Source organism: Nonlabens spongiae (assembly GCF_002117125.1).
In the GTDB taxonomy this organism is placed as follows: domain Bacteria; phylum Bacteroidota; class Bacteroidia; order Flavobacteriales; family Flavobacteriaceae; genus Nonlabens; species Nonlabens spongiae.
Window position 1 is genome coordinate 2,046,833 of record NZ_CP019344.1, and the last position, 57,671, is coordinate 2,104,503.

The window sequence follows — 57,671 nt, forward strand, 5'->3', positions numbered from 1 at the left end:
AGTGCATTATTCAATCAGCGTATTACCTTCAGGGACATGACTACGGGTCAAGTAAAGGAAATACCCGTGAGCGCGGTGACTACTCAAGAAAATGTTTCTGGATTTAGTGCGATCAAGCGTAAAAACAACAAGCGTGTCGTTACGGTTTATAGTGCCTTAAAACCTGGATATTCTGATGCAGGTGCCGCCGTGGCACAAATCCAGAATGAGATGCTCGATTTTGAAGGCATGCCAGAAGATATCAAGGTAGATTACACGGGACAACTGGAGGAACAGAATAAGCAACAAGCTTTTCTTATGTCTGCTTTGATATTCGGCCTGATGCTGATCTTCTTTATTTTGATATTCCAATTTGGTGGTATTTCTAAACCTACGATCATCATGATCTCGATATTCCTCAGTTTCATCGGTGTATTCCTGGGATTGATGATCACAGGCTGGCCGTTTGTCATCATGATGACGATGATGGGGATCATATCTCTTGCTGGTATCGTAGTGAATAACTCGGTAGTGTTAATCGACTACGTGGACATTTTGAAATTACGTGTGCGTGAAGATGCTGGAATCGACGATGATAAATTCTTGATAAGCAAGGAGGATTCCTATAAAGCGATCGTTCAGGCTGGTAAAGCACGTTTGCGACCGGTAATCCTTACTGCAATTACTACGGTTTTAGGGCTTATTCCTCTAGCGATAGGATTGAACATAGACTTTTTCAGTTTGTTTAGTGAGTTTGACCCCAAGACCTATATAGGTGGTGATAACGTGATTTTCTGGGGACCGCTGGCCTGGACGGTAATCTTCGGTTTGTTGTTTGCTACGTTCTTGACCTTGATCATCGTTCCTATTCTGTTGTATTTAGTTCACAGAGCTAAACTAAGATGGCAGCGTTTTAGAACACCTGAACTGGCAGAGCAAACTGAGAATTATAACGACTCAGCTGATGAGGAGACTCAAGCAGCTTAAAGAATTGTTGTTGAAAATTACGCTTTGATAATTACGCTTTCGCGAAAGCGTAACTATCAAGTTTATGCTGAGCTTGTCGAAGCACGAAAGCGTAACAATCAAGTTAATGCTGAGCTAGCCGAAGCACGAAAGCGACACTTAAAAATTCAACATTACTTAGGAGAATTCCTGAGTTAATTAACGAAAACAGTTAGCATGAAACAAACAGCGCTGATCACCGGAGCAAGTAGCGGCATAGGCCGTGAATTTGCCAAGATTCATGCAAGTCGCGGCGGCAACCTCGTGGTTGTAGCGCGCAGTGGCGATGAACTTTTCAAGCTGAAAGAAGAGCTTGAAAAAGATCATAAAGCGAGCGTTTATATCATAGGAAAAGACCTGACGGAAACAGGCGCGGCAAAAGCGATTTATGATGAACTTAAAAATGAAGGCGTTACCGTTGATATTCTTATCAATAACGCTGGTTTTGGTGGCTTGGGGGCTTTTCATGAACGAGACCTTGAAAAAGATCTGAACATGATTGATTTGAACATCAAAGCGCTGGTCTCGCTTACGCACTATTTTCTTCAGGATTTTATGGCCTTTAATAAAGGTCGCATTTTAAATGTTTCCAGCACCGCCAGTTTGATGCCTGGCCCCTTGCAAGCAACCTATTATGCAACAAAGGCTTTTGTTACCTCATTCAGCAATGCTTTGCACGAAGAACTGGCAGAAACCGAAATCACCGTCACCAACTTGATGCCGGGAGCTACTGAAACTAAATTTGGTAAAACATCAGGTATGGATAAAACGGTTCTTTTTGACAAAACCGCAAGCCCTGAAACCGTAGCTCGCGACGGTTATAATGCGATGCTAGAAGGTAAACTAAATATCAAAAGTGGGCTCACAACTCCTCAAAAAATTATGATGTCTCTTTTACCTATAATGCCGAAAAAAGTCTTGTTGAAACAGATCAAAAAAATGCAACAGGTAGAAGACTGATCTTTATGTTCAAACCTATCTTTGCAATCTAAATTTTCATCATGAACAGTATTGTCAAGTATTTCTTTGCGGTTTTACTCCTAGGTTTAATCTCTTGTAAAAATGATCCTAAAGTGGAGGCTCAATCCCAAGAGCTAGAAAATGAGATAGCTCAATACGACGCGCTTATGGAAGAAGCTATCGAGGTACATGATGATGTAATGCCCAAGATGGGACGCCTCATGGAACTGAGCGAGATGATGGATCAGCAAATCAAGAAAGACTCTACCATTTCAGAATTTAAAATTGCTAAGGAAAAACTCAACGCAGCCCATGACGATATGATGACGTGGATGCGTGAGTATAGCGAGCAATTCCCTTATGGAGAAGAATCACCCGCTACCGCTGCAGCTCTTGATCAAAAAATGCCTGTTCTAGAAGAAAAAGTAGAGGAAATCAAGAGGGTCAAAACCGAAACTGAAAACGTGATAACCTACGCCCAAAATCTTATGAAAAAAGTGGCCGTAGATGATTTCAAGAAAGATCAGTCGATCGCAAAGTAAACGTTGACGTTTGTTTCAAAGCGTAAGTCTTGAAAGTTTATATTTTCAGCTTGGCTAGTGCTAATCGAAATAGTTTCGGCTTTCATTAACGGAGCGTCCATAGGCCTCCAAGATCTTTGAGGATAGGTCACATTATCTCTTATAAATATAGCTTTTCCCAAAGTCTGACCTAGCGCTTCGGTCATTGTGCGTGCATTTGCTTGAGCTTTAAGAACGGCTTTCTTTTTAAGATCCAGTAACAGCTCATCTTCCTTAGAATATTCTGTTTTAAAGATGGAAACGTTTGAAATATCCTCTTCTTCAAGACCTGTAAAAACCTGACCGAGTGTTTTGGCATCTTTTACAATCAATCGATAGATTTTAGTTTTAAGAACCTTCTTAGAACTCAAAAAATACTTCCTGAAGTCGCTATCAAAGTCGGCTACGGTGAGATCTTCTTCAATGTCAATTCCTATTTTCTTGAGGACTTTAATCATGTCGCGTTCTAGCTCCTCAGTAGATTTTCTATTACGGCTGTCTTCCTCACTCAAAACTATTGTGAGATGAATGCGATCTGGAGTGATGAGTGTATCAACACTCGCTTGCGTTTCCAGATAAGGTCGATCGATGAAGTTTTTTGATTGAGCAGATGTAACTGCTGTCCCGATTAAAAGGAATAAGGTGAGCATGTAGGTTTTCATAACTTTATTTTTTTTCTAAAACTATGAAATTGTTGTGCCACTTTTTCAAAAAAATAGTTCAGAAGCTGGTGATTGAGTGAGTAACCCGATTGATTTAGCAAACTCTACATTTGAATGAGTTTGCAAAATGTATATTATTCCAACTGCTTAAAATAGCAGACTGGGCAACCGCATGACCTCACCCCAGCCCTCTCCGAAGGAGAGGGAGATCAAGTCATTCTGATACATTGAGCCCGAGTAAAAGCTTTTCACTTTAACTAAAGGGAAAAATGTCTTAAAGCTTGCTTTCGGACAAAAAGGGTCTGAACAGCGTGTGACGGAGACTGGGCAACCGTAAAACCCTCTGGTCGCTCCCTCGCTGCACTCACTCGTCGCCGACCGGTCTCCCTTCGACGAAGGGAGAAGCTCCTTGCAAGTATTTTATAGTATTGTTCTTTTACCGAGGAAATGATGCACTCGAGTGTTTGATTTTCCCTTCTGACGAAGGGAAAAATGTCCGAAAGCTTGCTTTTGGGCGAAAAGGGTTTGACCAGCGTGATCTACCCATCAACCCGGCAAAGGCACATAAGTATCGTCGCCGTCCATCATCGGGAAAGTCTTGTTTCTCCATGCCTTTTTTGCCTCTTCTATCTTTTCTTTAGAATGGCTCACAAAATTCCAATAGATGTGTCTCTCCTCCTCAAACGGCATCCCGCCAAAAAGCAATACATGACTTCCCTTTTTAATCTTAACCGAGCAGGTATCTTCTACCTTACTCACCAGCATATTCCCTGCTACCACTTCATTTCCGCATGCTTCAACGCTTCCAGAAACGATGGTGATGCCTATCTCTCCCTTTAATTGGTCTTGGATATCCAATTTATAATCCTGCTGCGTTTGAACATCAATCATGAACAGTTCTGAGTGGACGGGAACGGGCGATTCTTTCCCATAACCTTTTCCTGCGACTAATTTGAAGTCAGCTCCTTGATCCTGCCAGGTAGGTAAATCTTCTGCTGGGATATGATGAAACTCAGGATTAATATCTTCTAGGTTCTTGGGAAGCGCTAGCCAAATTTGATAGCCGTGCATGGTAAAGCTCTTGCTTTGAGATCGAGCCTCTTGAGACGTGCGTTCTGTATGCGTGACGCCTTTTCCAGCAACCATCCAGTTTACCGAGCCGGGCAAGGTGAGCTGCTTGGTTCCCATACCGTCTTCATGCATAAGCTCGCCTTCCATGAGATACGTGAGTGTGGATAAACCGATGTGCGGGTGCTGATCTACATCCATATAGTGATCGGGTCCCAGCGCGGCAGGTCCCATGTGATCTATGAAAATGAACGGCCCGACCATGCGTTTCTTTCGGAACGGAATCAATCGTGCTACCAGAAAATCTCCTATATCCCTGCTGCGTTCTTCAATGATTAAACCCGTATTTGACATGCTTCACAAATTTGCTTATAAAGTTATGTGATTCAAGAGTCTAATGTATGAGTAGGTCCAAGATTCTACTGTGGGAACATTCAAAGTGCTAAAAAAGATTTTAGAAGGAGCTCCGAAGTTGCTTCGACGGGCTCAGCATGATAGCTCAGAGTGACAGCTCAATATGTCGCCTCGGTAAGGGGAATCAATATAAGGTATTTTATGATCTCGCTTTCGCGAAAGCGAAACTATACAAACACTATCCTGCCCAAGAACTCTACTCAGACTGACGGCTATCGTACTCGCTGTAGTACTGCTCCACAATCTCCATGGCTCCATCCATCAAGTCACGTGTTTCCAGTAACAGACTGAAGTAAAGCGTCGTGTTTTTAGGCGATTCCTCATCGGTTTTTGTGCGGGTGACCTGCTTGTCAATTTTTGCATTTACCAAGTCCATCAATTCCCTTTTTTCCACTATGATCTCTTCCAGTTCCAAGAAGTCTTTCTCTTCAAAGATCTTTTGTGAGTCATTGAAGATCTCGTGAATTCTCAAAATGATCTCTTTCACATCTTTGATCTGGGTAAACTTCAATCGCTTGTGGTTGTTGCTGATGTGGGTATTACTGGCTTTTGAGATGTACTCCAGGGACTGAGCGATGTCTTGAAGGTTATCCAGTACATCTATATAAAATTTACTGGCTCCCAGATTATCATCATCCAGGTTTTTGATGAAATAGAATAGGTTGTTTTTGAGGTCTTCAATCTCTGTATTAAGCTTCTTGCTCTCCTTTCTCGACAGTTTGAGAATGTTGAGATCTTGAGCGATCAGACCGTCTAGGGTATTCTTGTAAATTTTCTTGGAACGTTTGAAAACCGTAGCCACATTTCCTGAGCTCTCCTCAATAATTCCTTGAATGGTTTTACTTTTTGCTTTTTGGAGTTGGTCGGTTTCTTTTTGAATCACTTCAGATCTTTTGTGAACCAAAAAGCTTCTAACCAATAAAATTACCGCAACAATCACCAGAACGATTACCACATAGATTCCACCTAAGTAAATGATATAGGCAAAAAAGGCCGCAGCAACAAATGCGCTAAAAGCCGTAAAGAACCACCCACCTATGACATTAAGCACTCCAGCTATACGATATACCGCACTCTCAGTACCCCAGGCGCGGTCTGCAAGTGAAGTTCCCATCGCTACCATAAAAGTTACATAGGTCGTAGATAATGGCAATTTGTATGATGTCGCCACTGAAATCAAGATACTCGCCACCATCAAGTTTACCGATGCTCTCACGTAATCAAAAGCCGGTCGGTCCACGTGTTTAGGGACCACTTTAGGCTCAGGTGCTTTTTCAAAACGTTTTGAGATATAAGCAGCTATTTTGGGCGGTGTAATATTTTGAATGGTTTCTGCTGCTCTGAGCGAGTAACGCACGAGAATACGCGACAAAGCATTTGCTTGAAAACGCTCCGTTCCACTGTCCTGACGCGCCAAATCAACTGATGTTTTAACGACGCTCTGCGCTTTACTCGATAACCACAGTGTTGCTACCATGATCAGTCCAGCGGCGACCAGCAGCCACTTGTTAGCCGGCAACTTACCGCCTAATTGCTCCATGGAAATTTCACTGGCAAGCAATCCTGTACCTTCAGCATATTCCCAAGCTTGATAAGCTCCTACCGGCACCCCAATAAAGTTGACTAAGTCATTACCCGCAAATGCCATCGCCAGACCGAAGGTTCCCAAAATAATTATGAGCTTATAGATGTCCATTTTGAGCACATAGACATAGATAAAACTGAATATCAACCAGAATATAAATGCTGTACCGATCAGCGTATAAACATCAGTTGCAGCAAGGTAATCGGTTACAAAACCTAGATCTGCTCCCTTTAACCCCTTGACTATGATAAAATAGAACAAACTGGTAAGCGACAGCCCGCCAAAGACTCCAGCAAGGTAAGCTGGGCGTTTTGTGTAATTGAAGGACAGTACTAATCTTGAGATAAACTGCACTAAGGCTCCCACGGTAAACGCAATAAGTACGGAAAGTAAAATCCCTAATATGATGGTAAGCGCTGTGTCACTTGCGATGTACTCACCCAGATTCAATACACTCTGCGCATCATTTTGATTGATCTTAATGATGGACATACACACCGCTGCCCCTAACAATTCAAAAACGATGGAAACAGTGGTAGAAGTAGGCAGCCCCATGGTATTGAAGAAGTCCAGCAGCAGAACGTCAGTGATCATGACCGCCATAAAAATGATCATCACCTCATCAAAGTAGAACTGCTCGGGATTAAAAATGCCTTTACGAGCCACTTCCATCATTCCCTGCGAACTCAAGGCTCCCAGTGCAATACCTACACTGGCTATGATCATGATGGTCTTAAAACTGATCGCCTTAGACCCTATGGCACTATTTAAAAAGTTGACCGCATCGTTACTCACACCCACCACTAGATCCGTAATTGCAAGACCTGCAAGAATGATGAGCATGATGATATAGATATCAGACATATTTTATGATTCAATTAATTTGCAAAAATCGGCTTAAAAAGAGTTTGATATGTTACGCAAACGTTATGAATGCAGCCTGTTAGGGAATTTTATGAACTAAAAATGAGTGCAAAGCATCACAGATTAGTTTGATTGTTACGCTTTCGCGAAAGCAAAATACGATCAAAACCTCTCGTCAATATCTAGAACTTGGGCATAAAGAAAGCGGCTCGAGTGGAGCCGCTTTTTTAAAAATAAATTCAATTGGTTTTAGAACTTCACACCGTAACTGAGGCTGAAGGTCTGACCCGGATCTTGGAAAAAGAAAGTAGGGTTTGAAGCGTTGAAGAAGTCAAATTCACTTTCTCTCTCATCACCTAATAAGTTATCAACTTTGAAATTGATTGAATGTTCTGATTTATCAGATTTCCAAGCCTTACTTAATGAAAAGTTCAAGCTGTGAAACGGTAAGGTATAAACATCAGGAACATCTGCACTAGCGACAACCTCGAGGGTTCTACCCTGAACATTATAGAAAATTCCAGATTTCCACCCTGACTCTTCTGTCTCATAGGTGAACCCTGCATTTACAAGATAAGGTGATTGACCTTGTAATTCACGAGTATCATCTACGTCCTCACCTTCACGAGCCGTTCTCTGACGGAAGCCTAGCTCTTGAGGCACAATTTGCTGTTCAGACTCGATTAATGAAGCATTTGCCTGAAAGTTAAAATTTCTGAGACCTATAAAATCCAGGGTTTTTCTTACTTCCACCTCTGCTCCTAGAACAGTAGCATCACCTAAGTTTTGAGGTGTAAACTGGTCTGTAGCCGCTTCAAAAAAGGTGATTTCAATAGGATCTTTGAACGTCTTATAAAAAGCACTGATAGCAAAAAAATCAGTACCCTCAGTGTACTTTTCTAATCTCAAATCAAAGTTATTAATATAAGAGGGTTGAATATCTGGATTACCAATGAATGTGGTTCCCAAAATCGGATCCACAATCTGAGCTGCAGATGCCTCTTTAAACGATGGGCGTGCTGTGGTACGCGCATAACTACCTCTTAACTTGAAATCCCTCGATTCGCTCAAATCGTAGATCAAGTTCACACTCGGAAACAAATCTGCTTTATCGATGAATTTTTCATTATCAAAATTATCTCCCTCTTGTGTTCTACCTGTATAGAATAGGTCGAATTTTTCAAATCTCAATCCAACAATCGATTTCAAACGCTCAGTTACCTGGAACTCTTCACTCGCATAAGCGGTACCTATAGTTATGCTGCTTTCAAAATTATTGGAGATATTGAAATCAGATCGCAGAACTACCCCACTATCTGTAGCTGGGTTATAAATGTTCTCTGGCGCGAGTAGCTGATTAGGATCACCATTAAAAGCATCACGAGGAAAATTCTGTAGGATAAGAGCATATTCATCAACTAAGAATTCACGATTCTTATATGTAAATCCAGCTCCAAACTTCAGCTTTGCTTCATTATTGAAAAGTTTGTGTTTTCTATCAAAATCTAACCTCGCTGGTAAATTAATCTCACTCAATTCACGGAACAGCCTTCTTGGGTCACCTGTTTCAGAAGGTTCGATGGTAGGTTGTGTTCCATCAACCCTGAAAGGTGTTTCTCTAAAGTCTTTATCATCAACGCTTGAGAATGTCGGAGCTACTTTCCAAGAAGTATTCCATGAACCATCTTCATTAGCATGATCTCCACCCAGGAATAAGTTCGTTAAACTACTCTGTGTATAAACCAAAACATCGCGTACAACATTGTTTACAGATTCATCACGATTTGCTTGACGTAATAAAGCAGCTCGCTGGTTACCATTCTGAATTCTTATGGCGTTGAATCGATACTTAGAACGTCCCGATTTGTACGTTAACCCTACCAATCCATTTAAGATAACATCGTTTGATCCTAAATCACCTCTCTGAGTTCTGTCTGTTTGAGGTTCCAAGTCAGAATTATCTGCTGACTTTCTAATAATTTGACCACTTACAAAATCCTCATAATATGAGGTGTTATTTTTATAGGAAAGAGATGCAGTAAAACCTAGATCGCTATTCTCAAACTTGAATTTATTTCCATAACTAAATCCTAGGCTGGTGTTCATAAAACTCTGCTCTCGCATCGTAGCCATTGTGCGGTTAAATTGCGAAGTAAGTTCAGCAGCTCTTACAGGGTCTGCCTGTACTAAAGGTACATTTTCACCAGTGGCAAGTGGTGATTCTCTTGTACCATCATCAAAACCAAGAAAATCAGTATTACTGCCTTCATAAGTTACATAGTCTTCATTGAAATGCATGTCAGGATTATAGCCTAGACCTGCACTTATCGAGACCTCTTCTGAACTAGGAATATCTTTGGTGATTATGTTGACGATACCACCAGTAAAGTCGGCACTATATTCCGCAGTGGCACTTTTAATTACTTGGAGATTTTCTAAAGTGTTAGTTGGAAAAATATCCAGTTGAATTGTGTTCTTATCAGGATCAAGACCTGGAACATCCATTCCATTCAGAATCGTTTTTGTGTAGCGATCTCCCAGTCCTCTCACATAGACGTATTTCCCTTCCTGAATTGAGACTCCTGGAACGGCTTTAACTGCGGCAGCCACATCTGAGGCTCCTTGCTCTTTAATAGTCTCGCTAGAAAGACCATCTAATACGACTGTTGCATTTTTTTGAACATCAAGGACGGCCTTCTCTGAATTCTGTCTTCTCGTGACACTTATGACAACGTCATCTAATGCATCTGCTGCACTAGTAAGAGTAACGCTTAGATCCGTAACCTCACCAGCCTTGATAACAACATCTGTTACCTCTTTAGTACTATATCCTACAAATGTGAAAACTACAGTATAGGTACCAGGTGCCATCTCGATGGAATATTTACCTTCAAAATCTGTGGCAGTACCATAATTAGTGCCTTTTACAGCAACATTTGCAAACGCAAGTCCATCATTAAAATCACCATCAATCAATTTACCTGATACTGTACCCGTTTGCGCCACCAGGCCCAAAGTGAATAATAAAAAAATTGGGGCTAGTAAATAATTTCTTACAACAGTCATGCTTGTATTTTAAATATTGAAAATGCCTACCATAGTAAGTATGGTAGGCATTGGTAAAAAATATGTTGGTTCTTAGAATCCTAAGTTGGCAGTATTGTTTGAGTATGTCCAAGCAAAAGCACTTGTATCAGCTCCACCTGTAGTTCCAGCTGATGCAAAGCTTGATGCATCAACAGTAAAATCTGTGATGAATGGCTCGTCTATATCGTCGTTGTTAACATCATCTTCATCGTCACAGTTTTGTGCACATCCTACTTTTTCAACAAATTTAGAAGCTGCTGTAGCATCATCTGCTACGTTCAGCACCCAGCTTGAAAATGTTAGTTCACCATCAAGATAATTCTGAGAAACAGCATTGTTATCTAACTCGATATCTGAATCATCATTAAAACCAGTAGCATATACGTTTGAAGTAGAACCTTGAGCATTGCTTCTGTAGTCAGCATACTCGCCATTTGCAGTATCAAGATTTCCGAACATAGTTACATTTCTCAAGGTGAATGCTCCATCCATAGAACCTTCTGGACCATCTATCTCTAGAGCGTGGTCTGAAATATTACCCAGAACAATACCCGCATTATCGATAGTACCTGAATAAGCTTGGTCGATGTCGATTGCATCATCACCTACAGCCCATACAAAAAGGTTAGTAGCGTTTACAGTTCCTCCAAAGAACTCAATCCCATCATCTACGTTTGCAACAACTTCAATGTTTGAAATAGTAGTACCTCTACCTACACCTCCTAAAGTAAGACCATTGATCTCGTTACCCTCACCGATGTTAGTACCTCCATGACGGATAGAAACATAGTTAAGTACACCTGAATTGTCATCCTCAGCAGTTCCACCGTAGCGACCGTTAGTATCATTTGCAGGTATTCCTTCAATTTGCTCCTCAGAAGCATCTCCACGGAAAGAAGAAGGAGCGTTACCTAGAACGATAACACCACCCCATAGACCTCTATCATTTTCATCAAGGTTAGTACCAGCAGTTTCACCCACCTGAATGTTATCAGTAATACTAGTAAATACGATAGGCTCTCCAGCACTACCATTCGCATTTATTGTTGAACCACGAGCGATTATTAAAACTGATGCATTAGCACCTTGACCAGGAAGAGCTTTTATTATTGTTCCAGGCTCAATAAATAATTCTGCACCATTTGTAACCGTAGTTCTTCCGTTCAAAGTCCAGATACGGTCATTAGTTAATCTTAAATCAGAAGTGATCTGCCCAGAGATTTCATTGTCAATTGGATCAGGCCCGCCGTTACTGTCGTCATCGTCACCGCAGCTTTGAATTGTCAAAGCAGCGATAGCTAACATGCTTAAAAAGAATTTTTTCATCTTGAATTGATTTTTAGTTTGTCGCTGCAAAGAAACCTTAACATCTTGTTCAAGAGGTTAAGCAAATTTTATATCCAGGCAAGCCTACTTTAAATTAGTGTTACTAACGTGAATAAAAGGTTACGCCAGCCTATCCTTTAGGTTTTGATTTATCTTGCGCAAAAAACAATATGAACTGGGAACAGTTGTTATCCCTGAAGAGATACGGCGATACAGAGCAGCGGCAACGAGCGCAACAAGATGAACTGAGACTGGGTTTTGAAGTGGACTATGATAGGGTGATTTTTTCTTCCTATTTCCGCAGTTTGCAGGACAAGACTCAAGTAATTCCTTTGAGTCAGACCGGATTTGTGCATACCCGGCTCACTCACAGCCTTGAAGTAAGCGTTGTCGCCAGATCTCTGGGCCGCATGGCCGGACAGCAGTTGCTCAAAAAGTATCCACGACTGGTTGATCTGGGCTATAAGTTTCAGGATTTTGGTGCCATAACCGCCGCGGCTGCTCTCGCCCACGACATCGGTAATCCCCCATTTGGTCACAGTGGCGAGAAGGCGATAGGTAGTTATTTCTCCTCGGTTAGAGGGAGCTCTTTAATGAGTACGCTTTCGCGAAAGCAACAACAAGACCTGCTTACTTTTGAAGGAAATGCAAATGGCTATCGCTTATTAAATCTCGATAGACCGGGCACTCCAGGTGGTCTGCGATTATCTTATGCGACGTTGGGAGCTTTTATGAAATACCCAAAGGAATCGCTACCTGTAAAGCCTACCAGACATATTTCACAAAAGAAATTTGGTTATTTCCAGGCCGAGAAAGATCATTTTGAAGGAGTAGCTCGAGAGTTGGGACTTACAAACACTGCTAACGACGTCTACTCTTTCCATCGTCATCCACTTGCATTTCTCGTGGAGGCTGCAGATGATATTTGCTACACGATCATTGATTTTGAAGACGGTATCAATCTGGGTTGGATCAGTGAGGACTATGCGCTGGAGCAACTCATCAATCTCGTGCGTGATAATATGCGCAGAGAAATCTACACCCAGCTCGACTCTACGGCAGAACGTCTTTCCTACCTGCGATCCCTCGCTATCAATACTTTGATTAAAGATTGTGTGGAGCTCTTCATGAAAAATGAAGATGCGATCCTGAAAGGAAGTTTTGATAAAGCTTTGATGGACGTCTCCCGATTCAAACCTCAAGTAGACGATATTCTGGGCATAACGATCGATAAAGTGTATCGCTCTCATGAAGTCATGAATAAGGAAATAGGCGGTTATAAGGTCATTCAAGACATATTACATGTAATAGTACATGCGAGTCTAAATAATTTAGAAGCAAATGCTACTGCTTATGACAAACTGATTTTGAGGTCTTGTAATGAGCTCCATCTTATAAGCGACTCTATCTACGGCAGGCTGCTGGAGTGTTGTTGCTATGTAGCCTCACTCACTGATAGCAAATCACTTAAGTTGTTTGAAATCATAAATGGGCACGTGCCCAACAGCTAAATCGCCTATATTTAACCCTCGATAACTTGAAATCATGAAAACCAAACACACGCTTTTATCTTTAACAATCATAGGGCTCATTGCCGGTGGAGTTTTCTTCTACCTCGACACAGGTTCACAAGAAAATGAAGTTGTAGACATGGATTCTAAGAGGGAAAAACACGCTGCATTTTTCAAAACTTCACCTTATGCAACGACTGTAGGAATGAGTCGAGAAGAGCGCAAGGCAAATGGACTCCCACCTAATGCATATAATGAGCGTATGTGGGAACTTACCATGAATCCTGAATTGGGTTATCCTACACCTTATCTAGTGGAGCCTATTGATATCCTTGCTCCTAGTACCAACAGTGTTCCTGGAAATGCTATCAGACCATGGCAAGAGCGAGGTCCTAACAATGTGGGAGGACGAACAAGAGTATTATTTTATGATCCTAATGACGTAGGAGCAAGTAATGGCGACGGTGTGGATTACAACCGTGTTTTTGCTGGGGGTGTAGGCGGTGGACTCTGGGTTAATGATGATATCACGGATGCAGGTGAGTCATGGTCTTTAATTCCTGGAGTTGCGGCAAATCTCAATGTACAGTGTTATGCCATTGATCCCAATAATCCACAAGTTATGTACATAGGAACTGGAGAGCAGTACACATCGGGTGCTGCTGTAGGTAATGGATTGTATAAAACCATAGATGGTGGTTCTACATGGAACGCCGTAAACCTTCCTATCTCAGGAGGAGGCACTATCAACGGTGGTTCAATACTCTTCTCTTCTGGATTATTCTACATTAATGATATTCAAATATGGGATAATAACGGTTCTAGTGAACTATATGTGGGAGTAGGAGCTGCGAGGTATTTCTCACCTAATTTCAACATCTCAAATCCTGATGTCATCTTGAGCCTTCAAAATGCCGGTCTGTATAAAAGTTCTGATGCAGGAAGCAGCTGGAACCGGGTGGAAACACCATCGCTGAGATATAGTTTTTCTGGAGAAGATTTTTACGTGATTCCCAATGATTTTGAGATAGGCGCTGATAACACATTGTATTTTGGTACTGTGAGTGCTCCAGGTACCGGTCAGGGTGGCGGTAGGATCTACAGCACTACAGATGGTACCAACTGGACCCTAGAACGGGTGATAGGTGCTGCTAGCAGAGTTGAAATAGGAGCTTCCTCTACAAACTCAGATCTATTTTACGTTTTAACTGAGGCATCAGGTTCTCAAGGAGATGTTTATAAAACTACAGATAAATTTAGCAGCTTACCTAGAATTACAGAACCTAATGATGCCGACTTAAGCATACCTGCGACTGACTTTACCAGAGGTCAAGCCTTTTATGATCTTGTTGTAGAAGTAGACCCTGCTGACGATCAAATTGTCTATGCTGGAGGAATCGATTTATTCCGTTCTACAAACGGAGGAAATTCTTGGACACAAATTTCAAAATGGTCTAATAATGCTAATTTAAATACGCTCAACGTACCTTTTATCCATGCAGACATTCATGCGCTAACGTTTCATCCCACAAACACTAATCAAGCCGTGGTGGGTAGTGACGGTGGTGTTTCTTGGGCTCAAGATCTAGCAATTGCTCAGAATAATCCTAACGTAATTAACAATAGAAATAATGGGTATAATGTGACTCAATTTTATTACGGTTCTATTGCTCAAAGTACCAATGTTTCAGGATTGATAGGTGGCGCTCAAGACAATGGTACCCAAGCTGTGACTCTTCCAAATGCTGGTGAAAATGGGTTTGCGGCAATATCTGGTGGAGATGGTGGTCACGTTGAGATCGATAGCGACGATAATTATGTCATTCTAACCTTTCAGTTCAATAATCACCAAAGATGGAGCTATCCAGGTTATAATTTCAGGTACTGTATCAATGGAGCCGGTGACTGTGGTGACAACTCAGATGGTGATTTTATCAATGTTGCAGAACTAGATAAAAATACTGATTTCTTCTTCTCTAACTCAAGGTTGAACGGCTCTCAGAATGCAATTGAGGCTTGTGAATTACTTTCTAACAGCTCTAACTGCAATCTACTAACAAACGGTTTAATCAACGGTTCACGACCTACAGCTATGAAGGCTTCTCCATTTGCTACCGGAGGAAACACAACCCTTTTTGTAGGAACTGAAACCTCACGATTGATCAAGGTTGAAAATGCAAATACTACAAATCCTAACTGGACAAATATCTCAGGAATCAATTTCTTAGGTTCAGTTTCAGATATTGAGTTTGGAGATACGGAACAAGAGATTTTTGTCACCATGCATAATTATGGTGTTCAAAACATCTGGTACACGCAAGATGGAGGAACAACTTGGGTAGGCAAAGAAGGAAACCTACCTGATATTCCTGTAAAAAGTATTTTGAAAAATCCACTTTTACCTAACGAAGTAATGATAGGTACAGAAATGGGAATCTATGCTACAGGAAACTTTGATGCGGCAACTCCAAACTGGGTTCCACAAATCAATGGAATGACAAATGTCAAGGTTCTCGATCTAGATTTAAGAGCTTCAGATAATACTATTCTTGCAACCACTCATGGTAGAGGTATGTTTACCGGCACCTTTGATACCTTGAGCCTTGATGAAGAAAATTTAAACGATCGCATCAACGTTTACCCGACTCTGGTTGAAAATGGAAGAATAACTGTAGAGCAAGACGTGAGTCAGCCTCTTCAAGCTCGCATTTTCAATTTGTCTGGGGCGAAGCTTTTGGAATCGACTATTGGAGATTCCAGTTCTGAAATAGAGGTCTCAAATCTCAAGAGCGGTTATTACATTTTACATTTACTGGGGAATGGCGTAGATCGCTCTATAAAATTCACGGTGCGCTAATTAGATCAAGGATTTGATTTTTATAAGTAAGGATTCTCGATCAATACCCGCCATTTTGTGCAGGTCTGCTGTAGAGCCATGCTCTATAAATTGATCAGGGATTCCTATTTTATGAATAGATCCTTGATAAGATAATTGAGAAGCAAGACCAAGTACCGTATCTCCCAATCCGCCGATCTCAGTACCATCTTCTATGGTTACTATATGATCGTGACTTGAAAAAATCTGTTTGAGAACCTTTACATCAAACGGTTTTAGGAATCGAGCATCAAGATGGGTTATAGAGAGCTTTTCAGATTCTATGAGATCTTGAACCATTGAACCGATTGTCCCAATAGAGATTAGGGCGACCTTTGATCCCTTTGATAAAAATCTAGATTCCCCTATTGGAATCTGCTGAAAAGGCATTTTCCAATCCAAAATATTACATCGACCTCTCGGGTAGCGCATGGCGATAGGCAAATCAAGTCCTTGCGATGCCGTAAACATTAAATTGCGTAGCTCAACTGCATCCATGGGTGCAGCAATAATCAAATCTGGAATCAGATTGAGATAAGCCAAGTCAAAAACTCCGTGGTGTGTAGCACCATCTTTTCCTACCAGCCCAGCTCGATCCAAGCAAAAGATAACGGGTAATTTTTGTAAAGCCACATCGTGAATGACTTGATCATAAGCACGTTGTAGAAAAGTGGAATAAATGGTACAGAACGGCACTAATCCCTGAGTAACCATACCTGCGGCAAGCGTTACTGCGTGTTGCTCCGCAATACCCACATCAAATGCCCTATCAGGCATTGCCTCCATCATGATTTTCAAAGAACTTCCTGTAGGCATTGCTGGAGTAATACCTACAATCTTTTCATTAACCTTAGCCAACTCTAGGATGGTCTCCCCAAAAACCTCTTGATACTTAGGCGGTAGCTTGTCGCCATTTTTTGGAGGTAACTCTCCTGTTATCTTGTCAAAACGGCCGGGAGCATGATATTTAACTTGATCCTGCTCTGCCTGTTGTAAACCTTTGCCCTTAGTCGTTCTTACATGGAGTAAACGCGGTCCTTTCAGGTTCTTTTGGCGTTCCAGTTCGTGGATAAGCTTGTCAAGATCATGACCATCAATAGGACCATAGTAGTCAAAGTTAAGAGCTTCAAAAAGGTTCTCTTGACCGGTTTCATTACCTGATTTTGTACGGGTCAAATATTGTTTCAAAGCCCCAACGCTCGGGTCGATACCTATAGCATTGTCATTAAGGACTACGAGTAGATCAGCGTTGCTCACTCCCGCGTGATTCAATGCCTCAAAAGCCATCCCACTCGCAATACTGGCGTCGCCTATAACTGCAATATGTTTGCGAGAATCATTTTTAAGAGCGGTCGCCATCGCCATTCCTAGCGCCGCACTTATAGAAGTTGAACTGTGTCCTACTCCAAAGGTGTCATATACACTCTCTCTGCGTTTCGGGAAGCCGCTGATCCCACCCAGGTCGCGATTGGTATGAAAAACATTCTTTCTACCTGTGAGGATTTTGTGGCCATAAGCTTGATGTCCCACATCCCAAACTAGCAAATCTCTTGGAGTTTGGAAAACATAATGTAACGCAATCGTGAGTTCCACAACTCCTAAACTAGCGCCCAGATGTCCTTCTTTTTCTGAAATTATATCGATGATGAATCTACGTAGTTCAGGTGCAAGATCTTTGAGTTCGCTTTCGCGAAAGCGTCTCAAATCTTCAGGAGTATCGATACGATCCAGCAATGGGTAAGCCATGTTCAAAGGTACGATAGGGTTAAGAGTTGTTAAGCTTAATCATAAGACTACACTAATAAATTCGAATTGAAATATGTCGAAACTTATTTGCCTAAAATATTATAAAATAAGATCACTCAACTGATCTTATTTTGTAATATTTGACTTTATAAGAGATTTATGATTAAAAATGTTGCTAAAGATCAAGTTATCGATCGAATAAGGTTTGAGAATCCGTGGTGGATCGATGGGCATATTGAATCTGACTATAATGAGATGCCTAGGCGTCTTTATTTTGATCTGTTTAAACCACTCGTTTATGAACGTGAGATAAGAAGGGCAGTTGTTTTAATGGGACCTCGACGAGTAGGAAAAACTGTCATGTTATTTCATATCGTTGAAGATTTGATTCAAAATGGGGTTGATCCAAGAAAAATAATCTTTATCACTATTGAAAACCCGATCTATAACAACATACCCTTAGAACAACTTTTCAAAAATGCCAAAGAAGCTACCGGACTAGAAGATCAAAATGACTGGCATATAATTTTTGATGAAATTCAGTATTGTAGAGATTGGGAAACCCACCTGAAAGTTTTAGTCGATAGTTATCGCAAAGACAAGTTTATCGTATCCGGTTCTGCTGCAGCGGCTTTAAAATTTGCTAGCATGGAAAGTGGTGCGGGCCGGTTCACAGATTTTCTTCTTCCCCCTTTGACTTTCAATGAATATATTCATTTAAAAGGTCTCGACCGTATAATTACAAAAACGCAACTTACTTGGAATGACCATGTCACAGATTTCTGTACAGCAGCAAATCTAGACGAACTAAACAAACATTTTATCGACTATATAAACTTTGGAGGTTATCCAGAGGTTATTTTTTCAAATAAAATACAGTCCAATCCTGGTAGGTATATTCGTCAAGATATAGTTGATAAGGTTTTATTACGAGATCTCCCAAGCTTATATGGTATCAAAGACACTCGAGAACTAAATTCTTTATTTACAACTATAGCCTATAATAGCGGTGGGGAGTTTTCATTAGAAACTCTTAGTAAGCAATCCCAAGTTCCCAAGAACACTCTCAAAAAATACATTGAATATCTGGAAGCGGCTTTTCTTATAAAACAATTAAAAAGAATTGACCAAAGTGGAAAAAGGTTTAAAAGAGATAATTTTTTCAAAATTTACCTGACTAACCCCTCTTTGAGAAGTGCTTTGTTTTCACCCATGGTCGCGACTGATGAAATGATGGGCAATATGGTTGAAACCTCCATTTTCGCACAATGGCTTCACCGCGAATGGTTTACACCGTGGTATGCAAGATGGTCTGGGGGTGAGGTTGATATGATAGGATTAAGTGAATCACACTTAAAGTCTCTATGGGCATTAGAAATCAAATGGTCCAATAGATATTATCAAAAACCACAAGAACTCAAGAGCTTATATAAATTTTGTAAGGAAAATAATCTAAATAATCCATTAGTAACCACTATTAATATTGAAGGAACCAAATCAATTAATGATCTCAATATTCAATATCTTCCTGCCGCTTCTTATGCTTATACTGTAGGCAAAAATACTCTTGACAAGAAAAAATAATCATTTATGCAACTGGATCACGAGTATTTTATGAAACGCGCTCTTGTAGAGGCAGAAGGGGCGCTGGACCGGGAGGAAATTCCGGTAGGTGCTATCGTTGTGATGAATAATAAAATCATTGCCAAAGGTCACAACCTCACAGAAACTTTAACCGATGTTACCGCTCATGCCGAGATGCAATCAATCACCGCGGCTGCCAGCGCCTTAGGTGGTAAATATCTTAAAGACTGTACACTATACGTGACTTTAGAACCTTGCCAAATGTGCGCTGGCGCCTTGTACTGGTCACAGGTTTCTCAGCTGGTTTTTGGAGCAGCAGACGAGCATCGCGGTTATCGCAAAATGGGTACGCAACTGCACCCTAAGACCAAGGTCGTTTCAGGAATATTGTCAGATGAATGTGCAGAACTTATGCATGCCTTTTTTTCGCGAAAGCGTAAACAACATTAATCTCTAAAACTATCATTTACAAATGTTTGTATATTTAGGGACTGATATTACTCCCTGCAATGTCTAAAGCTAGAACCTGTCCAGAATGTGGTGATCCCGTAATGGGGAGATCTGATAAGCGTTTTTGTAGTGATTACTGCCGCAATGTGGCTAATAATCGCTTGAATAGAGATAGCAGCGCCTTGATGCGCAACATAAATAATCGTTTGCGTAAAAATTACCGTATACTTTGCGAGATCAACCCTACTGACAAGACGAAAACCACTCGTAATACATTGCTCTCAAAAGGCTTTGACTTCAACTTTTTTACCAGTATCTACACCACCAAAAAAGGTACGCAATATCATTTTGTGTACGATCAGGGCTATCTCAATACGGATGAGGATTTCTTCTTGATCGTGAAAAGGAACTAAAAGGTAAATAGATACGTTTACCGTAAAAGAATCAGCTAGAGACTTAATGAAATTTGCAGACAACAAAAGCTTGTGGCGCTGGGCAATCATACTGGGTGGGCTGGCTATTACCATGCTTATCCTCTGGAACACCTATATCTTCTTCAATAAACTCAAAGAGACCGAGCGGAAGAACGTAGAGGAGTTTGTTACAGCGCAAAAAGACATCATCAACAGTGGTATTGATGAAGATCAGAATTTGGGAGATCTTCCTTTAGAAGTCCTTGGGAATACCACCAATGTTCCTATTATTCTAGTCAATAATGTGGGCGAAATTGAAACACGCAACATTCCTGATCACATCGCAAACGACTCTTTAAGAGTACAGGAATTGATCAAAGAATTTGCTTCAGAAAATGAGCCCATAGAATTCTCACTGGACGGAGAAGTTTTCACGACTACTTACCATGGTAACAGTTCTCTGATTACAAAACTGAAATATTACCCGCTGGCGCTGGTGCTTATTTTGTTTCTTTTTGGTGCAGTAATTTACTTCTTCTATCGATCCACAAAATCATCTGAACAAAACAAGCTCTGGGCAGGAATGGCTAAGGAAAGTGCGCATCAAATAGGCACACCTTTATCTTCTCTCGTGGGCTGGACGGTGATCTTAAGGGACAGCGATGTTGACCCCACCTATGTGAATGAAATGGAAAAGGACATCAAACGCCTTCAAACCATAACCGATCGATTCAGTAAAATAGGGTCAACCCCTGATTTGATAAAAACTGATATTGTTGCTCAAACCCTTGAATCAACCGATTATATCTCCAGCCGGAGCTCTAAAATGGTCGAGTTCAACATAGACGTTCCCGACCAGCCCATCGAGGTGCATCTCAACCCACAATTATATGCTTGGGTGATTGAAAATCTCATTAAAAACGGCATCGATGCCATGAAGGGAAAAGGACAGATCGACGTTTTCCTAAAAGCCGATGTACACAATGTCTATTTACGTATTTCAGACACAGGTAAGGGAATCCCTAAAAAACTGTGGAAAGAAATTTTCAGACCAGGATTCACCACAAAAAAGCGTGGCTGGGGACTGGGCTTGTCACTGGCAAAACGCATCATTGAAGATTACCACAGCGGTAAAATACGCGTGCTAGAGAGCAAAAAAGACCAGGGAACCACTTTTGAGCTTATGATCAAAAAAGCTTAATTAGCGTTCTCGCCATCTTCAAAAGTGCGTAGTTGGAATCCGTTTGTGTCAAAAACACCATAGGTATAATGCACGATCCAGTCGCCTAGATTGTAATAAGTGCTCTTCTCGCCTATCGGGATTTGCATAGGTAGGTGCCGGTGGCCAAAAATGAAGTAATCATAATGCGCCTCTTCCAGCTTCTTTTTTGCATACTGCGCGAGCCACTCGTTTTCTTCGCCTAAAAATTTGGCATCTTCCTCACCGCTGATCAACTTGTTTTTAACCGACATGTATCGGGCGATGCGCGTCCCTACATCGGGATGCAGCCACCTGAAACACCATTGAAAAAACGGATTGGTAAAGACTTTTTTCATGCGCTTGTAACCCTTGTCGCCAGGGCCCAATCCATCGCCGTGACCTATGAAAAACGTTTTACCGTTGAACTCAAAAACCTGTGGTTTGTGATATACGGGAATTCCAAGTTCTTCCTCAAAATAACCGAACATCCACAAATCGTGATTGCCCACAAAAAAGTAAATCGGGATGCCGCTATCGGCAATCTCGGCCAGTTTTCCCATGACCCGCACATGATTTTTAGGCACGACGGTCTTATACTCAAACCAAAAGTCAAATAAATCTCCCAGCAAGAAAATCGCAGCAGCATCTTCTTTGACCATGTCCAGCCATCGCAAGAATTTCTTTTCACGCGGCTTGCTTAATTCTTGGGTAGGCGCGCCCAGATGGTTATCGCTGGAGAAATAGACTTTCTTTCCTTCGGGAATTTGCATGGCGGTAAAGATACGTATTGAGTAGATTGTAGATGGTGACGCTTTCGCGAAAGGGGGAATCATTGATGATTCGACAGACGGTTCTAATTCCTAATCAAAAAAAATGCCCGAGAACTTGCGTTCTCAGGCATTCACTTGTCGGGAAGACAGGATTCGAACCTGCGACCTCACGACCCCCAGCCGTGCGCGCTAACCGAACTGCGCCACATCCCGATATTTATTTAAAGAACTAAAACTAGTTCTATCGTGGCTTTTCTTCAACTCTATAAACTACTTGTGGTGCAGTTTACCCTGAGTTGTCACCCTGAGCTTGTCGAAGGGCCACATCCCGATAATTATTATCAAACAAATCCGTCTCGTTCCGATAATTATCGGAAGCGCTCGACATGACATTTGTCAACAAGGATGGCAAATGTAAGCATTGCCCCATTATCTATAAAACACTTTTGAATCTTCAGTTGTGAAAAATACAGCTTGACTTCATAGGAAACCGCCCTTCGAGAACCTCAGGTCTCTTACTGCGACCGCCTACCGCATACTGCATAAAGCCTACTGCCTAAAGCCACTAATAAACCTTCTCTCCAGTCTTCAAATACTGACTCCACTTTCTTGAATAGGTATGCACTTTTTCGGTTGCTTTTCCATCGATATCTACTACCTCGTTTCCAGCGTCTTTCCAGTAAAAAATACTTCCGTAGAGGTTGAATACGTTTTTATAGCCCTCGCGCAACAACTGCTCGCCAAAATCTTCAGAGCGTACGCCTACCGTACAATACACAACCACCTTCTGGTCAGGCTTGATTTCGGGCAAACGGCTTTTTCTCAATCGCTGCCCTACCCAGATCGCGCCCGGCAAATGGCTGACTTCATATTCTTTTTTGGTACGCGTATCGAGAACAACAAACTGATCGTATTGATTTTGGAGTGAGTCTGCAGTGATGTATTCAACAGTCTGATTATTATACTTTTTAAGAAGTTCTGAAATGGTATCTTCTTGTGCATTCAGGCCGCTCCATACTGTAAATGTCATAAGAAGAAAGTATTTTGACAATAAGCCCTTAATCATTTCACGATGCGTTTTTCATTCTGTTTCACAAAAGCCGACCAACCAGAATAACTTTTGCCTACTTCGATCCTACCGCTGTTATAAAAATGGCAAACTGCGGCGGCGAGACCATCGGTCATGTCTAGGTTTTTAGGCAATTCTTTAATTTGTAACAGACTCTGCAACATCTTTGCCACTTGCTCCTTGCTGGCGGTTCCCTTACCCGTTATGGATTGTTTGATTTTTCTGGGTGCGTACTCGGTTACGGGAATATCTCTGGAAAGTCCAGCCGCCATCGCTACGCCTTGAGCCCTGCCCAACTTGAGCATAGACTGCACGTTTTTACCAAAAAACGGAGCCTCCAGCGCGATCTCATCAGGATGGTGCGTGTCGATGAGTTCTAGAGTGCGTTCAAAAATGCGGCGCAGTTTCACGTAAGTATCTTTAACCTTTCTTAGGTCCAGCTCGTTCATTTGCACAAACGACATCTGGTTTCCCATGACTTTAATCACGCCAAATCCCATGATCGCCGTACCGGGATCAATCCCCAAAATAATTTTTTCTGTTTTCAAATGCGTAATTTTCCGCCCGTGCTGAACAAATCTAAACAATATCTACCGCTGCTGCTCAAAATACTGGTTTTTGCTGGCTGTACCGCAGTTTTGGTCTTCAAATTTCAGGATTCAGAATACAATTGGTATCGCATTTTTGAAGAGCTGGCGTCTCTTCCATGGTTTATCCTTCCGCTACTGATGTGTGTGAGTTTAGCGAGCTGGTTAGTAGAAAGCAAGAAGTGGCAATTTCTGGTAGGTGATTTTTATGGGTTACGCTTTCGCGAAAGCGTGCTACAAAACCTCACTGCCCAAGCGGCAAGCTTTATCACACCTTTACGCAGCGGTGAATTTGTTGCCAAGGCTTTATACTTTCCAAAAAGCTTGCGGAAGCAAGTAACACAGCGGGTTTTTATAGGTAACTTTTCTCAAATGGCGGTGACGGTCGCAGTAGGAATTATAGGACTCTTTGTTTATGAGCAAGAGCTGATGGACGATACTTGGAAGTATGTGGGACTGATTATTTTAACAGGTCTACTAATCTTCCTTGCTTATTCATGGGTGAGAAAAAAGTTGGGATTGAATGCCGTAAGAAGCGATCTATGGTTTAAGACGGTTGGTTTTTCGACTTTGAGATATCTTATTTTTTCAAGTAATTGGCTTCTTGTTTTGGGCGTATTGTATTATGATCAAAGCATTGTGACAATCTTGAGCTGTATTACCGTTTGGTATTTATTGATTTCCACCATACCGCTGATTCAGATTCTGGATTTACCGGTGCGCATACTCGCGGTTGTGACGATTTTTCCCGGTGATACTGAAATTGTACTACTAGCAACTACGCTGATCTGGATCACTAACACGGTTTTCCCAACCGTTTTAGGTTGTGCGTTGCTACCTTTCAAAAGCCGGATTGAACTAGAAACGGCTTGATGGAGTGGATCATCGTCATACCGATTATTTATTTATTTCTTCTACTGGGTTTGGGGCTGGAAGCTCACTCCATGAGAACCCTCTCGTGGGATTACATAGACCGAGAGGATCAGATGAGTTTTGCGGTTATCGTAAATTATAGGAATGAGCACTTGAGACTTCCTACTCTGCTTGAAAGCATCAAGTTTCTCGACTATGATTTTGAGAAAGTGGACTTCTACTTTATGAACGACGGTTCTAATGATGGGAGTGAAAGTCTACTTAAAGAATTTAAACAGTCTTATCCCCATATAAAAATTCACCTATTAGATAGAGTTCCCCTCAGCGTTAGTGCCAAAAAGGACGGTATTCAGCAAGCGGTAGAGCTGATAACTTCCCAATTCATAATCTCTACAGACGCAGATTGCGTGCTGCCTTCTAACTGGCTTAAGTGTTACCATCTATTTTATTCTCGTTATCCAAAGGCTCATTTTGTATCAGGTCCTGTATCGATTCAATCTAGCAATTCATTTCTTCAAACCATTCAAAACCATGAGATGGTCGCCCTACAGGTGATGACCATGGGAGCTTTCCAGATCAAACGCCCATTTATGGCAAACGGTGCAAATATGTCTTTTAAGAAAAAAGCTTTTGAAAAAGTCAGAGGTTATGAAGGCAACACTCATATCTCGAGTGGAGACGATGTTTTTTTGCTGGAAAAACTGTGGCAGCTCGATTCTGAGCACTGTCATTATTTAAAAAATGCTGCTGCATCGGTGACCACATTCTCAAAGCACAATTGGAAAAACATGATCGCGCAACGAGCGCGATGGGCCCAAAAAGGCTCTGAAACTTCCAGCCTGCTTAATAAGGCGATTGGTTTTCAGGTACTGGTTATGAGTTTGCTGTTTTTAACTGCTCCGGTTCTATTTCTCTCAGATCTCATAACGTTTCCACTATTTATTGGAATATTGATCATCAAAGTTCTGACTGATGTACTGGTTCTATTTATAGGCAATCAGTTTTTTCAACAATCAAAATGGACGCAATATTTGCTGTTGCAATTATTAGTTTATCCCGTTGTAGTTATTGGTGTAGCGCTGGCAAGCCTATCGAAACCTCAATGGAGTAACCGAAAGATCAATCAGCTTGAGGTGCAGGACTAATTTTAATAGGCAGCAAATAAGTTGTGGATACGGGAACATCTTGAAGAATGGCCGGCTCAATCTTACAAAGCGGATACAGCTTTTCCCTTAACATGCTGTCCAGCTCCTTATAATCTCGATTCTGGGATGTGTTTACTAAACTGTCGTATTTCAATTGGCCAGTAGCCGTTACGGTTATGGAAGCAATGATGCTATCCCTACTCGCAAATTTAAAATCATAGACCTCATCTTTCAGCCGAAGGGCTACGAGCTTGTGCAGCTCTCGGTAAAAGCAATCAGGTGTAGGTTCCATCTCATCACAATTCTCAAATAGCGGATAACGATTAACACGCTCAAGATCGATCTGACTGAAATCTTGATCAGCTTGTTGCTGGGCAGCCTGCTCAATTTCTTTATCAGACTTGCAGCTCACCACTAAACTCAGAAACGTTATGTAAACAAGATACTTACCCACGCTGCTAATTTATGGTAATAGAATCAGTAAACACTAAATGAAGCCCGTAGATCCCGAGCGCTAGTTATCATCGCTTACTATGTCGCCGCCGTCCATAAAGATATCTTTCTTTAGGTCACCTGCGCGCTCTTTTGCGATCTCCGTGTAATCACTGTCTGGAAAATTCTCGAGAAAATTCTCGTAGTAGGTCAACTTTGTTTTCTTATCAGCGTAGTAGCGGTCAGCACCTATGACAAGCTGATATGCGATATCATCATTATTAGGAGCCTCTTCTGATGCTTTTCGCAAAGCAGCCAGCGCGTTTTTTAAGTCTTTTTTATTGGCATAAACTGAACTCAATTGCAAATATTCTTGAGCCAGATTAGGAGTTTTAAAAACGATGGCTCTCTCAATATAATCTTGAGCTAGTTCGAATTCATTTAGTGCGAGATAATTTTTGGACATCATAAAATATACCTGAGGATCCTTGTCATCATAATCTTGCAGGAATTTCTCGTAGTTTTCATTTGACTTCTCATGATCATTTGCGGCGAAATAAGCATAAGCAAGACTTTTGCGATTATACTCCGTGTCGCTTCCCAGCTCAAATAGTTTTTCAAAAACCTCTATCGCTTTATCGGAATATCTTGAATTCATTAATGCTTGTCCATAAAGACTGTTAATCTTGACATCGTCTGGGTAGTCTTTAAGGTACTTCTGAGCATAAACACTGGCTACATTATAGTTTCTCGCCCTGATATTCTCAACGAGATATTCAATTAATGCTGCCCTATAGTTCTCGTTGAGATCCAGCGCTTTTTTAAAAGAGGTGATCGCCGTATCGCTTTGCTTGAGGTCTTGATAGGTCTTCCCGATGTAATGATGATAGGTTGCATTTGCTGGAAATTCTTCTTGCAAGGCATTAAAAATGTTCAGCGCACTGGACCAGTCATTAATTCCAAGCAACAATTTTCCTAATTCAAAACGCGCTCTTACATCTGTACTGTCCAGTGCCATACCGTCCATATAGCTATCGATGGCATCGTCTGTATTTCCCATGGCTGCAGAAGCTCTTGCTATTTTAAAGAAAGTAGAAGCCTCTTCTGGAGCTTGCTGGTACGACCACATCGCTGCCTGATAATTCCCTACGGTCATGAGGCTGTCGCCTTCTGCAATTTGGGCTTGAGTTATAAAATGTAACAAAACTATAAGGATCGTGAACTTTCTCATGTTTTAAATTTAGGCATGCTTATTGAAACCATCAAAGCATAAATCAATTTACTATGAAAAAGTTACTTCTATTATTGCTTAGTGCAACCGTTTTAATTTCTTGTGAAGGTGATCAAGGACCACCGGGACCTCCTGGTAGAGATGGACTTGCCCTGTTACCACTTTCCTTTGAGCAAACCTTAAATTTTAGTGCGCCAGACTATGAAAACTTCATATTTTACGATGATTTTGTGAATATCAATGAAGTGGGCGTGAACGATATGACTCTGGTTTATATCTTGTTTGACCAGACTACAGACAATCAGGGAAATCCTCTCGATGTTTGGAGATTGTTACCACAGTCGTTGTATAGCGATTTTGGTGAATACCAATATAATTATGATGCTACTAACTTAGATGTCAGAGTTTTTCTAGACGGTCCTGCTTCCACTGACTTCAATTTATTAGGTCCAGCAGATCTTGAGAACCAAACTTTCAGGGTGGTCATATTACCAGTTGACTTCCTAAATAATCCAAATCTTGATGTCTCTGACTACAATAGTGTGATGCAGGTGACGGGACTGGACGATTCTGATTTTACCAAGGTTGAGTAACCTTAATAAAAATTTTTAAAGCGGCCTTAGAGCCGCTTTTTTTATAGGTTCTCTTGAAGCCAGAGGGCAACACCATCTTTTTTATGATGATCAGCGATGTACCGCGCGGCTTGCTTAACTTCATCGCGCCCATTTGCTACCGCTACTCCATAACCTACCGCCTGAAGCATTTCTGTATCGTTATAATTATCGCCGAATGCTGCCACATGCTCCATTCCCGATTCCTGAAACCTTTCTTTTAATAGCAGTTCCAGCGCTTTTTTCTTGGAGGTGCCTGCAGGAGTGATCTCGGTGTAAGTGTCTTTTGAGCGGTATAAATGGACTTGATTGCCTAGTTGTTGTTCCGCTTTCGCGAAAGCGGAATCCATAGCCACCATATCGCCCATAAGCATCACCTTGTGGGCACCACCTTGGTCCCTTGTATTTTCAAAATAGTCCAAAGTCTGTTGTAAATCCTGCACGGTAGGCTGTACCCGGGTATTGTTTACCTCGCGCTGCGCCCACTGGTCCATGGCTGTCACAAACCACTCGTCCTTACGGTAGAGACTGATGTGTAGATCGTGCTCCAGCGCAGTCGCCGCTAAGGTTTCAATCTGCTCAAAGGGGATGTGCAAATTATACAACACCTCATCGCGATCCAGCACTAGCGCACCGTTGTAACAAATAATAGGTGTACCGGCGATGTCTAACATTTCTTGCAGGTAGTACATGGCTTGCGGCATGCGCGCCGAAATCAAGATCTTAGGCAGGTCTATGATTTTGAAAGTTGCTGCGGTATGGTCTGATATGGAGCGGTGCTGATCCAGCAGGGTACCGTCTATGTCTGTAGCGATGAGTTTTATCATGCGGCAAAACTAAGCCACTCGCGAGATTCCTACATTAATTAGATATTAAGGTCTTGAAGTTATAGGGAATTGATGCAACGAATCGCGATCAAATGTTAATTTCAAAAAAAATGAAATAAGCGCTTGTTAGTTTGAATAACAAAAGTATATTTGCATCCGCTAAGACAGAAATGTGGTAGCGCGCTTTGATTACCAAAGCAGGACATGCTAGTAAAGTCCCTAAAATAGTAGCACGGTCTGGTAGTTCAGCTGGTTAGAATACCTGCCTGTCACGCAGGGGGTCGCGGGTTCGAGTCCCGTCCAGACCGCAATTCCTTTTGAAGGAATAAAATTCAAGTTGTGTGTCCTCTAAAACATTTGAGGATTTGAAGGTGTCGAGGAGACACTTTGTGAGAAGCTTTTCCTAATAAGGAGAGGCTTTTTTGTTTTTAGTGGGTTTCGATCATAATTTCTCAAGTACTATCTTGAATAATTATACTACCTTTAAAAAGTGGAAGATTCAATCACTAGGTATTTAAAGCTTTTCAAAAGTTTAAAAAGGGGTCACAATAAGGGTTTAGGAAAAGCACCTCATAAACCTATACTTCTGCTTTCGATTATCGAATTAATCAAGCAAAAGAAAATAATTAGTAATAGAATAGAGGTAAGTAGCGACCTTGTTCTAATGTTTAAATCATTATTCAAGCAACTCGTACATTCTGGGCATGTCGATAACTTTTCATTACCATATTTTCATTTAAGGAGTGAACCTTTTTACAGGCTCGCACCGAAAGCTGGTATGAATTCAAGATTGAAACAATACAAAAGCATTAAAAGCATAAACAAATTGACAGAGTTAATTGCTTTTGCAGAAATTGACAGAGAATTGTATGAGCTTTTGCAAGTCGAGGATTCAAGGAATATTATCAAACAATTCATTCTAAATGAATATTTCTCACAAACAGATTCATATATAAAGTATGAGATTGACGGAGAAGATGAAATTGAAAATGAAATTCTCAATGAAACCGCACCAAACTACCAGTCAAAGTTGAAAAAATTAAGCGAACAACTTCAGAAAGAAAATTTTGAAGAGGAAATTTTTGTAAGAGGTGGCATATTTAAAAAAACAGTACCTAAAATTTATAATTATTCATGTTGTGTAACCGGGTTTTGCGTTAGTTCAAATCACAATGTTCAAATGGTTGACGCTTGCCATATTATTCCATTTAGTATAAGCCAGAATGATACCATTCAAAATGGAATTTCATTAAGCCCTAACATACATAGAGCTTTTGATAGAGGGCTACTTACCATTAACCAAGATTATATCGTTAGAATTTCACCCTCGGTAAGCAAAAAATCTTCTTCAGAATCACTACTTTCTTTGGAAGGTAAGAGAATAGAACTTCCAGACAATGAAAACTACTTGCCTTCTTTAGAAGCTTTAGAATGGCACAGAAAAGAAGTGTTTTTATTTTAGAACTATGATGATTGATTGATCTCTCAGTAAAACATCGAAACACATAAACCTTCCTCTTTCCTGATTTGTTTTGGGACTAAGCTCGTCTTTTTTCGAGAGAATTAATTTAATAACCTCAAGGTACAGCCTCAGCATAAACAGTTCGATAAGCTCACTGCACACCTCTCACAAAAAAAATCCCCTAAACAAAATAAGACCTCGTTTGCAAGAAGTCTTTATATAATTTGCGCTCTCGGGCTCGAACCAAGGAAGGTAAGTTTATGCTATTCAATTATTTGCACTTCAATTTATATCTAGGGTATCCGTAGTGTGTACAAAATTTGAATAATGTTTTAGTAATTAATCTGTTGAGAGCCATTTGAGGTATGCTTCACTTTCAGGTACTAAGCTACATTTCTTGTCTCTATAAAAGTCATCTCTAATTCGATTGTCATCATCAATTTTGAAATGCTCGTAAGTTAAAACCAGTCCAACTTCAAAATACCCTTCTGTCCATTCGCATTCTCGAATCAAATCGTTTTCTATCCATTCCTCCAACTTTTGAATTGTCGTCTCATGCGTTAAACAGGGAATTAAATTAGAAGTTCGCCTGTAAAGCATTTTTACTGAAGTTTTGCGCCTGTTTTCAAACAAACTGAACATTACATCTTTTGTTCTACAGGTATCTTAAGCTTGACCAGCTTGTTTTTTATTTTTTGAAAAGTGGTATTGTTCTTCCCCTTTATGTTGCTCTATACCTTAAACAGAATAATGGGTATGATATATTTTCCTGTTGTATTCTCTTCCTTCTCTGCGTGAAGTTCCAGCTGCCTTCTCAGGTGCAGGGCACTACTTATGACTTCTTCCTTTTTATTGTGATTCTACACCACGGGCAATTTGACCATGTTCTCCTTCTTGAGTTCCATGGCATTGACGAAGCTAATGATATTGCTATAGGACGTAGGGGTGGCCGTGGGATCCAGTATTAGTGATGGGTTGAGGTTGTTGAGCATTTCCACACTCAGGTCGCTCACGGCATTATGGCTTTCGTCCACAATGACCAGGGGATTCAGGCTACGTATCACATTGATTAATGCTGTCTCATCAGTATCTGGAAGCACTAGATCTTTATCTATTACGCTTTTGCGAAAGCGTAACTGGTATCCAACTTTTCCATTATTTCCGTGCTGTAAAAAAAGGGAATGGTAGATTCACATATTCTATAAATAGCACGCTAGCAACTGTTTAACCAAAATTTCTAATTCTAATTTTAAAATAAACAATTTATACCTTATTTTTATTTGTATTAATTCTAAATAGAGAATAAGTTTGCACCCAAAATTGAACCATTGAAACATTTTTGGGCAATAAGTATAGTACTGTTTTGTGTAATAAAATCTTATTCACAACAAGGCATTTTACAGGGATATGTTTTTTTTGAGAATAATCAACCAGCACTTGCAGCATCTATTGTTGTAAAGGACACAAACCTTAAAAAAGAGGGAACTGCCGGTGTTAAAGGTGATTTTAAAATCAAGAACATTCCTTACGGTACTTATCTTCTTGAAATTACCTCGTTAAATGCAAAACCTTTCACGCAAAAAATTACTATTAATCAACCTATAACGAACCTATATCCTGTTCTTGAATCTACCGATTTACAAGAATTACAGGAAGTGCTGGTAAAAACTGAAACGGACAAACGCCGTAAGGAAACTCAAGGTTTTTCGGTAACTCTTATAGATACCGAAGAAGCCAGAACTAGAAACATTCAAACCAATGAATTATTAAATAATGCGGTAGGTGTTAAACTGAGACAAAATGGTGGATTGGGTTCACAGGTCCAGTACAGTTTGAATGGTTTGTCAGGAAGTTCGGTAAGTATTTTTATTAATGGAATTCCTATATCGATGTACGGTTCTTCCTTTAATTTAAATAGCATTCCGCCAGCACTTATTGAGGATATTGAAGTGTACAAAGGTGTAGTGCCTGGCCACCTGGCAGATGATGCTCTAGGTGGTGTGATTAACGTTATTCTAAAAAAAGGAACCAAAAGCAATTTAAATGCGTCGGTCTCCTATGGATCTTTCAATACTTTTCAATCTAACGTGAATGGCTTATATAGGCTGAACAAATCTGGTTTTACAGTTAAAGCTTCTGGTTTTTACAACTATTCTGACAATGATTATAAAATAAGCGGCCCTACTATTGTGGACATAGGATTAGGTGGTCGAGAAACACGCATTACAGCACGCAGATTTCACGATGCTTATAGATCAGTAGGTGGTATCCTTCAAGTAGGGTATACCAATGTTTCCTGGGCCGATCAATTTTTTGTGGGCCTTACTGGATCAGATGATTACAAAGAAGTACAACATGGTGCTTTTGTTACCAAAATCCCATATAAAGGAAGGTTCCTAGAGTCTGATGCGCTGCTTGCCAATCTGACTTACCAGAAGAAGGATCTATTGGTAAAAGGTCTTGATGTAAATGTAAATGGTCTTATAGGCCAGCGCAATCGTGTGGTTAACGATACTGTAGCACAGGCTTATAGCTGGACTGGCGATAGAGCTATAGATTTTCAAGGAAACGAATTTGAATACACATGGGGCTCACAACAAGAAGGTGGTCCTACCCTACTACATATTAATAGGAAAGTGGCTTCCATAAGATCTGGATTGTCTTATGCTTTTAATCAGGATAATAGGATTCTTGTAAATCACGTGTACAGTGGTCTGGATCGTGTGGATGAGGATAGATGGTTGAGTACGTTAGAGAATTCTTTGGCACAATCCAGCAATTTGTATAAGAACATTTACTCGCTGAGTTATGAACTGGATCTTTTTGAAGACAGATGGAAGTTAAACGCCTTTGGTAAACATTACCGCCAGAAGGTAGAGAACATCAAACCAGAATTTAATGAAGACCGCACTCAAATTGTTGAAGAGGTATTCACCAGCAATAAAAATTACAACGGTTACGGATTTGCAACTTCGTACGCCATTAGGGATGACTTAATGGTTTTACTTTCGGCAGAAAGAGCAATACGTTTACCTAGCGAGAATGAAGTTTTTGGTGACGCTGGTGACAATACTATACCCAACCTAACTGTCCAGCCAGAAATTAGTGAAAATGTAAATCTAGGGTTTCGATTAGGAAAGTATACGTATAAAAAGCATGAGATCAGTCTTTCTACTAACCTCTTTTCTCGACGTATTAAAGACTTGATAGGCTTACCGGCAAATGCCGAAGAGCTGGGTGAGAATGATGAACAGGTACAGTTTGACAATTTCAATGAAGAAACAAACTCTAGAGGTTTTGAAGCTCAAGTACAGTACACTTACAATAATAATTTGGACATCAATTTTAATGTCTCAAAACTTAGATTAAAAACTCAAAACCGCCGCGGTCAAACCGTTGATATTCCTAATACACCTTTATTCACCATGAATACGGCCGTGAGGTATTCCATTAAAAATTTCTTACAGAAAAAGGCTAGACTTGAGTTGTTTTACAACCATTACTTCACCGATGAATTTTCATACCAACTAGCACAAGGTAGCAATGTAAGCGGTCTAGATGCTTTCTTGATCCCTACACAATTTGTACACGATTTTGGCTTCAGTTATGCTTTTCCTAAACAGGATGTAGTCCTAAGCTTTGACATAAAAAACATTTTCAATGCCGATGCTTTTGATAACCGATCTGTTCAAAAGCCCGGTCGAGCATTTTATTTAAAACTCAACTATTTTATCAATAAATTTTAATTACAATAACTATGAAAAAAAGATTTCTAAAATTTAGATCTATAAGTATCGCCTTTGCTGCTCTTACGCTAGTAGTAGGTTGCAGCGGCGACGACGACTCACTTAATGAACCTACTGACAATGCAGATAGGTGGATTACTGTTGCCGCAGCACGTATGGGAACAAACCCTGGTGATGGAAATGGAGGTACCTTAATTTACTCACTGAGTAAAGAAGATGCTCAAGACCCTAGCATTTCTATTGAACCCTTTGATAATGGGTTTATAGTTCCATCAAACCGTACAGCTCGTTTGCAAGCTTCAGAAGATGGTAGTACCATATTCAATATAAGCTATGCCGGTGACACTGGTGGTAATTACACTAAATATACCGTTAATGGTGGTCAGGATTTTGTACAAACTGGAACAGAAATAAGTATCGCACCTTATGTAGGAACAGCTCCTAGATGGATTAAGTTGTTTGATGGTGATCAAACTGGGTGTGCCGTGTATGTTTCTACAGAGCATGAAGTAGAAGACAATGGCACGCCTAATGATGCTACAGATGATACTTATTTGAGAACAGAAGCAACCGTAGGTATCGTAACACTAGACCTACAAGACTCTAGAATTCTAAACTTTCAAGAGATAAGTGTGCCGTTATCATCACAAGAAGAAGCAAATGGATATTACTTCTCACGTGTGGACATGCCTACTTTAAATGCTGCAGGCGATAAACTGTATATAGGTGGACGTTTAAGTAAAATAGATCCGCAAACTTTAGATCGTGATAGCGGTTATGAAATTTTAGGTTCCAAAACTATCGTTCTAGATTACCCTAGTTTAAGCAATCCACAAGTGATTACTTCAAGTGTAGGAACAGGTAATACAAATGGTTACCGCAGCATTAACGCCTTTGAATACAACGGTAGTGTTTATCAGGCAAATCAAGGCGATCCTAACGGTTCACACATTCTTAAAATTGGCCCTAACAATCAGTACGATGATTCCTATGTTTTTAGTCTGGATCAAGCATTAGGAGTAACTGGTTCTTATATTTTGGCATGGAGACCAGCGGCAAATGGTAAAGCAGTAGTTGCTTATCGTCATGATGGTTCACAAGATGGTGTAGCTGGTGCTCAAGGATACTTTGCCCTTGTTGATTTGAATGCTAAAACGGCTACAAAAATTGATCAAATTCCTTATGAGCCTGATTTCTACTTGTTCCAGTATCAAGGTTTTGCTGTTGACGGTAATGATATTTACCTCACCCAAGCACCTGTAGGTAAAGATGGAAACATCTATGTTATCGATACAGAAAGCGGTCAAGTAACTAAGGGTGCACAACTTATCAATGTACCTGGCAGTCACTTTATAGGCGCTTGGTAATTGTCTAATCATGTTTAGTTCGCTTAAAGGCTGTCTTCGTGGGACAGCCTTTTTGCTTTGCTTTTTTTCCCATTGTATAGCAATAGTGATGCTGTTTTTAAGGTTTTATAGCAGTTGTAATTACGCTTTCGCGAAAGCTCTCCCAAGCCCCATTTGCCTGATTAATCTTTCTATTATCCTTTTTACGGCTGTTGATTCTAAGGCTGCTGAAGTTGAATTAAAGCTAACTCTACATGGATACCTTATTTCTCCAGAATGGAATTCAAACACTGTTTCCATTTCCTCAAAGTTGCAAATGCTAGAGATATGTCGTTGAAAATCTGTCTTATCTCTCCAAAAGAGTCTAACGAAATCTATCTAATATGATCTAATTCACCCTTGATGTTATTCAATATAATTTTAACAGATTCGGAGGATTCTGCTTGTTTATATACTAGCTTATCAATAGAATTAATTGCGTCCTTAGTTCTCCTTGATAATTCAGTCTTATATTTTTCGTAGAAACTGTAGGTAACTGGCGCTTCTACAGGATCATTTATAGTACCATCCGAGAATAAGCCTATATATGTTACTAATCCTTGTTTATAGTTGTGGGATTTTACCAAGGATTCATATGTTTCAAGAATACGAGATACAGAATCAACTTTAAGAGCTATTAATTTCTTTGGCTCAACTATATCTCTGAAATATTTAAAAATTTTATGAGGATCGGACATTGGACTACTTCTGGACAGGTTACACGATAAAGATAAAATGTTTGACCTATGTTTGACCTAGGGAAAATAAAAAAGCCACTCAGTTTCCTGAATGGCTTTCTATTGCTTTGCTCCCCCTCTTGGACTCCCTTCGACTACGCTATTAGTTTAGCTTTCTATCTTTAAAGTGAATTTAATCATATTGAATTCTGAAAAACCAGAAGAGAAAGGTGAACTATTTCGACTATTGGATATCTAGATCCATGCTGAGCATCAGTCCTTTCCCTTCTTGGGTTTTCGATACCATTTAGAATGTCAAGCTCTCAGGCTTATTAATAGCGTTGGTACACGAACCCATTGGTCTTTCAGGTTTCAATAGCAAAATCAAATCTATGAAAAAACTAGTAGTAGGGATCGACATCTCAAAGGACACGCTGGACTTTTGCATCCTTGAAAGCGAGGGCGTCACCATCAATGGTCGTGGTCAGCTACAGAACAGTTCAAAGCAGATCAAAAAATGGCTGGACGGCTTCAACAGGGAGCAGGCTCGTTTTGTAATGGAACATACCGGGCACTACGGCATGGAACTCATACAGAGCCTTGCCGGAGCGGGACATGACTTTTATCTCATAAATCCTCTCGAACTCAAGAGATCCATGGGCATCCAGCGCGGCAAGAGCGATAGGGTCGATGCCTATCGTATCGCAGAATATGGCATCACGAACCGGCACAAGCTCACACCCTTTGTCCTGCCCACCGAGAACCTGGTCAGGCTCAGGGCGCTCATGACGGCCCGACAGCGATATGTCAAGATAGCCGTCCAGGTCAAGAACAGCATCAGGGCAAACGAGATCCTGGGAAGGACGGTGGATGTAAAAAGCCTGCTGCGGGAAGAAAGAAGACAGCTCGCACAGGTCGAGAGGACGATCGCTAGCCTGGAACGCCAGATGAACGAGGCCATTGCGTCCGACCAGGCAATCAGACAGACCTATGGCAAGATAACGAAGGTCACAGGCGTCGGCCCGATCATCGCAATGAAGTGCATCGTCGAGACAGACAACTTCACCAGATTCACCGATCCAAGGAAGTTCTGCTCGCATGGCGGACTTGCCCCATTCCCGTACCAATCGGGAAGCAGCATAAAGGGCAGGAACAGGACGCACCATCTAAGGGACAGGACGCTCAAGGCATTGCTGATCAGGGGCGCGACAACGGCCGTCCGACACGACCCGCAACTCAAGAGGTACTACAACAGAAAGACTGGTGAGGGAAAGCACCACATGAGCGTAATCAATGCCGTGGCCAACAAACTTGTGCTAAGAATATTTGCCGTGGCAAAAAGGGACGAACCCTTTGTGAAATTAGCTGCCTAAAAACTTGTATTTATCTTAGAATGCTCAGGATAAACTTCTCGCCCAAAAACTCCCATAAACAAAAAAAGACCTCGTTTGCACGAAGTCTTTTTTCTAATTTGCTCCCCCTCTTGGGCTCGAACCAAGGACCCTCTGATTAACAGTCCGTCCCGGCAATGTTTCACATATTAGCATATTCTTGCAAATAGCCTATAAACACTTGCTTTGTTGAAGATCTATCTTTCCTTTGTTTTCTGATTATTGCAGAAGACCCTTCGAAATGTTTGACCTATGTTTGACCCATGTTTGACTACAGTAGATAAAAGCATCTCTAGAAACCAAACTGCTCATATTCTTCTGTAAACGAATCATTCATTGTGTCATAGCTAAAAAGCACCCCATATACGGAGTCTGTACAGATAAATAAGTCGAATAAGTTTGCATCCAAAACACTAGTGCCAGAATTAGGGTTAGTAATATTTATTCTTATAGATTCTAATCCACTCCCTCTCCCATTAGTCTGACTGCTAGAGTCAAAATTCAAAAGAGTAAGCCTAACCCCTATAACATCGCCACTCAACTCTCGGGAATCTGATAATGTCTGTGAACTTGAACCGTTCCAATCATTAGCTCCTTCAACATTACCGTCAGAAACAAACTCAACTTCAACAGAGTAATCCGACATATCACCACATCCATCTGTAAAAGTATCGCCATTAAAACTAACTAGATAGGACGGTTCACTGGGATTCTCGGAATTATCACCATCATCTGAGCTACATGATATAGCAAATAGTAATAATAATACTGTAAGGTAATTGAATAAGTAATTTTTCATAATTGTAGTTTATTTTGATTAATTAGTAATTCTTGGTAAGCTGGGAATCTGGGATATTCGTAATGTAAAGCATGTTGAGGTTTGGCGTAAAATGTATACAGCTATTCCATTTGCGTAAGCATATAGTTTAAGCTCATTACTATAAGGATCATTTTCTAGTAACTTGTTATGAGGGAGACTCAGATTTATGGAATCTAAAATATAGTGTAAGTATATTTTGTTAAGCCTGTAATCACAGTAAGACAAATCACCTCTAATAAAATAAAGGTAGCATTCGGATTCAAAAAATCGATCAAATAGAAATATCTCAGAATACCTGAAACTTCGGAATGCTTTAGTTAAAGATAGTTCTCGAATAAGTTCTAGATCCAAATTATTCTCTTCAAAAGATGTGCCTAGGACATAAGGGAGACTTCTGATGAAATCCATATTCCTACAAAAATAATTCGGAATATAATGATTTGGAATCTGCAACATCTCTTCCAGAAATCTCAAAAATTTTAACTAAGCCCAAATACTTTTCCTTAGCAAGGCGAACACTATTTTGCTGGATGTAATCTCTAATAAAAAGCTCCAAATTCATCAATTGACCTGTAATTTTTTCTCTTGCGTCCACCAAATCTTCTGAAAATCTTTGATCTTTATGATGAATTCCTGTTTGTTCCAATTTTGATAAAAGGGTTTGAGTTTTTTCCCTAATACTAACATAAAACAACTGGTCAGGAAGATCTACATCATGATATATAGTTTCAAGAATACTATTGCTTTTCATGTTTTTTTCTAATTCATCGATAGCATCATTATACTCATCTTCCGATGTATAACCAAAATTTGGTTGAGTATCTAGTATTGAAAGCTGACTTAATTGTTTTTCAAGTCTCAAAATAGAGTTTTTTTTATTTGAAAGCTCATTTTTCAAATCTTCTATCCTATCCTCATAGAATTTCTTTGATGATTTTTTATCCTCTAGAATCAAAGCAATGACGACTCCAGAGATGAATAATATTCCGATAATTTGACTCATAATACATAAAAATTTATAAAACCTATCATATATGATATATGGCTAGGCTAAGTTAAGTGATTAATTGAACCTATCAAGTAGGATAGGTTTGCTCAAAGAAGAAATTTTGAAAAAGGTAGGTCAAAAAATAAGAGAAATAAGGATCTCTAAAGGCCTAACACAGGTGGAGCTCGTGGCTAAAATGGAAATCACTACTGACCCAAATAATATTTCTAGATTAGAAGCAGGTAGAAGCAATATTACTTTGTTCACCATCTATCGTATTAGTACCGCTTTAGAGGTCTCAATGAAAGAATTGGTTGATGTGGAATAATACATTTCCGCTATATTATTATATGAAATAAATCAGATATTTCCTCAAAACCCCATTAACCGACCTTTTATTGGTTCATTTACGCAAGTGTAAATTATAAATACCCCTTATCTGCAAAACTTAAATAGCCAGATTTTGTAATAATCAAGTGGTCTAGTAACCTTATATCTAAAAGCTGACATGCCTTTTGAATTTTACGGGTTATACTTTTATCAGCTTCGCTGGCAACAAGTTTTCCAGACGGGTGGTTATGAATGACTACAATACCGGAGGCATGTGCCTTCAATGCTACAGATAAAATTATCTTGACGTCTATAACACAACTACTGGAGCCTCCCCTTCCTAAAAAGTGAAACCCTAAGACCTCATTGGCGTTATTTAACAATAAAATTTTTACCTCTTCAACAAATTCAATGGTGTCCAGATTCCAATTCTCTATGATCAACTCATAAGTTGAGGCACTATCTTTAATCTTTCTCTTAGGCTCCGAGCCACTAGAGTAGATTACTTTGATTTCAGAAACTTTCATAGGTATAAAATTTAATCCCTCCAGATTGCTTTGCATTGAAAATAATCTGGAAGGATGTAGGTTAATGACTAAAGGTCCTGTTCAGCAAGTTCGTGCAAACCAGAGGAAGGTTCATTTGACATTAATTGATCTAACATTTCGTCTTGTCTAGCTTCCTCACTTGATTCTGGAAGGTAAATCCATCTGTGACGAAGGATTATTTCTTCACCTGTCTCCTTAACAACATAGGTGTAAGGATCAACTTGTTTTTTGACTATTGACCCTTCCATTTCTGAGCCTATCAGAGCTTCACAGGTCATTTCATCAAAAGTGCTAGTAACAAATGCTTTCTTGGCTGTAGCATAAAACTGACCAGTTTCAGCAGACTTGACCATTTCAATACCACCTTGTAGTTCTAGAACGAAAAATGGTGCTCCATCCTCTTTTTCCCTTTTTTTAAATCCAATAATTCTTACCATCGTAAATGATTTTTAAGTTAAATATGAACTTGATGTACTGCAGATTTACTGACGAAAACCTCAGCTATCACCTTGAGATACTTTCCTGCCATTTAAATTGAACTATCAAGTACAACGGCATTTGCCCTTGCCAGAATTGGTGGGGTATTTAGTGGGTGTGGGGGAGTGAGGGAGTGTGAGCGAGATACATTTTAATAAGGTATAATTTCTTTATCAGCCTTCCTCTCATTAGGATCAGAGGGCTTAGCATTTATAAATCCCATTACACTTACAGAAGAATTTCGACATAAAAAAATTCTAGTGTTGAAATGTCCAATTAAACATAAGCCACCTTTAAAATAACTTTCTCGATTCCCCAGGGGGGACCTTTATTTTTTTAAATGAAGGCGGGGGGTCTTTTGGAGGTGATTTGCGTAAACGCTATTTTTAGTGGCACAATTTTTTTTTCTAGAAAATTTATGGGGTTAAATGACAGATACTTTTATGAGGATATAGGGTTGGGATCTGTTCCCGATAAGATGATTTGTGCTAATCATCTTGAAGTTCAGGCACTAAATAGGTATATCCGAAAAAATGCAGTACGAGGAACTTGTAGCTATTGTGATACCGCTTATAAGGTCTTACCATTTGTAGAGTTAATGGAGTTTATTATGAAAAGCGTCAACTTCTTTTTTGAAGACGCTGGCAATTATCAGCCATATGAAAGCAAGGAAGGTGGTTATTATTGGGGTGGTCAGTATGAGCCTGAAGACATCATTCAAGACTTTTTACAAATAGATGCGACACCATTTGAAATAGTTACTGACATCCAAGAATCACTAGATGATTCTAAAACATGGACTAACTATTACCAGTTTTATGATTCCATCGCCGATGAATACTTCAATAGATGGCAGTTTTTCTGTAAAACGGTAAAGCATCAAACAAGATACTTATTTCACCATAAGAGCAACAATCAAAAGTTGCATCTTGAAAATACAAACCCAAGTGAAACTCTTCAAGATATAGAGCAATTTATCAAAAGCAAAAAATTGTACAAAACCTTACCAGCAGGAGTTATAATTCTTCGTGGACAGCAACATCACGCAAGCAAAAAAGCTGAATGCCAAGAAGCAAGTAGATTAGTTTCACCACCAATTGAATTTGCTAGAAACGCCAACAGATTTTCTCCTTCAGGTATTTCTATGTTCTATGGTGCCTTTGATTTTGAAACAGTCATTAAGGAGATATACAAGCAATACGTTGATGATTTAGAGAACCGAATTACCATTGGAAAATTCAAACTTAAACGAGATGTTCGATTAATTGACCTTACCAGCATTCCAGAAATTCCAAGTGCGTTCGAACATTCAAAGTTGAACAGTAGCTATTATGATACTGTATTTCTACATCAGTTTACCAGAAGTATTTCCGAACCAATTGATGAAAATTTAAGTTACGATATTGAATATGTACCAACTCAAATTATCACCGAATATTTTAAACATCAATTAAATGATAGTTTAAAGAAACCAATAGAAGGAATTCTTTACCCATCTGCTGCTAAATCTGGTGGCACTTCGTTAGTTCTATTTTGGAATAATTCTTTATCACTAGAAAATTTAGAATTGATAAATACCACTTATTTCAGCGATATAGAGCGTTTTTTAGAGCCCTGTTGACAACATGGTTTAAAACACTGTAGGAATTCTTACTATGTAAGCTTATTTTTAACATCTAGCTTTAAGCATCAAATATTAATTTATGCTTTTAGATTTACAATATCAACTAATCTATGCCCACACTCAACTGGATAGGAAAAGAAAAGGTGGTGAACCACCATCAAGATGTGCCATTCAAGATTTTGGAAAAGCAATACACTTATTCAGGTGGTAAGGAACAGCAAGATGCCACCAGTGGGAATAAAATCATCCATGGGGATAATCTTGAAGCTTTAAAAAGCTTGTTGCCAGAATATGAAGGTAAGATAGACTGTATCTACATTGACCCACCTTACAACACTGGAAATGAAGGCTGGGTGTACAACGATAATGTTAGCCACCCTAGATTAAAAAAGTGGCTGGGAGAAGTTGTAGGGAAAGAAGGAGAGGATCTATCACGACATGACAAGTGGCTGTGTATGATGTATCCTAGATTGAAGTTGTTGCATAAGTTGTTATCCCACAACGGTTTTATCTTTATTTCGATAGACGAAAATGAAATTCACAATCTTCGGCTAGTAAGCGAAGAAATCTTTGGAGAGTCAAACTTCCGTGGCTGCATAAGTAGAGCTACAGGAACTCCTACTGGACAAGGCAATCAAAGAGTAGCTAATGAAATCGATTACATATTGATTTACAGCAAATCAAAGAATGCTGAAATTTTAGGATTGCCATTTACAGAAGCTGATAGTAAGATTTACAATAAACAGGATAATCGTGGAAGGTACCTTACGAGAACACTTAGAAAAACTGGTGGTGAAGATAGAAGAGAAGATAGGCCAAACATGTATTACCCTATAACTAGTCCGAAGGGTGACAAAGTTTTTCCAATAGGACCTTCTGGATATGAAAGTAGATGGCGTTGCTCTTCTGATACTTTTGATGATTTAGAAAGCAAGGGTATGATAGAGTGGTCTGAAAACAAAGAAGGTGAATTATTACCTTATTTAAAATTCTATCTCGAAGGTAGAACTAAACAAGTCGGCAATCTTTGGACAGGTATTCAAGGAAACAAAAAAGCATCAGCTGATGTAAAATCAGTTTTTCAAAAAAAAGTATTCGATACACCAAAACCAGTTGAATTAATCGATAGATGTATTCGTATATCTACTGACAAAAGTTCTATAATCTTAGACTCATTCGCAGGCTCAGGAACAACGGCTCATGCTGTATTAAACCTCAACAAAGAAGATGGTGGAAACCGTAAGTTTATTATGGTGGAAATGGAAGACTATGCCAAAGACATCACAGCAGAAAGAGTAAAACGTGTAATAGATGGTTATGGTAAGGATAAAAAAGCTGTAGATGGCACTGGTGGTGATTTCACCTATTACGAGCTGGGCAAGCCGTTGTTCAATGATAACCAAATTCTCAATGAAGAAGTCCCACTGAAAAACATCCTAGAATACGTATGGTACTCAGAGACCAAAAGCAACTATAAGCCACAAGATGAGAAATATTTACTCGGAAAAAAGGAAGACACAGCTTATTACTTTTATTACACTAAAGATAGCATAACCACCCTAGACATGGACTTTTTACGTCAAGTTAAAACCAAAGCCAGCAACTATATCATTTATGCTGACAACTGTTTACTTGACAAGGAACTCATGGATAAGTACCATATTGTTTTCAAGAAGATACCACGAGATATAAGTAGATTTTAAAGTTTGACAAAATGACGGATTCACAAAGAAACATAGTTGGGGAAATTCTTCTACAAATGAATAATATTCATAATGCAAGAGATCGTGCAGAACTTGAAACTATAGGGCGGATCATTTACAATCAAGCTTTTGATGTAGAGCCTCGTACTGTAGAGAGTATAAATGGAGAAATGATTAAAGATCAACGAGGAAAGGATTTGTTACTGGGTATTTTGGACAAGGATATTAATTCTCTGGGTACAGATTCCTTTCCCACTCTGAAAGATGAAAAGTTAGCTATGCTTACATCGCTAAGACTGTTGATCAATGCTTTTGTTTTATTACCTATGGAGGATTTGCGCATAATAAAAAAGACTTTGGGCTAAATGGAATTAAAGCCTTATCAACATAAAGTTATTAAAGACCTTGAGTCATTCTTGCAGATATTGCAGGAAAAACAGAATCCTGCTCAAGCCTATAAGCAGTATTGGGAAAGCCGTGTAGGACCTTATACTCCACAAATAGATGGTTCTTTTACAGGTATGACCCCTTATAAGGATAATATACCTAATGCTACTCACATAGCTATCAAAGTGCCCACGGCTGGTGGTAAGACCTTTATTGCCTGTAATGCCCTACACAGTATTAACAAGCACTTCAACCAAGGGAATCCTAAAGCTGTGGTTTGGCTGGTGCCGTGGTCTAATTTACTTCAACAGACCTTTAATAATCTGTCCGAGGCCTCTCACCCTTATCGGGAAAAGCTCAACACTTTATTCAATGGACGTGTTGAAGTATATGAAAAAGAGGGCTTGTTGCAGGGTGCCAATTTCACCCCATCATCTGTTACCGAGCAGCTCAATATTTTTGTGTTCAACTTCAGTAGTCTTAGGATTAACAGCCGTAAAAAGGATGATAGAAAAATTTATAAGGAGTGTGGATATTTAGAGAGCTTTCGCGAAAGCGTAATAGATAAAGACCTTGTGCTACCAGATACAGATGAGACAGCGTTAATTAATGTAATACGAAGCCTGAATCCCGTGGTCATTGTGGACGAAAGCCATAATGCCGAGAGTGACCTGAGTGTGGAAATGCTCAACAACCTCAACCCATCATTGGTTCTGGATCTCACAGCAACTCCTAAGTCCAATAGCAACATCATCAGCTTTGTCAATGCCATGGAACTCAAGAAGGAGAACATGGTCAAACTGCCTGTAGTAGTATACAATCACAATAAAAAGGAAGAAGTCATAAGTAGTGCCCTGCACCTGAGAAGGCAGCTGGAACTTCATGCAGAGAAAGAAGAAGAGGTAACAGGTAAATACATCAGACCTATAATTTTATTTCAGGCTCAGAGCAACATAAAGGGGAAGAACAATACTACCTTTCAAAATATAAAGGACAAGCTGGTCAAGCTCAAAATACCAGAAGAACAGATTCGTATAAAAGTAAGTGGCATCGACGAGCTGAAAGATGAGGACTTGATGTCTAGGGATTGTCCTGTTAGATATATCATTACCGTAAATGCCTTAAAAGAAGGCTGGGACTGCCCCAATGCTTATATACTGGCTTCACTCGCAGATAAATCCAGTCCTGTTGAGGTGGAGCAGATTCTGGGTAGGGTATTAAGACAGCCTTATGTCACCAAGCATCAAAATCCTTTGTTGAACCTGTCCTTTGTGTTGACAGCTTCTGCCAAGTTTAATGAGACGCTGGACAATATTGTTGAAGGGTTACAAGAATCAGGTTTCTCTAGAGATGATTATTATGCCGAGGAAGCACCTCAAGAAGAATTGACCGACCAAGAAGTATTACAGCAGGATTTATTTGGTAAAGGAAAAAAAGATGATAAGCCTGTAAGTGATGATGTTTTTGAAGTAAATACTATTGACTTTGATCCAGAAGATGAAGTGAGTCTGGAGAACCTTGAGGTCCACCAACCAGAAATAGTAAATCATATAACTGGAAAAGCAGCACAAGAGAGTGAGGCATTTGACAAAGCAGTTCAAAAAACCACTATAGATGACGATACAGCGCTAATTACGCAGGTTATGGGAAAGAAACCTACCTTGTACAAGGTCATGGAAAAGTATAGAGAGACGTGGTCACGCTTGAGATTGCCACAATTCTATATAAAGCAAGAACATGATGCGGATGCACAAAGCGTGCTATTTGAAGAGGCTGCCAGCTATGAAACCTTACTCAATAAAGTAGAGCTACTGGCAGGATTTAATCTAGCCACCAAGAATGCAGATATCCAGTTTGATGAACTAAGTGCAGACATCAGGACTATTGACTTCAATGAGGAAAAGAAAGCCGTTGAGATAGGTACAAAATTATCTCACAGAGGCAAAAGGTTTCTGTTGGATAACATACTTGCCAAACCTAAGGATAAACAGCTCAAAGATGTAACTGACATCATTGTATCAAAGCTGGGTGACATGTACCCCATTCCAGAACAGGATTTGAAGAGTTACGTTTCCCGGGTTTTTGGCTCACTCGATAAGTCACAAATTCAAGATGTGATTACTAATGATTTCAACTATGTAAGGAATATTAAAAATCACATTAATGACCTGACTAGTGATTATACAAAAAAGCAATTCAAACAAAAGTTAGCAAGCAAAACGATTTTCACAGATACTAAGTTTGAATTACCTGAGTCAATATGTCCAATACGAACTAGTACAAACATGGCTAAATCTCTTTATGAGAAAGAAGGTCATATGAACAACTTTGAGCGTGATATGATTACAGATATTGCTGCACTCGATAATGTATTGTTCTGGCATAGAAATCTAGATAGAGGTAAAGGCTTTTTCCTAAACGGATTCAGTTCTAATCACTATCCTGATTTTATCGTTTATACAAAAAGTGACCATGTTATCCTCATAGAGACCAAAGGTGACGATAGGGATAATCCTGACAGCAGGGACAAAAATCGTTTAGGCAAGGCCTGGGACAAGGAAGCAGGTGACCGGTTCAGTTACTTCATGGTCTTCCAAACCAAAGAGGTGGAGGACTGCTATACGGCTAAGAGTATCATTGAGGTGGTTAAAAATTTATAAGGCATGGCATTACAAAGTAATGATCTTTACGGTGAATTTGATATGACCACTAGAGAATTGGAAGAATTAGATATATCGGAAAATTCTTCTAATACTCATTGCTATATAGTAGACAATAATGGTAAGATGTATGTCTCCTTCATTATGTCTAAAAAGAAAAGGGTAAAAACAATATGCAAAACTTTTATCCGTAAATCCCGCTCCCAGCAAAAATATGTTCTCAGCTTAGAATTTAGGAAAGAAAATTTGAAGGGTGAAAGTACAGTCAGTAAAGGTGACTCTATAATTATTCCTATTAAGGAAAATCAAGAGTTGAGTATGTTTTGGAAGCTGATTAGTTTTTTTCAAAAATTCAATCACCTTGTAGATACTGGAGATTTTTCTGACAAATATCAAGCTATAACTGGTGAGGGCGTAAAGGAATTTTACTCTAGATACGAGGCATCTAATAAATTAACCCAATTACTTGACTTGATTTCATCTTCCGATTTGAGTGAAGATCAGTTGAAGTCGGTGATATTTAATCAAAGAAAAAAGCATTTATATACATTTTACCTATTGTTAAAAGATTCTGACAAGAAAGGGGAGTCCATCCATCCAAGATATCGAGAGAAAAATGAGATCAAACAACAAGGCAGTGAAGCCATCTGGCATCATTTTCTGAAACGTAACAAATGGATATTAGGACTAAATACAGAACTAAGATTTATTTTTGACTTGCATAGTGAACACAAGTTAGGTGAAGAAAACTCTAGAGGTGCTGGGAGTTCCAAAACGGATTATCTGGGAACATCATATTTCACGACAATTATTGAGCTCAAGACTGAAAAAACAAAGATTTTTAAAAATTCCAAGGGTAATTCTTCAAGGGCTAATACATGGTCTTTCTCATCAGACTTTATAGAAGCCTACAGTCAAATTCTAGCTCAAAATGATGACATTCAAAAAAATCGAAAGAAGAGGATTGAATTTTCTGACGGGACGGCTCTGAATAGAGACATTATAAAAACTTTAGACCCCAAATGTGTTCTCATTATTGGCACAAGAAATAATGAATTTCCTCATATTGATACTCGAGAAACTAATTTCAAAACTGAAACTTTCGAGAGGATACGCAGGGATATAAAGAAAATTGATATCATTACTTACGATGAGCTCTTTGAAAGAGCATATCATATCGTCAATCCAACGCCTCTGCCCTCTAATTGGTTTACCATACCAATTGAAGAATTTATTGAAAAATATCTAGAATGATTAAGACACCAACCAAACAGCAGCAAATAATTTTTGATTTTATCGAAAAAGGAAATTCTCATGGGATGATAGATGCAGTAGCAGGTAGTGGTAAAACTTCTACTCTAATAAATGGTCTGAAACTCATAGACACTAATAATAAGGTACTTTTTTGTGCTTTTAATAAAAAAATTCAAGAAGAAATAAGTTCTAAAACAAAAGAATATGGAAATGTAGTGGTCAGAACATCATATGCTTTGGGGCTAAATATTTTGAAGTATTATAGTGCTAAATTCAACCAGAAACCAAGTGAATCTAAATATTATACATTAATAAATGAGACACTAAAGAGAAAAAAAGACAGTTGGGAATTTGAAGTGGAATCCTCGCTTACAATAAATTTTGAGAGAATAAGAAACATATATTACTCACTCAAGGAAGAAAATGAGCCTGACGTTTTTTACAAAACCTTTTTTAGCAACTTTTACTCTCTAGTTGATTTATCTCGTTACACTTTAAGCTATGGTAGAGGGTTGCAGGCATTCAAAGAATTAATATTTAAGTACGGTATTGATGTGGATAGCCAGAATATAGATTTATTAGATGCTTATTATAATTTAATTCAAGATATTATTAAGGTCGGGATTAATTCAGCAGTAGAATCTGGAGTCTATGACTTTGCGGACATGATTTTTTTACCATGTTATCTAAAATTAAAAGCAAGGTCACAATATGATATAGTTCTGGTTGATGAGTGTCAAGATTTATCCAATGCCCAATTCAAGATAATAAGAAAGTATCTCAAGGAAAAAGGTAGATTTTTTGCAGTAGGCGACCCATTTCAGTCCATTTACGGATTTGCGGGCGCATCTCCAAAATCCTTTCATAACATCAAAAGTGTCTTCCGACCGCAAATGTTTGAATTAACTAATTGTTTTCGATGTGCTCCTGAGATAATAGAACTAGCTAAGGATATTAGACCAGATATCCAAACTAAAAATGAATTTAAAGGTAAAGTTCAGCACATAAATTTTGATCAGATTGGAGACAATGCACGATCTGGTGATTATATCATTTCAAGGTACAATGCATACTTATTTGATATACTCTTCAAACTTCTCGAATTGAATAAAAAATGTAAAATTCTAGGGAAATCCCGTATCTTGAAAGAGTTAAAACTTATAATCCCAGATAATAAACTAGATAATAGAAATTATTATGAAAATTTGCTTTATGAGCTGGAAAAAATTTTAGAAGCAGCAATAAAGAAATTCGGAAAAAACCCCACCTATTTAAATAAGCTTGAGAACCTCAGAGACAGTATCTCTATCATTTCTTCATGCTACATACGTTCTGAGAATCTCAATACTCTAAGGGAGTTATTCCACTATATCGATGGGTTAATGAATGGCGATGACTGTGATTCAATAATTTTATCATCAATTCATAAGTCGAAAGGTTTAGAAAGTGATCGAGTTTTCATTATTGGATATCCGGACCTTCCAGTGAAATTAGAAGGAATGCTTGATTGGCAATTATACCAAGAAGAATGTTTGAAATACGTTGCTATTACAAGAGCAAAAAAGGAACTTTTTTGTTGTAGTAAGCCCTCAAATGATACAGATAAGCAGGATATTAATAGTTTGGATGTTGGGAAATGTAGTTTAGATGATGAAATTGACAATCTACCAATATAAATTGCCCGACTTCCTAAAAAGTCGGGCATCATCTAACTTAAAAACCAACGGTAATCAGAATCACCATTGATGGCTTTTGAGACACCTTCTGCAAATGCGAAGGCATTCTCATTCCTATCTAGGAAAGAATCAATGTAAGATGATTTATTAGCTCCTGTGAATAGGTTGTATACCTTCCACATAGATATATCTCCAGATTCATTACGGCAAAAGCTTTCATCCTCATAATAGTCCTTTGCAATCGTGTTGAATTGACTATCCGTAAGTAGCAGATTAGGCAAACTAGCTTTTTCAGCTTTTGGTAAATACTGATACAATTTTGATCGACCAATAAGCTGTGCAAATTGCCTATCTGAAATCACGTGTTTATTGAGGTTTGACATCAATTCTAATTGCTGGTCTGAATTATAAGACTGTATAGTTTCAAACACCTTTGCAAACAGATCATCAGTATTGTCTGTTTTCAATTCACGTCTATAGCCGTCAGTAGATATACACAGATTGCAACAAACCATATTCTGGAAACCTATAAAGAACTTAAACTTCTCGTGAGTCTTTTTACTATAAAGGTTCTCTTGATTATAAGCTCTTACCCCACCTATGGTTAAATTGAGTTCATTACCCCCTATGGTTTCAGTTATAGATGGAATACGAGCTATCCATGCCATTCTTTCATAGTAGATGGTTCTCTGGTGATCCAACAGCTCATTGGTTGGAATATGAAGAGCATCAGGGGTTCTACCCTTTATCTGATGACTTATCCGGACCTCAGGTTGAGATAGTGATACACTTAAGGCTTCAATAGCTGCATTGATTGATGTCTCAATGAACTGATTGTGGCTTATCGTGATTTCATTATCCTTACTAAACACGGGAATGGTACAATCCTTCTTCAAATGAGAGAGACTAACACTTTTAGTATTAGCCTCTATAAAGGGATTAGTATTTGCCTTTTCTACAGAAAGCAAGGGTTCTCGATATAGCTCTCTTTCTTTGAATTCAACTGGTTTCAACTGGAGAGGGCTTTCAGGAATGAGTAGCTTTTCCATTTTGCATGATATTTTTAGGATTACTTAAATTCTTTACTGCTTCAATATTGGACTTTTGTGCATTGAAGTCTTGCTTTAGCTCTGGAATGTTATAGTGCCTTTGGTATAAGTTTCTAAGCGCCTCAAGATCTTGGCAATCTCTTATCTGGGCTCGGACATCTTCAATAGTCTGACCATTGTTGCACCACTCCAAAATCTTCCTACCCGTGGCTGCATTTATCATAAATTCAGGCTTATCGGTAAATAAGTTAGTTCGATCCTTACTAGCTTTAGCATAGTGCTTACTGTCAATGTCAAAAACTAAAGTGAACTCATAGTCTACTCCATCCCGTTGTACTGCTTTAAGCCCTACCTTTTCAGGCACATACTTACCATCTTTCTGATTTAGAACATAGTCCTGTTTAGTCCTCATGGTAGCTATTATGTGGGCATTACTTTGAAGAATTTTATCCACAAAAGCTTTCTGTCGAGGAGTCACTTTAGCCCAATTAGCAAAAGAGTTCCCAGGTAGCTTTGAATGAAAATCCAAAAGCTCATCCCAAACTTGTGAGATCGAATCTAGAATTATAACAGCCATGTTTGCTTTCAGGCACACATCTATAGCTTCAACATATTTCTCTGGAGTGAATGGAGGTACAAGTGAAAGTACATTGTAAGAACCTAAATGTGCATATAGATCTGCACTACCATTTTCAGTATCAATAATTGCCACACTAGAGAGATCTCCATTTGTCAATCCTTTGGCCAATAATAAGCTGGAATAGGTTTTACCGCTTCCAGCACTTCCTTGCAGAGCCATTTTAATTTTGGCTCTTTTTCTTTCTGATTGTCTTAATTGCATTGTTTAAAAAATTAAAGGTTAATATAAATTCAGATTAAAATGAAAAAGCGCTCAAAACAGAGGTGTCTTGAACGCTTCAAAAAGATTTTTTCTCAAAAAGGCTATTAGCTTTTTTTCGTGATAAAGTGCTGAAATACTTGACTTTGTCATAAAAATTTAGTAGCTTTGTGCATCAAAACATTGATACAAAACCAACCACTGAAGTAGTCCTCATCCAAAGATCTTGCGTTGTTAAATTCCTTTGAATTTTGAAAGGGAGGTGTATTTATAAAGAGGAGGGAGAACTTTTGTAAGAGTAACCGAATTTTACAAAAGTTTCTTCATGGCGCTATCCAACACATCATCTTGGAATTCTTTCAAATATGCTCTTGTGACATTGACATTGCGATGACCCATCGTTTCTCCAATGACATCCATGGAAATTCCAGCATATTTCAAGTTTGTAGCGAAGCTGTGTCTAATTGTGTAACTAGTAACATTTGTTTCTATTCCAACTTTAGAAGCAATTTCTTTTAGATCTCGGTTGAATCGTTTCAACACCTTGGCTTTTCTGTTTTCAATCTGCATGGGAGTGAGACTATTTTTCAGTAAAATGGGAAAAATATAATCAGTCTCGTTGCCATGGCTCCGATACCAATTGAGAACAGTTTCAACTGGTGGCAAAATCTTTACAGAAAACTTACCTTTTGTTTTAGATCTTTTGTAAAGTATTCTATCGCCTTCAATATCTGTCCACTTTAGCTTCATCATATCAACAAAATTCATCCCTCCTGTGTAATAGCTAAAAATCATATAGTTTTTTGAATCTATGAGCTTAGGTAATGTACTAACATCCAAATTTTCCATTAGTCTTATCTGATCCCGGGTAAGCGCTTTCTTTATGTTACTGCCTTTCAGTTTTGAGACCTTGTAAGTCTTGAATGGATAGTATTTTTGATTAGTAATGCCCTTTTTAATTGCTTCATTAAATAAGGCTCTAATCTCACGCATCTTAACACCTATGCCGCCATCTTGGTTACCATTCGTTCTCAAATAGGTTTCATACCTTAGCAAGAGTTCGGGAGTTAATTGATGGAATTTTAAAGTCCTCTTTTTTTGAAATTTGAAAAATGAATTGAACGTATCTCTATGGGCTCTGGCATTTCCTGTTCTTCCCAGAAGCTGAAGTTCCTTGATCTTTTCTTCCCAAAATTCGGCTACTGTCATTTTTGACTTCTTAGTCCCTTTAAATTGTTCTTCAAACTGTTCTAAGGTAAAATCAATATCTGTAGCTATATACTCGTCGACAATTTCTAAAGCTTTGTGCTGCAATTGCAGTAAAATTCTATTGCGCTGAGAGCTATTGGGATGACTTTTCTTGAATTTCACGTTTTTCGCATCCCAATCTTTCAGAGCCGACGTTAGTCCTAAGGATATAGTCTTTGACTTTCTATCTTTTACTATACGGAGCACTATTGGGTATTCTCCTTTGGAGTTTATTTTCTTGCGTAAGATGATTTTTATACTTGCCATTTGTTTAATTTTTTGAAGAAGTGATGAATTCCCTATATAGAAAGCATGGAAAACATCACTTTGAGGTTTAAAAGTTGATAAGTGTGATAAATTTTGAGAGTATCGACTCTCTTAGGCGTGATTTCAGGGTAACCAGATTATACCTTCGGAGAATAGAATCAAAATCACGAGAATGCCTCATTCTTGTAGTAGAACTCATTCTTTGCATATCTACCTCCCAATAATTGGGATTTTTGTATCTAGTAAGTTTTTCTCTGTCCGATTCATTTATATCAGACTCCTCGAAAGGATCTATTACCGTAAGTTCATCAAACCTTTCAAGCAGTTTTAAAAGTAGTCTCCTGAGATTTGCCTTGTTTTTAAGGTCTTTCAATTTGTATATACCTAGCTTCCTTAATTCCCTTGCCTTTAAAAACTTAATTTCGAACCGAAGCAGATTGTATGGTAACTTGTATTGCAGAGCCTTATCATAGATTTTAACTATATAATTGTTGTAAGTAAACTGTTTGTACATTCCACTTCCTTCAAAACGACGAACTTGATTTGGACCTTTGAGCTTATGCATTAAGACATTGTTTTTGATAATAAGTGCTGCAGCTATAGGGATTTGAATATTGAAACCAAACTCAAGCTGAGTTAGATTTGACTGATCTAAACCACCGCATCTATAATCTATGTAGTCTATTGTTTTACATAAATCGTCATATCCAAAATCATTATAATTATGAGCTCCCAGCCCCATTCTATCATTATGAGATTTATGAATAGAATTTTTGACATATCCATGCTTTTCAGTAACTGATGCATCCATTGAATTAAAGCTAACTCTATAGGGATACCTTATTTTCCCAGAATGGAATTCAAATACTGTTTCCATCTCCTCAAAGTTGCAACTGCTAGAGATATGTCGTTGAAAATCTGTCTTATCTCTCCAAAAAAGTCTAATGAAATCTATCATGGTATCTGGACTAAAGAGTTAGACCCAATACCGTTTTCAAGTATTTCAGAATCTGGGATAACCCTAGATTCTTCAATCCATTGATTTATTTCCTGTTTCTTGAAATAGATTTTCTTACCCCCAGGACAATAAAAGGGTATCTCATTCTTACTAGTGAGCTTGTATACTGCCGACATAGAAATACCCAAATAGATAGATAGTTCCGCCACAGATAAAAACTCTTTTTGGAATGGTAATATTCCCGACAATTCATGTGCAATTCTTTCTAATTGCTCTTTTGTAAAAAACTTATTTTCAATAGTTTCCATAATTTAAAAATTATGGACATAGGCCTATATCCGTATTTGATATGGCACAAAGAAATAGCACGCATCTAATTGATTATCAAAAGTGTAATAAGAATGTAAGGTAAAGTGTAAGGTGAAAGTTTAGCTACTTAAGAAGCATTTATTATCAAGTCTATTTCTTTACTGATAGCCTCGTCTCTTGCGGTCGTTTTGATACGAGTTCTGTTATAATTGGTTTCGCTAAGCATTGTTTTTTGCTTAGAAAAAAACCTGCCTGACCTTTCGATATTCTTAGCGTTTAGTGAAGTAAACAAAGGTCTGAGTTTTTCAATAAACTGTTTGGCTGTAGAGTTTGTACAATTAAAATAAATTACTGTTTCCGGGCCTGAAGGGTTTTCAAGAAATACTTCCATGAAAGTATCTTCCCCTACTACATCCCATTCAATAATTTCATATTTTACTGCTATCTCATAAATATCTCTGAACTGATTTTTAGTAATCGAGTCTTTAAAACCGAAAAAAGAAAGTTTTTTATTCCCAGAGGGAAAAACAAATTCCTCAAGACCATATCTTTCATGCAGATGACTTTGGATAGCCTGTAAACTCTCAATTAAATAAGTGTCTGGGGAGCCCTGTTTCTGAACATTCAATCTAATATGATATAATTCACGATTGATGTTATTCAATATCATTTTAGCAGATTCGGAGGATTCTGCTTGTTTATATACTAGCTTATCAATAGAATCAATTGCGTCCTTAGTTCTCCTTGATAATTCAGTCTTATATTTTTCGTAGAAACTGTAGATAACTGGCGCTTCTACAGGATCATTTATAGTACCATCCGAGAATAAGCCAATATATGTTACTAATCCTTGTTTATAGTCGTGGGATTTTACCAAGGATCCATATGTTTCAAGAATACGAGATACAGAATCAACTTTAAGAGCTTCTAATTTCTTTGGGTCAACTACATCTCTAAAATACTTAAAAATTTTATGAGGATCGGACATTGGACTACTTCTGGATAGGTTACATGATAAAGATAAAATGTTTGACCTATGTTTGACCTAGGGAAAATAAAAAAGCCACTCAGTTTCCTGAATGGCTTTCTATTGCTTTGCTCCCCCTCTTGGGCTCGAACCAAGGACCCTCTGATTAACAGTCAGATGCTCTAACCAACTGAGCTAAGGAGGACTGTGATATACACAAACTTAAACGGTCAGCAAGGCTGTTTGCTTAAGCGAGGGCAAATATAATATCTTTTCAGAATTCCAACGAATTTTCAAGAAAAAATTTGAACCCAAAATCTAATTTTTAATCGGTGGGAGTTGCTGCTCGATTCCAGCCTCATCTCCTACTCTTACTTCACTTGATCCCAAAATCGTAACCTGTCCTACCGTAAAGTCTTCTTCATCAGCTTCAAAGATGTTATCTACATATTTCTGCGGGTTGCGATCTATATACGGGAACCATGTGCTGTGGATCTGGATCATGATGCGGTGTCCTTTTTTGAACGTGTGCAAAATATCCTGCAACGGGAAGCGCACCTGCTCCTGACTATTTTCTTTAAAAGGCTCAGGGTTTGCAAAACTGTTTCTGAAGCGGCCTCTGAAGGTTTCAGCGCGCACGAGTTGCTGGTATCCGGCTAGAGTTACATGTTTAGGAGTTTGCTCCTCGTTCTCCATATCATCTGGGTACACGTCAATCAGCTTCACGATAAAGTCGGCGTCTGTGATGCCGTTGAGGATTACGTCCAGCTGTGCCTGAATCTCACCAGCCAAAGTCATGTCCTCACCTAGAACATCCGTTTGAAAAGTGAGTACATCAGGTCTACGGCTTGCGTGACGTTGATCATCAGTCATGTAGGCTCTGGGTGTAAAGGTTACCGGCGTCACTTCACTTCTAAATGGAACTGGTTTTGAAGGATCGCTGGTGTAGGTAAACCTTACAGATTGATTCTTAGGCTCGTTGATAGTCAACTTTCCACCTTTCTCAAAGCCCAAGACAACCGCCTTATTCTTAGGTGGCCATTCTGCAAATTGATCCCATTCCTTTTTACCAGTATCAAACATATAGGCTTCAGGCAACTCTGGGTTTTTCTTCCCTTTTAAGTGGTGCTCAAAAAACGGCGTTTCTATTTTCTTCTGGTAAAACGTTGAGATACTATCGCCAAAAACAATATGATTCACCATCTGTGTGCCTGGTTCGCGCGCCCAGTTCCCGTGGCTCCACGGTCCCATAACGATAGTATTGTTCTTGTTTTTGGGATTGCGTCTTTCTACATTTTTGTAAATATTCAGTGGTCCGTATAAATCCTCGGCATCAAACCAGCCTCCTACGGTCATCACCGCATGGTCCACATCATCCAAATGGTTGATGATGGCTCGCTTTTGCCAGAATTCATCGTAATTGGGATGCTCGACCACATCTTGCCAAAAGAAGTTATCTGGAAAAATCTTTTCAGTCACGGTTTTCAATGGTCCTATCTTCATGTTGAATGCGTAAGAATCTGACATATCTCCCATTTCTCGCATGGCGTCCCACTTGTCACTATACCAGCTTTCAGTCGTAGGCTCTGTCTGGTGTCCAAAAACGGGATAAGCCCTCAAATAGCTCTGTAAAGTCGCTCCCATGTGGTGAAAATCATCAAAAAAGAAATCACCTATGGGTGCTTGAGGGGAACTCGCAACGAGCGCTGGGTGTGCTTCTGGCAGGGCTGCAGCGGTGTAAAATCCTGGGTAGGATATTCCCCATTGCCCCACTCTTCCATTATTATTAGGAACGTTCTTCACGATAAAATCAATCGTGTCATAGGTATCAGAACTCTCGTCGATATCCTTTTTATTACGCACGTTATTGCCCGGGATGTGTGGACGCATGTTGTCAAAGTCACCCTCGCTCATCCAGCGGCCTCGCACATCTTGGTATACAAAAATGTAACCGTCTTCCATCATGTATTTGTTAGGGCCCAGCGATCTTTTGAAATCGTTTTCTCCATAAGGCGCCACGCTGTAACAGGTGCGTTGCAACATGATTGGGTATTTACGCGAGGTGTCCTTAG

Annotated in this window: 49 protein-coding genes and 3 tRNA genes (2 of these 52 running past the window's edge); 25 read left to right on the forward strand and 27 right to left on the reverse strand. The window is 39.3% G+C overall.

From position 1 onward, the window contains the following. The 4 genes in view from BST97_RS09455 to BST97_RS09465 are tightly spaced (at most 41 nt apart) and all read left to right on the forward strand, a layout consistent with a single transcriptional unit that may run on beyond the window. Positions 1-966: the 3' end of an efflux RND transporter permease subunit gene (locus BST97_RS09455; protein WP_085767005.1), read on the forward strand. Its footprint begins 2,580 nt before the window's first position; 966 of the gene's 3,546 nt are visible here — the last part of the coding sequence; its start codon lies beyond the left edge, outside the window; the stop codon is at positions 964-966. Between the two features lie 24 nt (positions 967-990). After that, positions 991-1,143 carry a hypothetical protein gene (locus tag BST97_RS15805; RefSeq protein ID WP_157111591.1) on the forward strand — a complete coding sequence of 51 codons (153 nt, stop codon included), beginning with the start codon at positions 991-993 and terminating at the stop codon, positions 1,141-1,143. A gap of 18 nt (positions 1,144-1,161) precedes the next feature. Further along, the gene (locus tag BST97_RS09460) at positions 1,162-1,944 is read left to right on the forward strand and encodes an SDR family NAD(P)-dependent oxidoreductase (protein ID WP_085767006.1); all 783 of its coding nucleotides are present in this window, start codon (positions 1,162-1,164) and stop codon (positions 1,942-1,944) included. 41 nt (positions 1,945-1,985) lie between these two features. Then, the gene (locus tag BST97_RS09465; RefSeq protein ID WP_085767007.1) at positions 1,986-2,486 is read left to right on the forward strand and encodes a hypothetical protein; all 501 of its coding nucleotides are present in this window, start codon (positions 1,986-1,988) and stop codon (positions 2,484-2,486) included. Here the strand turns inward: BST97_RS09465 and BST97_RS09470 are convergent. The 5 genes from BST97_RS09470 to BST97_RS09490 all read right to left on the reverse strand — a co-directional run bounded on the left by BST97_RS09470 (position 2,468) and on the right by BST97_RS09490 (position 11,510). Further along, positions 2,468-3,166, reverse strand: coding sequence for an SIMPL domain-containing protein (locus BST97_RS09470; RefSeq protein ID WP_085767008.1), 699 nt, complete (start codon positions 3,164-3,166; stop codon positions 2,468-2,470). The genes BST97_RS09465 and BST97_RS09470 overlap by 19 nt on opposite strands. 546 nt (positions 3,167-3,712) lie before the next feature. Then, the gene (locus BST97_RS09475; protein WP_085767009.1) at positions 3,713-4,588 is read right to left on the reverse strand and encodes a pirin family protein; all 876 of its coding nucleotides are present in this window, start codon (positions 4,586-4,588) and stop codon (positions 3,713-3,715) included. 256 nt (positions 4,589-4,844) lie between these two features. Then, positions 4,845-7,097 carry an inorganic phosphate transporter gene (locus BST97_RS09480; RefSeq protein WP_085767010.1) on the reverse strand — a complete coding sequence of 751 codons (2,253 nt, stop codon included), beginning with the start codon at positions 7,095-7,097 and terminating at the stop codon, positions 4,845-4,847. Between the two features lie 249 nt (positions 7,098-7,346). Continuing rightward, on the reverse strand, positions 7,347-10,163 hold the full coding sequence (locus BST97_RS09485) for a TonB-dependent receptor (RefSeq protein WP_085767011.1): 2,817 nt from the start codon (positions 10,161-10,163) through the stop codon (positions 7,347-7,349). 72 nt (positions 10,164-10,235) lie between these two features. Further along, a complete protein-coding gene (locus BST97_RS09490; protein ID WP_169711560.1) occupies positions 10,236-11,510 on the reverse strand; it encodes a hypothetical protein in 1,275 nt (424 codons plus the stop codon). A gap of 170 nt (positions 11,511-11,680) precedes the next feature. Between BST97_RS09490 and dgt the strand changes: the two genes are divergently transcribed. Beyond that, entirely contained in the window at positions 11,681-13,021 is a 1,341-nt protein-coding gene (gene dgt, locus BST97_RS09495; protein WP_085767012.1) for a dGTP triphosphohydrolase, read from the forward strand. A 34-nt stretch (positions 13,022-13,055) separates the two neighbouring features. Then, complete coding sequence (locus BST97_RS09500) at positions 13,056-15,878, forward strand: T9SS type A sorting domain-containing protein (protein WP_085767013.1); 2,823 nt, start codon at positions 13,056-13,058, stop codon at positions 15,876-15,878. Here BST97_RS09500 and BST97_RS09505 read toward each other — a convergent pair whose 3' ends face one another. Continuing rightward, positions 15,879-17,642, reverse strand: coding sequence for a 1-deoxy-D-xylulose-5-phosphate synthase (locus BST97_RS09505; RefSeq protein WP_085767014.1), 1,764 nt, complete (start codon positions 17,640-17,642; stop codon positions 15,879-15,881). 159 nt (positions 17,643-17,801) lie between these two features. Here BST97_RS09505 and BST97_RS09510 point away from each other — a divergent pair, with 159 nt between their 5' ends. From BST97_RS09510 to BST97_RS09525, 4 genes are read left to right on the forward strand one after another with little or no spacing between them, the layout of a single operon-like run. Further along, positions 17,802-19,226, forward strand: coding sequence for an ATP-binding protein (locus BST97_RS09510; protein WP_085767015.1), 1,425 nt, complete (start codon positions 17,802-17,804; stop codon positions 19,224-19,226). A 6-nt stretch (positions 19,227-19,232) separates the two neighbouring features. Beyond that, the gene (locus tag BST97_RS09515) at positions 19,233-19,676 is read left to right on the forward strand and encodes a nucleoside deaminase (RefSeq protein WP_085767016.1); all 444 of its coding nucleotides are present in this window, start codon (positions 19,233-19,235) and stop codon (positions 19,674-19,676) included. Between the two features lie 59 nt (positions 19,677-19,735). Further along, entirely contained in the window at positions 19,736-20,089 is a 354-nt protein-coding gene (locus tag BST97_RS09520; protein ID WP_085767017.1) for a hypothetical protein, read from the forward strand. A gap of 46 nt (positions 20,090-20,135) precedes the next feature. Continuing rightward, positions 20,136-21,290, forward strand: coding sequence for a sensor histidine kinase (locus BST97_RS09525; protein ID WP_085767018.1), 1,155 nt, complete (start codon positions 20,136-20,138; stop codon positions 21,288-21,290). Here the strand turns inward: BST97_RS09525 and BST97_RS09530 are convergent. The 4 genes from BST97_RS09530 to ruvC all read right to left on the reverse strand — a co-directional run bounded on the left by BST97_RS09530 (position 21,287) and on the right by ruvC (position 23,677). Next, complete coding sequence (locus tag BST97_RS09530) at positions 21,287-22,060, reverse strand: UDP-2,3-diacylglucosamine diphosphatase (protein ID WP_085768216.1); 774 nt, start codon at positions 22,058-22,060, stop codon at positions 21,287-21,289. The two genes, BST97_RS09525 and BST97_RS09530, sit on opposite strands and share 4 nt — an antisense overlap. Positions 22,061-22,198: 138 nt before the next feature. Beyond that, a tRNA-Pro gene (locus BST97_RS09535) sits at positions 22,199-22,273 on the reverse strand. 352 nt (positions 22,274-22,625) lie between these two features. Further along, positions 22,626-23,090, reverse strand: coding sequence for a rhodanese-like domain-containing protein (locus BST97_RS09540; RefSeq protein WP_157111593.1), 465 nt, complete (start codon positions 23,088-23,090; stop codon positions 22,626-22,628). Between the two features lie 32 nt (positions 23,091-23,122). Next, positions 23,123-23,677, reverse strand: coding sequence for a crossover junction endodeoxyribonuclease RuvC (ruvC, locus tag BST97_RS09545; RefSeq protein WP_085767020.1), 555 nt, complete (start codon positions 23,675-23,677; stop codon positions 23,123-23,125). Positions 23,678-23,695: 18 nt separating this feature from the next. Here ruvC and BST97_RS09550 point away from each other — a divergent pair, with 18 nt between their 5' ends. Continuing rightward, on the forward strand, positions 23,696-24,589 hold the full coding sequence (locus tag BST97_RS09550) for a lysylphosphatidylglycerol synthase domain-containing protein (RefSeq protein ID WP_157111595.1): 894 nt from the start codon (positions 23,696-23,698) through the stop codon (positions 24,587-24,589). Continuing rightward, positions 24,589-25,734, forward strand: coding sequence for a glycosyltransferase (locus BST97_RS09555; protein ID WP_085767022.1), 1,146 nt, complete (start codon positions 24,589-24,591; stop codon positions 25,732-25,734). Before BST97_RS09550 ends, BST97_RS09555 begins: the two co-directional genes overlap by 1 nt. Here the strand turns inward: BST97_RS09555 and BST97_RS09560 are convergent. Both BST97_RS09560 and BST97_RS09565 read right to left on the reverse strand, forming a co-directional pair. Then, the gene (locus BST97_RS09560; RefSeq protein ID WP_157111597.1) at positions 25,709-26,188 is read right to left on the reverse strand and encodes a hypothetical protein; all 480 of its coding nucleotides are present in this window, start codon (positions 26,186-26,188) and stop codon (positions 25,709-25,711) included. The genes BST97_RS09555 and BST97_RS09560 overlap by 26 nt on opposite strands. A gap of 60 nt (positions 26,189-26,248) precedes the next feature. Continuing rightward, positions 26,249-27,397 (reverse strand): tetratricopeptide repeat protein, encoded by a 1,149-nt coding sequence (locus tag BST97_RS09565; RefSeq protein WP_085767024.1) that lies wholly within the window; start codon positions 27,395-27,397, stop codon positions 26,249-26,251. Positions 27,398-27,450: 53 nt separating this feature from the next. Here BST97_RS09565 and BST97_RS09570 point away from each other — a divergent pair, with 53 nt between their 5' ends. Further along, positions 27,451-27,990, forward strand: a complete 540-nt coding sequence (locus BST97_RS09570) for a dihydrolipoamide dehydrogenase (RefSeq protein ID WP_085767025.1) — start codon at positions 27,451-27,453, stop codon at positions 27,988-27,990. A 41-nt stretch (positions 27,991-28,031) separates the two neighbouring features. Here the strand turns inward: BST97_RS09570 and BST97_RS09575 are convergent, their stop codons facing one another. Next, on the reverse strand, positions 28,032-28,835 hold the full coding sequence (locus BST97_RS09575) for a Cof-type HAD-IIB family hydrolase (protein WP_085767026.1): 804 nt from the start codon (positions 28,833-28,835) through the stop codon (positions 28,032-28,034). A gap of 234 nt (positions 28,836-29,069) precedes the next feature. Here BST97_RS09575 and BST97_RS09580 point away from each other — a divergent pair. Both BST97_RS09580 and BST97_RS09585 read left to right on the forward strand, forming a co-directional pair. After that, positions 29,070-29,143, forward strand: a tRNA-Asp gene (locus tag BST97_RS09580). A gap of 182 nt (positions 29,144-29,325) precedes the next feature. Beyond that, the gene (locus tag BST97_RS09585) at positions 29,326-30,297 is read left to right on the forward strand and encodes an HNH endonuclease (RefSeq protein WP_085767027.1); all 972 of its coding nucleotides are present in this window, start codon (positions 29,326-29,328) and stop codon (positions 30,295-30,297) included. An 860-nt stretch (positions 30,298-31,157) separates the two neighbouring features. On the opposite strand, the gene BST97_RS16145 is transcribed toward BST97_RS09585, so the two are convergent. Continuing rightward, the gene (locus BST97_RS16145) at positions 31,158-31,397 is read right to left on the reverse strand and encodes a hypothetical protein (protein ID WP_245833523.1); all 240 of its coding nucleotides are present in this window, start codon (positions 31,395-31,397) and stop codon (positions 31,158-31,160) included. A gap of 228 nt (positions 31,398-31,625) precedes the next feature. Here BST97_RS16145 and BST97_RS09600 point away from each other — a divergent pair, with 228 nt between their 5' ends. Then, positions 31,626-34,043, forward strand: coding sequence for a TonB-dependent receptor (locus BST97_RS09600; RefSeq protein WP_085767030.1), 2,418 nt, complete (start codon positions 31,626-31,628; stop codon positions 34,041-34,043). An 11-nt stretch (positions 34,044-34,054) separates the two neighbouring features. After that, the gene (locus tag BST97_RS09605; protein ID WP_085767031.1) at positions 34,055-35,410 is read left to right on the forward strand and encodes a hypothetical protein; all 1,356 of its coding nucleotides are present in this window, start codon (positions 34,055-34,057) and stop codon (positions 35,408-35,410) included. Between the two features lie 353 nt (positions 35,411-35,763). Here the strand turns inward: BST97_RS09605 and BST97_RS09610 are convergent, their stop codons facing one another. Further along, complete coding sequence (locus tag BST97_RS09610; RefSeq protein WP_085767032.1) at positions 35,764-36,126, reverse strand: hypothetical protein; 363 nt, start codon at positions 36,124-36,126, stop codon at positions 35,764-35,766. A 371-nt stretch (positions 36,127-36,497) separates the two neighbouring features. Between BST97_RS09610 and BST97_RS09615 the strand changes: the two genes are divergently transcribed. Beyond that, entirely contained in the window at positions 36,498-37,478 is a 981-nt protein-coding gene (locus BST97_RS09615) for an IS110 family RNA-guided transposase (RefSeq protein ID WP_085767033.1), read from the forward strand. Between the two features lie 310 nt (positions 37,479-37,788). Here BST97_RS09615 and BST97_RS09620 read toward each other — a convergent pair whose 3' ends face one another. Both BST97_RS09620 and BST97_RS09625 read right to left on the reverse strand, forming a co-directional pair. Continuing rightward, on the reverse strand, positions 37,789-38,295 hold the full coding sequence (locus BST97_RS09620) for a hypothetical protein (protein ID WP_085767034.1): 507 nt from the start codon (positions 38,293-38,295) through the stop codon (positions 37,789-37,791). Between the two features lie 433 nt (positions 38,296-38,728). Continuing rightward, entirely contained in the window at positions 38,729-39,319 is a 591-nt protein-coding gene (locus BST97_RS09625; RefSeq protein WP_085767035.1) for a hypothetical protein, read from the reverse strand. Between the two features lie 64 nt (positions 39,320-39,383). Here BST97_RS09625 and BST97_RS09630 point away from each other — a divergent pair, with 64 nt between their 5' ends. Then, complete coding sequence (locus tag BST97_RS09630; RefSeq protein WP_245833525.1) at positions 39,384-39,632, forward strand: helix-turn-helix domain-containing protein; 249 nt, start codon at positions 39,384-39,386, stop codon at positions 39,630-39,632. A 94-nt stretch (positions 39,633-39,726) separates the two neighbouring features. On the opposite strand, the gene BST97_RS09635 is transcribed toward BST97_RS09630, so the two are convergent. Both BST97_RS09635 and BST97_RS09640 read right to left on the reverse strand, forming a co-directional pair. Continuing rightward, entirely contained in the window at positions 39,727-40,161 is a 435-nt protein-coding gene (locus BST97_RS09635) for a JAB domain-containing protein (protein ID WP_085768217.1), read from the reverse strand. A 68-nt stretch (positions 40,162-40,229) separates the two neighbouring features. Further along, positions 40,230-40,619 (reverse strand): hypothetical protein, encoded by a 390-nt coding sequence (locus tag BST97_RS09640; protein WP_085767037.1) that lies wholly within the window; start codon positions 40,617-40,619, stop codon positions 40,230-40,232. A 380-nt stretch (positions 40,620-40,999) separates the two neighbouring features. Here BST97_RS09640 and BST97_RS09645 point away from each other — a divergent pair, with 380 nt between their 5' ends. The 6 genes from BST97_RS09645 to BST97_RS09670 all read left to right on the forward strand — a co-directional run bounded on the left by BST97_RS09645 (position 41,000) and on the right by BST97_RS09670 (position 49,963). Then, positions 41,000-42,280 (forward strand): HEPN-associated N-terminal domain-containing protein, encoded by a 1,281-nt coding sequence (locus BST97_RS09645; protein WP_085767038.1) that lies wholly within the window; start codon positions 41,000-41,002, stop codon positions 42,278-42,280. Between the two features lie 113 nt (positions 42,281-42,393). Beyond that, positions 42,394-43,986 carry a site-specific DNA-methyltransferase gene (locus BST97_RS09650; RefSeq protein ID WP_085767039.1) on the forward strand — a complete coding sequence of 531 codons (1,593 nt, stop codon included), beginning with the start codon at positions 42,394-42,396 and terminating at the stop codon, positions 43,984-43,986. Between the two features lie 11 nt (positions 43,987-43,997). Continuing rightward, on the forward strand, positions 43,998-44,351 hold the full coding sequence (locus tag BST97_RS09655; RefSeq protein WP_085767040.1) for a hypothetical protein: 354 nt from the start codon (positions 43,998-44,000) through the stop codon (positions 44,349-44,351). Then, a complete protein-coding gene (locus tag BST97_RS09660; protein ID WP_085767041.1) occupies positions 44,352-47,033 on the forward strand; it encodes a DEAD/DEAH box helicase in 2,682 nt (893 codons plus the stop codon). A gap of 3 nt (positions 47,034-47,036) precedes the next feature. Continuing rightward, positions 47,037-48,287: a Shedu anti-phage system protein SduA domain-containing protein gene (locus BST97_RS09665; RefSeq protein ID WP_085767042.1), complete on the forward strand. Its 1,251-nt coding sequence runs from the start codon at positions 47,037-47,039 to the stop codon at positions 48,285-48,287. Next, on the forward strand, positions 48,284-49,963 hold the full coding sequence (locus BST97_RS09670) for a UvrD-helicase domain-containing protein (RefSeq protein ID WP_085767043.1): 1,680 nt from the start codon (positions 48,284-48,286) through the stop codon (positions 49,961-49,963). Before BST97_RS09665 ends, BST97_RS09670 begins: the two co-directional genes overlap by 4 nt. Before the next feature lie 32 nt (positions 49,964-49,995). Here the strand turns inward: BST97_RS09670 and BST97_RS09675 are convergent, their stop codons facing one another. The 8 genes from BST97_RS09675 to BST97_RS09710 all read right to left on the reverse strand — a co-directional run. Then, positions 49,996-51,012 carry a DUF3871 family protein gene (locus BST97_RS09675; RefSeq protein WP_085767044.1) on the reverse strand — a complete coding sequence of 339 codons (1,017 nt, stop codon included), beginning with the start codon at positions 51,010-51,012 and terminating at the stop codon, positions 49,996-49,998. After that, positions 50,990-51,853 (reverse strand): AAA family ATPase, encoded by an 864-nt coding sequence (locus BST97_RS09680; RefSeq protein WP_085767045.1) that lies wholly within the window; start codon positions 51,851-51,853, stop codon positions 50,990-50,992. Before BST97_RS09680 ends, BST97_RS09675 begins: the two co-directional genes overlap by 23 nt. A 306-nt stretch (positions 51,854-52,159) precedes the next feature. Then, positions 52,160-53,365, reverse strand: a complete 1,206-nt coding sequence (locus tag BST97_RS09685) for a site-specific integrase (RefSeq protein ID WP_085767046.1) — start codon at positions 53,363-53,365, stop codon at positions 52,160-52,162. Positions 53,366-53,432: 67 nt separating this feature from the next. Then, the gene (locus BST97_RS09690) at positions 53,433-54,242 is read right to left on the reverse strand and encodes a hypothetical protein (protein ID WP_157111599.1); all 810 of its coding nucleotides are present in this window, start codon (positions 54,240-54,242) and stop codon (positions 53,433-53,435) included. 77 nt (positions 54,243-54,319) lie between these two features. Continuing rightward, a complete protein-coding gene (locus tag BST97_RS09695) occupies positions 54,320-54,631 on the reverse strand; it encodes a helix-turn-helix domain-containing protein (protein WP_085767048.1) in 312 nt (103 codons plus the stop codon). 128 nt (positions 54,632-54,759) lie between these two features. Beyond that, entirely contained in the window at positions 54,760-55,620 is an 861-nt protein-coding gene (locus tag BST97_RS09700) for a DUF6617 family protein (protein WP_085767049.1), read from the reverse strand. A gap of 110 nt (positions 55,621-55,730) precedes the next feature. After that, positions 55,731-55,804: transfer RNA gene (locus BST97_RS09705), tRNA-Asn, on the reverse strand. Positions 55,805-55,917: 113 nt separating this feature from the next. Beyond that, positions 55,918-57,671 carry the 3' portion of a CocE/NonD family hydrolase gene (locus BST97_RS09710; protein WP_245833527.1) on the reverse strand. 262 nt of this gene lie beyond the right edge of the window, so only the last 1,754 of its 2,016 coding nucleotides appear in the window; the start codon falls outside the window, past its right edge; the stop codon is at positions 55,918-55,920.

Excerpts from the sequence above, each read along its gene's own strand:
- BST97_RS09680 (WP_085767045.1), bottom strand. The coding sequence starts at position 51,853 with ATGCAATTAAGACAATCAGAAAGAAAAAGAGCCAAAATTAAAATGGCT.
- BST97_RS09500 (WP_085767013.1), top strand. The coding sequence starts at position 13,056 with ATGAAAACCAAACACACGCTTTTATCTTTAACAATCATAGGGCTCATT.
- BST97_RS09650 (WP_085767039.1), top strand. The coding sequence starts at position 42,394 with ATGCCCACACTCAACTGGATAGGAAAAGAAAAGGTGGTGAACCACCAT.
- dgt (WP_085767012.1), top strand. The coding sequence starts at position 11,681 with ATGAACTGGGAACAGTTGTTATCCCTGAAGAGATACGGCGATACAGAG.
- BST97_RS09635 (WP_085768217.1), bottom strand. The coding sequence starts at position 40,161 with ATGAAAGTTTCTGAAATCAAAGTAATCTACTCTAGTGGCTCGGAGCCT.
- BST97_RS09490 (WP_169711560.1), bottom strand. The coding sequence starts at position 11,510 with ATGAAAAAATTCTTTTTAAGCATGTTAGCTATCGCTGCTTTGACAATT.
- BST97_RS09525 (WP_085767018.1), top strand. The coding sequence starts at position 20,136 with ATGAAATTTGCAGACAACAAAAGCTTGTGGCGCTGGGCAATCATACTG.
- BST97_RS09625 (WP_085767035.1), bottom strand. The coding sequence starts at position 39,319 with ATGAGTCAAATTATCGGAATATTATTCATCTCTGGAGTCGTCATTGCT.
- BST97_RS09685 (WP_085767046.1), bottom strand. The coding sequence starts at position 53,365 with ATGGCAAGTATAAAAATCATCTTACGCAAGAAAATAAACTCCAAAGGA.
- BST97_RS09555 (WP_085767022.1), top strand. The coding sequence starts at position 24,589 with ATGGAGTGGATCATCGTCATACCGATTATTTATTTATTTCTTCTACTG.
- BST97_RS09640 (WP_085767037.1), bottom strand. The coding sequence starts at position 40,619 with ATGGTAAGAATTATTGGATTTAAAAAAAGGGAAAAAGAGGATGGAGCA.
- BST97_RS09675 (WP_085767044.1), bottom strand. The coding sequence starts at position 51,012 with ATGGAAAAGCTACTCATTCCTGAAAGCCCTCTCCAGTTGAAACCAGTT.
- BST97_RS09540 (WP_157111593.1), bottom strand. The coding sequence starts at position 23,090 with ATGACATTTACAGTATGGAGCGGCCTGAATGCACAAGAAGATACCATT.
- BST97_RS09480 (WP_085767010.1), bottom strand. The coding sequence starts at position 7,097 with ATGTCTGATATCTATATCATCATGCTCATCATTCTTGCAGGTCTTGCA.
- BST97_RS09670 (WP_085767043.1), top strand. The coding sequence starts at position 48,284 with ATGATTAAGACACCAACCAAACAGCAGCAAATAATTTTTGATTTTATC.
- BST97_RS09605 (WP_085767031.1), top strand. The coding sequence starts at position 34,055 with ATGAAAAAAAGATTTCTAAAATTTAGATCTATAAGTATCGCCTTTGCT.
- BST97_RS09655 (WP_085767040.1), top strand. The coding sequence starts at position 43,998 with ATGACGGATTCACAAAGAAACATAGTTGGGGAAATTCTTCTACAAATG.
- BST97_RS09505 (WP_085767014.1), bottom strand. The coding sequence starts at position 17,642 with ATGGCTTACCCATTGCTGGATCGTATCGATACTCCTGAAGATTTGAGA.
- BST97_RS09620 (WP_085767034.1), bottom strand. The coding sequence starts at position 38,295 with ATGAAAAATTACTTATTCAATTACCTTACAGTATTATTATTACTATTT.
- BST97_RS09515 (WP_085767016.1), top strand. The coding sequence starts at position 19,233 with ATGCAACTGGATCACGAGTATTTTATGAAACGCGCTCTTGTAGAGGCA.
- BST97_RS09690 (WP_157111599.1), bottom strand. The coding sequence starts at position 54,242 with ATGGAAACAGTATTTGAATTCCATTCTGGGAAAATAAGGTATCCCTAT.
- BST97_RS09695 (WP_085767048.1), bottom strand. The coding sequence starts at position 54,631 with ATGGAAACTATTGAAAATAAGTTTTTTACAAAAGAGCAATTAGAAAGA.
- BST97_RS09460 (WP_085767006.1), top strand. The coding sequence starts at position 1,162 with ATGAAACAAACAGCGCTGATCACCGGAGCAAGTAGCGGCATAGGCCGT.
- BST97_RS09485 (WP_085767011.1), bottom strand. The coding sequence starts at position 10,163 with ATGACTGTTGTAAGAAATTATTTACTAGCCCCAATTTTTTTATTATTC.
- BST97_RS09510 (WP_085767015.1), top strand. The coding sequence starts at position 17,802 with ATGATTAAAAATGTTGCTAAAGATCAAGTTATCGATCGAATAAGGTTT.
- BST97_RS09610 (WP_085767032.1), bottom strand. The coding sequence starts at position 36,126 with ATGTCCGATCCTCATAAAATTTTTAAATATTTCAGAGATATAGTTGAG.
- BST97_RS09530 (WP_085768216.1), bottom strand. The coding sequence starts at position 22,060 with ATGCAAATTCCCGAAGGAAAGAAAGTCTATTTCTCCAGCGATAACCAT.
- BST97_RS09465 (WP_085767007.1), top strand. The coding sequence starts at position 1,986 with ATGAACAGTATTGTCAAGTATTTCTTTGCGGTTTTACTCCTAGGTTTA.
- BST97_RS09615 (WP_085767033.1), top strand. The coding sequence starts at position 36,498 with ATGAAAAAACTAGTAGTAGGGATCGACATCTCAAAGGACACGCTGGAC.
- BST97_RS09475 (WP_085767009.1), bottom strand. The coding sequence starts at position 4,588 with ATGTCAAATACGGGTTTAATCATTGAAGAACGCAGCAGGGATATAGGA.
- BST97_RS09520 (WP_085767017.1), top strand. The coding sequence starts at position 19,736 with ATGTCTAAAGCTAGAACCTGTCCAGAATGTGGTGATCCCGTAATGGGG.
- BST97_RS09575 (WP_085767026.1), bottom strand. The coding sequence starts at position 28,835 with ATGATAAAACTCATCGCTACAGACATAGACGGTACCCTGCTGGATCAG.
- BST97_RS09470 (WP_085767008.1), bottom strand. The coding sequence starts at position 3,166 with ATGAAAACCTACATGCTCACCTTATTCCTTTTAATCGGGACAGCAGTT.
- BST97_RS09665 (WP_085767042.1), top strand. The coding sequence starts at position 47,037 with ATGGCATTACAAAGTAATGATCTTTACGGTGAATTTGATATGACCACT.
- BST97_RS09645 (WP_085767038.1), top strand. The coding sequence starts at position 41,000 with ATGAAGGCGGGGGGTCTTTTGGAGGTGATTTGCGTAAACGCTATTTTT.
- BST97_RS09570 (WP_085767025.1), top strand. The coding sequence starts at position 27,451 with ATGAAAAAGTTACTTCTATTATTGCTTAGTGCAACCGTTTTAATTTCT.
- BST97_RS09700 (WP_085767049.1), bottom strand. The coding sequence starts at position 55,620 with ATGTCCGATCCTCATAAAATTTTTAAGTATTTTAGAGATGTAGTTGAC.
- BST97_RS09565 (WP_085767024.1), bottom strand. The coding sequence starts at position 27,397 with ATGAGAAAGTTCACGATCCTTATAGTTTTGTTACATTTTATAACTCAA.
- BST97_RS09660 (WP_085767041.1), top strand. The coding sequence starts at position 44,352 with ATGGAATTAAAGCCTTATCAACATAAAGTTATTAAAGACCTTGAGTCA.